The sequence below is a fragment of the Labilithrix sp. genome (genome assembly GCA_019637155.1).
Taxonomy (GTDB): domain Bacteria; phylum Myxococcota_A; class Polyangia; order Polyangiales; family Polyangiaceae; genus Labilithrix.
Window position 1 is genome coordinate 57,672 of the sequence record JAHBWE010000030.1, and the last position, 47,974, is coordinate 105,645.

Genomic DNA, 47,974 nt, shown 5'->3' on the forward strand with positions numbered 1-47,974 from the left:
CGGTTGTCGCAGTAGTAGCAGCTCACGGCCTTGCTCATGTCGGACACGGCCATCGCCTGGGTTCCCGAGCAGATGTTGTAGCCGTAGTCACGGATGGACGCGCTGAAGGCCCTGAACCCCGCCGGGGTCTTCACCGAGTGCTCGATGTCGACCTTCATCGGGCACGTGATCTCCACGGGCGGCGCGGGCGCCGGGAGCGCGCTCTTCGGCATCGGCGTCTGGGGCGCGATCCGCGGCTCGAGCGGCCGCTCCGGCGTCGGCGGGGCGCCGTGGACCGAGGCGGCCGCCAGCCCCACGACGATCATCACCGTGAGGCCGCTCAACAGGGGCTTGTTCATCCGTTTGTCTCCTTCGTTCCTTTTGGCCTGCGGCTACGCCGGGCCGAAGACCTCGACCTCGACGCCGTCGGAGTAGTGGGTGGTGCGGTAGCGGCCGTTCAGGAGGCCGGCGGTGCCGCAGAGGTTCTCCTCGAGGTAGACCAGCTCGGCGCGGCGGGCGGGGTAGGGGACGTGGTGGACCTGGCCCGTCAGCACCTTGTCCTTGTGCTGGACGAACAAGTAGTAGCGCTCGAGGAGGAAGTGCTCGAGCGTCCCGAGCTCGCTCGGGCCGAGCTCCTCGCCGACGTCGTAGACCACGTCGAGCGTCGCGCGCGGGTCCGACTTGCGGACCGAGCCGAAGGCGACGCGGTCGCCGTCGCGCACCACCGTCATCTCCGCGTGATGGTAAGGGAGGCCCCAGCCGAGCCGCGCCGCGCGCACCGCGAGCCACGAGCTCGCCTCGAGCGAGAAGAAGTACACGCCCGGCTTGCCGTCGCGATGCACGTACGTGCGCAGGTTCGTCTCGAGGAAGTCCAGCGCCGCGCGGCGCGGGAGCCACGACGGGCGCGTCGCCTCCATCCGGAACGGCACGAGCCCCACCCACGCCTCGCCCTCCCAGAGATCGAGCTCGAACGCGCGCGGCACGAGCTTCCGCACCATCTCCGGATCGAAGGACCAATGCACGAAGAGCAGCTCGCGCCAGCGCTGGGTGCCGCTGTTCGCGCCTTCGGGACGTTCGGGCTTTCGACGATCGAGCTTCACGCGACGTGGACCATCGGGACGAAGCGTACCGCCCCGAGGTCTTGTTTCGTCAGCATACCGTCCTTCTTCAGCCAGCGCTCGAGCCGCTGATCTTGCTCCTGCGAGCCGACCGGGACGATGACGAAGCCGCCGTCGGCGAGCTGATCGACGATCGCGCGCGGCAGCGTCTCCGGCGCCGCCGTCACCACCGCGCGATCGTAGGGCGCGCCCGCGGGCCAGCCGAGCCAGCCGTCGCCGTCGTGCACGTGCACGTTGTGACAGCCGATCTCCGCGAGGATCGTGCGCGCGCGTTGCGCGAGCTCCGGGATCACCTCGACGCTGTCGACGCGCGCCGCGAGCTTGCAGAGCACCGCCGCCTGGTAGCCGGAGCCGGTCCCGATCTCGAGCACGCGCTCCGTGCCGGTGAGCTCGAGCGCCTCGCTCATCATGCCGACGAGCGAGGGCTGCGAGATCGTGACGTCCCATCCGATCGAGAGCGGGTGATCCGCGTACGCGAGCTCGACCGAGTGCTCGGGGACGAAGCGGTGCCGTGGCACTTCGCGCATGACGTCGAGCACACGCGCATCCTGCACGACGCGCGCAACGATTTCGTCCACCAGGTATGCGCGCGCTTTCGCGGCGTCGGCCTCTCGGTCACGGAAGAACACAGCCATTCCTCGTCCCGTCCTCGAGCGGAGAACAGGCAAACACTATACCTTCTGCGCATGGATCGGCTCACGACGATGACGTACGAAACGACGGGTCCGGTGGCGCGCATCACGTTGAACCGGCCCGAGCGCGGCAACGGCATCACCCTCGAGATGCCGCGCGAGATGGCGGCGTGCGTCGAGCGCGCGAACCTCGATCCCGCCGTCCACGTCATCGCGCTCTCCGGCAACGGGAAGGGCTTCTGCGGCGGCTACGACCTCGTCGCGAGCGCGGAGAAGCTCGGGGCGGGGGCGGAGCTCGGCGCGGGCATGCCGCCCGGCTCGCCGCTCGACCCCGCCGTCATCGCGAAGAACCACGACCCGAGCGCGGTCTGGGACCCGGTCGTCGACTACCAGATGATGAGCCGCAACGTCCGCGGCTTCATGAGCCTGTTCCACTCCGACAAGCCGGTCGTGTGCAAAGTGCATGGGTTCTGCGTGGCGGGCGGGACCGACATGGCGCTCTGCTCGGACCTCCTCGTCATCGAGGACGAGGCGAAGATCGGCTACCCGCCGGCGCGGGTCTGGGGCGTGCCGACGACCGCGGTCTGGGCGTACCGGATCGGGATCGAGAAGACGAAGCGGCTCCTCTTCACCGGCGACTGCCTCACCGGCGCGCAGGCAGTCGAGTGGGGGCTCGCGACCGAGTGCGCGCCGCGCGACCTGCTCGACGAACGCTTCGAGACGCTCGTCGCCCGCGTCGCGAAGATGCCGGTGAACCAGCTCGTGATGATGAAGCTGCTCGTGAACCAGACCGTCGCGACGGCGGGCCTCCACGCGACGCAGATCCTCGGCACGATGTTCGACGGCGTCGCGCGCCACACACAAGAGGGCTACGCGTTCCAGCGTCGCGCCGCGGAGGCCGGCTTCAAGCAGGCCGTCCGCGAGCGCGACGAGCCTTACTCCTCGAGGTAAGAGGAGAGCTGGCGCGCGCTCGCCATCGTGCGGAGCTTCGCGAGCGCGGACTGCTCGATCTGGCGGATGCGCTCGCGCGTGAGGTGGAGCATCGCCCCGACCTCCTCGAGGGTGTGCTCGCGCGCGTGGTCGAGCCCGAAGCGGAGCGCGAGGATCTTGCGCTCGCGCTCCTCGAGGCGCGCGAGGAGGCCGCCGACCTCGCCGCCGAGCGCGTTCAGCGCGGCGGTCTGATCGGGCGCCGGCGCGTTCGACGGCACGAGGTCGACGAGGCGCGCCTCACCGTCTTCGCCGACCGGGATGTCGAGGCTCGACGGCTGCGGCGGGAGGGTGAGGATGTTCTCGATCCGATCGCGCCCGAGCTTGGTCGCGGTCGCGATCTCCTCGATCGTCGGCTCGCGATCGTGCTGCGCCGCGAAGGCGGAGCGGAGCTTGGCGATGCGGCGGCGATCGTCGGCGACGTGGACGGGGAGGCGCACGGTGCGATCGAGCAGCGCGCGCTGGAGCGACTGCTTGATCCACCACGCCGCGTAGGTGCTGAAGCGGAACCCGCGGCGATGGTCGAACTTCTCCGCCGCGCGGAGGAGCCCGATGTTGCCTTCTTGCACGAGGTCGAGGAGCGCGACGCCGCGACCGAGGTACTTGCGCGCGAAGAGGACGACGAGGCGGAGGTTGCCGGTGAGGAGGCGATCGCGCGCGTTCTCGAGCTGCGTCTCCGCGCGCTCGATCGCGAGGACCGCCTCCGCGTCTTCGGCGCTCTCCTCCGCCGCCGCGCGCACGCCGGCGACGAGGGCGAGGCGCACCTCGCTGTCGATGCGGAGGCGCGCGACCGTCGCCGCGGCCTCGGCCCGCTCCTTCGCGTGGACGGAGCGCGCCTTCTCGAGCGCGCCGGCGAGCTCGCCCTCGACCTTGACGAGGTCGAGGTTCGCTTCGTCGGGGTTGAGGAGGAGATCGCGCGCGGTCGCGCGGCCTGCGCGCATGTCGTCGCCGAGCGCGGCGAGCGCGCTCGCGCCGGCGGGAGCGGCGAAGAGCGACTCGTAGAGCGAGCGCTCCGCGTGCGCGATCTTCTCGCCGATCTCGGTCTCCTGCGCCGCGGTCAGCACCGACGTGCGCGCCATCTCCGCAAGGTAGAGGTCGTCGATGCCGGCGACGTCGCGCGGACTGACACGGCGCCCAGCTCGAGCGGGGCGTTTGTTCGCCTCGGCCGGCTTCGCCGCTCGCGGGACACGCGAACGTGAGCGACCACGCACGGGACGATTTCCCGTGCTACGAACAGAAGCACCTTTCGAAGTAGTCATGCTCTCCATGAGGACACCGGCCGTCTCGCGCGGTTGGTTGGAGCGCGAGGGGCTTACTCACCGTAAGCATCAACCGCGCCCTGTCTTCGCGTCGCGGCTCGAAATCGCGCAAGAGCTTCGCGGGCCGCACGTGGTCCGATGCTCCCCGCGGCGGCGAGGAGCCGGTGCCGCCGCGGGAAATCGCGCCTGAGCTTCGGTCGCGCTCGGCGCGGACAAACGCGCTAACCTGACGGCGTGAGCGATACCACCGAAGCTCGACCGGGCGCACCCCGTCCCGTTGCCGCCGGCTCTGCGCCGCGGCCGCCGGCGCCGAGCACCGCCCGCCTCGCGCCGCGCGCTCCCGCAAAGCCTGCCGCCCCCCCCGCCGCGTCGACGCCGCGCGCCCTCCCTCCCGACGACGGTGACTTCGACGAGCTCCGGTCGAGCGCCGTCATCCCCGCCGCGGAAGAGGCCAGGGATCTCCTCCCCGTTCCGCCCGCGCCGTCGACGCCGCCGGTGCCTCCGCCGATCCCGCGCGCGCAGTCGTCGGCGGACCTCCTCGACAAACCCCGCGCGCCGGCGCCGATGAAGTCTCTGTTCGGTGGGTCGGTCGCGCCGACGCCGACCGCGCCGCTCGTCGTCGAGCCGGTGACGCAGCCGATGGCTCCGCCCGCGTCCGTGCCGCCGGCCGCCGCGCCCGTCGCGCCCGTCGCGCCTGTCGTGCCGGAGCCGATCACGCTCTCGAACCAGGCGCACGATCAGCTGCAGCAGATCCTCCGCGGCGTGCTCGAGTCCACGCTCGCGCCGGTGCTCGCGAAGCAGCAGGAGCTCGAGGCGCGCCTCGAGGCGCTCTCACGCGCGCCGGTCTCGCGCCAGCCGTCGTCGGCCGCGCTGCCGGCGATGCGCTCGATGGCGCCGTCGATCGACATCACCGGCTCGCTCGCGCCGGCGGGCCCGCGCCCGTCGCTCGTGATGACGAGCTACGGACCGGTGAGCGTGCTCCCGGGCCCCGCGCCGCGCCCGGCGATCGAGACCGCGCTCGAGAACGTCGGGCCGATCGACGTGCCCGACTTCGCCGGCAAGCGGAAGTTCGCGGGTCGCATCATCATCGGCGTCCTCATCGCCGGCGTCTTCAGCGCGATCGTCGCGACGGTGCTCAGCTACTCCTGAGCGCGCGGTCCGCCTTCTCGGCCTCGTAGCAGCGCCTCGAGAGCGCGGAGAGCTCGCGCACGAGGTAGTCGCGGAAGGCGACGACGCGCTGGGGCACGTAGCGCACGGACGGATAGACAACGTGGAGGTCCGAGCCGCCGAGGCGGTAGTCGGGGAGCACGCGAACGAGCTTGCCCGACGCCTCCTCGCGCGCGCAGAGGAAGAGCGGGAGCAGCGCGATGCCGCCGGCGGCGAGGACGGCCTTCTTCATGAACGAGATGTCGTCGGCGGAGATCGATCCGCGCGGCTCCACCGCGTGCTCGTCGCCGTCGGGGCCGACGAGCTTCCACGTCATCGGCCCGCTGTCGGTCTGGAGGAGGACGCAGTCGTGCTGCGCGAGGTCCGCGAGCGAGGCCGGCGCGCCGCGTCGCGCGAGGTACTTCGCGGAGGCGTAGAGCCCGAGCTCGAGGCTGCCCACGCGCCGCGCGATGAGCGACTGATCGCGGAGCTTGCCCGCGCGCACCGCGAGGTCGAAGCCTTCGGCGACGAGGTCGACGACGCGGCTCCCGAGGCGGACCTCGACGTGCACGGTCGGGTGCTTCTTCACGAAGCGCGCCGCGATGCCGGCGACGGCCCACACCCCGAGATCGACCGGCGCGGTGATGCGCACGACGCCGCGGAGCTCGCGCTGCAGGTCCGACGCGGCGCTCTGTGCCTCGTCGATGTCGGCGAGCGCACGCGCGACGCGATCGTGGAACGCGGTGCCGGCGTCGGTGAGGTGGAGCTTCCGCGTCGTGCGATGGAGCAGGCGCACGCCGAGGTCCTGCTCGAGCTGCGCGACGCTGCGGCTCACCGAGGACTTCGGGAGCCCGAGCGCCTTTGCCGCAGCGGTGAAGCTGCCGTCTTGAACGACGCGAACGAAGGCCGTGACGTGATTCAGATCCAAGAGAGCTCCGAGTAGAGTGCCGATCGATCCCGATGACCACAGATTCCCTCCGCATCCTCGGCGTTTCTGGCAGCCTGCGAAAGGCCTCGTTCAACACCGCGCTCCTCCGCGCCGCGATCGCGATCGCGGTGGAGGAGAAGCTGCCGATCTCCTTCGAGATCGCGACGATCGGCGACCTCCCGCTCTACGACGAGGACGTCCGCGCGGCGGGGCTCCCCGCGCCGGTGCAGCGCTTCCGCGATCGGATCGCGGCGGCCGACGCGATCCTCTTCGTGTCGCCGGAGTACAACTTCTCGATCCCGGGCGTCCTCAAGAACGCGATCGACTGGGCGTCGCGTCCGCCGAGCCAGCCCTTCGCCGACAAGCCCTGCGCGGTGATGGGCGCGAGCGGCGGCATGAGCGGGACGATGCGGATGCAGTATCACCTCCGCCAGGTCGCGGTGTTCTTGAACATGCACATGCTCACCGGGAGCGAGGTCTTCGTGCGCAACGCGAAGACCGTGTTCAACGACGACCTGACGAAGCTCACCGACGAGCCGACGCGCCAGGCCGTCGCGAAGCTGCTCGGCGCGCTCGTCGCGTGGACGAAGCGCCTGCAGGCGAGCTAGAGACGGCGGAAGAAGGACCAGCTCGCCGCTGCGGCCTCGTCCCACACCCAGTGCGTCAGGTTGTGGATCGGACACCACGCGACCGGCGCGCCGGCCTTGCAGCTCTTGTACGCGGTGCACTCGGCGTAGCCCGTCGTCTCGACCTCGGTCTCGTTGCAGCCGTTCACGTGCGCCCAGTACTCGGCGGAGTAGCGGCCGCTGTCGAGGCCGACGCTGAAGTCGCGATCGCCGTGGAGCGCGATGATCGCGGTCGGCTGCTGGCCGGGGCACTTCGGCGCGCCGTTCGGCCACTTCTCTTCCTGGTTGTAGGGTGCGCCGCCGGCGCTCGAGGAGATGCCGCGGAAGACGCCGGCGTGCTGGCAGGCGAAGACGTTCACGAAGAAGCCGCCGCTCGAGTAGCCCGCGCCGAACACGCGCGCCTTGTCGATCGGGAGCGTCTTGGTGAGCTCGTCGACGAGGGCGAGCGTGAACGCGGCGTCGCGGTTGCCCTTCTTCGTCTCGAGGTCCCAGCCCGCGTTGATGCCGTCGGGGTAGGCGATGAACGCGTCGTTGCCGGTCGCGGTCTCCCACTTCCAGTCGCGGTGGAGGCTCGTCATCGAGCCGCCGTCGCCGTGGTAGACGAGGATGAGCGGGAGGCGCGCGTCGGGCGCGGGCGCGGGCGGCGCGACGAGGAGGTACTGCCGCGTCTTGTCCGCGACCTGGATCGACTTCGGCGTCACCGTCACTGCCGGCGGCGTCGCCGGCGGAGTCGCGCGCGTGAGCACGGCGCTCTCGCCGGTGAGGGGCGTGACCTTGATCGAGGCCTTCTGCTTGCGGTGACAGGCGACGAGGCTCAGCGCGACGACGAAGAGCCACCCGGTGCGGGTCATCGCCTCCGAGCGTATCAGCTCTTCGGCTGCGAGCGGATCGTGAGCCGGATGACGACGTCGTCGCGGATCAGGTCGTCCGCCTTGCCGGCGTAGACGAGGCCGAAGTCCTTGCGGTTGATCGCGAACTCCGCGTCGACGTCGGCGCTCGAGGCGGTGGTCCGGATCTTGGCGGGGAAGGTGATGCTCTTCGTCACGCCGTGGAACGTGAGGTTGCCCGTCACGGTGTGTGTGGCGCCCTTGTCGCCGCCTGGCGCGATCGACGTCGAGGCGAACGACGCCTTCGGGAATTTCTCGACGTCGAAGAAGTCGGGCGACTTGAGGTGCTTGATGAGGCCCTCCGGCGTGGTCGTGAGCGAGTCGGTGTCGATCTCCACCGTCACGCTGCTCTTCGTCGCGTCGTTCGCGACGAGGGCGACGTTGCCGCGGAACGAGGTGAACGCGCCGTCGTGCTTCGCGGTGACCTTCGAGCCCGTCCACTCGATCTTCGACGTGGCGGGCTCGATCGCGAGGCGCACCGCCTCCGCAGGGGCGGGCGCGCTCGCGGCCTGCTTCGCCTCGCTGGTCTCGGCCTTCGTTTTGTCCTGCGCCGGGTCCTTGCACGCGGCGAGCGCGAAGACGGCGAGGCCCAGGAGCGCGGCGTGTTTCGTCACTTCGCCCTCTGGAGCTCGACCTCGAGCTGGATCGAGATCTCGTCGCCGACGAGGATGCCGCCCGCCTCGAGCGCGGCGTTCCAGGTCATCCCGAACTCCGAGCGCTTCACCTTCGTCTTCGCGGAGGCGCCCATCCGGACCATGCCCCAGGGGTCGGCGTGCTCGCCAGTGAGGCCTTCGACCTTGAGGACGACCTCCTTCGTGACGCCGTGGATCGTGAGGTCGCCGGCGACGTCGAATTCTTCGCTGCTCTTCGGGGTGACCTTCTTCGAGCGGAAGGTGATGAGCGGGTACTTGGCGACGTCGAAGAAGTCGGCGCTCCGGAGGTGCTGATCGCGCTTTTCGTCGCGCGTGTTGATCGAGGCGACGTCGATGTCGACCGTGACGGAGGAGCGCTCCGGGTTCTTCCGGTCGAAGGTGACGCTGCCGCTCACCTTCTGGAACTCGCCGCGCACGGTCGATACCATCATGTGCCGGACGCCGAACGTCACGCTCGTATGCGAGCCGTCGAGCGTCCACTCGACCGCACCGGAGGGGGACTGCGTGGGCTGGGTAATGGCTTCGAGGGTCATCTTCGTTTCTCCTTTGGATACGTCCATGGATGCCACCGATGTACGGTCGCGTTTTCCGCGCTCTCGCGAACGCATCGTTGCGGAGGTGGAACGATGAGGCTCGCGCCGCTCCTCGCTGCCGCATCCATCCTCCTCGCGCGCGAGGCGGCCGCGGGGGAGACGCACCTGTTCCTCCCCGTCGGCGGGAGCGTCGGCTACTCGTTCAACCCGAAGGGCCTCCAGAACGGCGCCGTCCTCGGGGCGGAGGCGAGCCTCGCGTGGGTGAAGACGAATTCGCTCGTGTACGGCGGGCTCTACACCGATTTCGTCCACGACTTCGGCGCGGAGGGCTCGCGCATCAGCCTCGGCCCCGAATTCGGCTGGGCGTTCTTCGGCGTCGACGGCGCGAGGACGCCCTCTACCGCCGCGTCGTCGAGATCATCGAGGGGGCGCGCCGCCACGTCGCGCGCACCGTCGACACTGCGATGGTGCAGGCGTACTGGCTCGTCGGTTACGCGATCGTCGAGGTCGAACAGCAGGGGCGGCGACGCGCGGGGTACGGTGAGGGTTTGCTCGATCGGCTGTCGGCGCGCCTCACCAGGAAGCTCGGTACGGGCGGCCTTGGAGCTCGCACGCTCAGCCGCATCCGCCGCTTCTACCTCACGTACCCCGAGGGCTCGGCGTTGCCGCCGGAGCTTCGCGGCTCGGAGATTCGGACACAGGCTGTGTCCAAATCCAAGGCGACGACCAAGGCCCTCGCGATTCGGACACAGGCTGTGTCCAACTCCAGGTCGCCCGCGTTCGCGGCGAACCTGAGCTGGTCGCACTACCTCACGCTCCTCAAGGTTGACAACCCCACGGCGCGCGCGTTCTACGAGATCGAGGCGACACGCGAAGGCTGGTCCTACCCAGAACTTCAGCGGCAGATCGACTCGCTCCTCTTCGAGCGCCTCGCCCGTAGCCGCGACAAAGAGAGGGTTCGCGCGCTCGCGAGGGAAGGGCACATCGTCGAAAAGCCGAGCGATCTGCTCAAGCGCCCGTTCGTGGTCGAGTTCCTCGGTCTCGAAGAGCGCGCGCACTGGCAGGAGCGCGATCTGGAGCAGGCCATCATCGACCGCATCGAGGCGTTCCTCCTCGAGCTCGGAAAGGGCTTCTGCTTCGTCGCCCGGCAGAAGCGACTCACCGTCGACGGAGATCACTTCTACGTCGACCTCGTGTTCTACAACCGCCTGCTCCGGTGCTTCGTGCTCGTCGATCTCAAGATCGGCAAGCTGACGCACGAAGACCTCGGGCAGATGCAGATGTACGTGCACTACTTCGACCGCTACCAGCGCGTCGGTCACGAGGCGAAGACGATCGGCATCATCCTTTGTTCCGCCAAGAACGACGCGATGGCGAAGATCACGCTGCCCGAGGACAACAAGCAGATCCTCGCGGCCCGCTACCAGCTCTACCTGCCCACCGAAGAGGAGCTGCGCGCAGAGCTGGAGCGCGATCGCGAAGACGCCGAGCGCGCGCTCTCGCTCGCCGCACTCATGGAGACCCGGCATGGCGAACGCTGACGGGATGGGGCCGACGGTGACTGAAGCTGCCCATTCGCGAGAGCGCGCGTCAGCGTTGACCTTCGGAATCTCGAGTGAGTCTTCGGTTTCAGCCCGCGCGGCCGGCGCGGATGTCGGCGAGCATGGCTTCGGCGTCGTGGCCGGGGATGCCGAGCTCGATGGCGACGTCGCGGAACATGCTCTCTTCCTCCGGCGCGAGGCCGTCGGAGGCGGCGACGACGAGGGCGCCGCGGAGGGCGGGGGCGCGGCGCGGCTCCGGGAGCCGCTCCACCAGCGTGCGCACGTAGCGCTCGGGGCCGAGCTCGCTCATCTTCGTGATCTCGCCCTCGACGATCATGCCGATCGCGATCGCCGGGAACTCGTCGCCGACGAGGCGGCCGACGCGGGACGAGAGCGCGCCGATCTCGCTCTCGGACACGTCGCCGTCGGCGGCGGCGAGCAGGACGCAGAGGCCGATCTCGGCCCGACGGACGACGTCATTGAGCATCGGGTGCTGCAACATCCGAGCGCCCTCAATCCTTCCGCATGACGACGCCGCGCGCCGTCTCGAGGAAATTGTACTCGGGGAGGTCGTTGACGGCGCCGTTCAGCTGCCAGTCGCCGGAGAACAGGACGACGGGGCGGCCGCGCACGTCCACGACCACGAGCCCGGGCCGCGCGCGCGCGAGCGCCTGGAGGTCGACGTCGGCGCCGTCTTTGCGCGTGATCCAGCGCGCGTGCATCACGTTGATGCCCTCGTAGCGGACCTCGACCTCGTACTCCGCCTTGAGGCGATGCTTCACGACCTCGAGCTGGAGCTGGCCGACCGCGCCGAGCACGATGTCGCCGGCGCGCGCGTCCGGCGGGCGATAGAGCTGGATCGTGCCCTCCTGCGCGAGCTGCTCGATGCCCTTCTGGAGCTGCTTGCGGCGGAGCGGGTCCGCCATCACGAGGCGCGCGAAGTGCTCCGGCGCGAAGGACGGGATCTCCTCGAAGGCGAACTCGGGCCCGTCCGTGATCGTGTCGCCGATCTCGAAGACGCCCGGATCGTAGACGCCGAGCACGTCGCCGGCGAAGGCCTCGTCGACGACGTTGCGCTCCTGCGCCACGAACTGAGTCGGGTTCGCGAGGCGGATCTCGCGCTTCGTCCGCACGTGCTTGCACTTCATGCCGCGCTCGAAGCGGCCGGAGCACACGCGCACGAACGCGACGCGGTCGCGGTGCGCGCGGTCCATGTTCGACTGGATCTTGAAGACGAAGCCGGAGAAGTGCGCGTCGGTCGCGGCGAGCGCGCCGCCGGTCGTCTCGCGCGGCGGCGGCGCCGGCATCAGCTTGATGAACGACTCGAGGAACGCCTCGAGCCCGAAGTTGTTGATCGCGGAGCCGAAGAACATCGGCGAGACCTCGCCGCGCTCGAACTTCGCGGTGTCGAACGAGTCGCCGGCCGCGTCGAGGAGCTCCGCCTCGTCGCGGAGCTGCTTGTAGCCCTCGTCGCCGAGCTCCTCCATCAGGCGCGGATCGTCGAGCCCCGACGTCTTCACCGCCGCCTTCTCCGAGCCGCCCGCCGCGCTCGACGTCGCGTCCTTCGCGTCGAACAAATAAACCTGGTGCTCGAGGCGGTGGTACACGCCGCGGAACACGCCGCTCCGGAAGATCGGCCACGTGATCGGGTAGACGCCGATGCCGAGGACGCTCTCGACCTCGCCGATCAGCTCGAACGCGTCGCGGCCGGGGCGGTCCATCTTGTTCACGAACGAGAAGATCGGGATCGCGCGCTGCTTGCAGACGCGGAACAGCTTCTTCGTCTGCGCCTCGACGCCCTTCGCGCAGTCGAGGAGCATGACCGCGCCGTCGACGGCGTGGAGCGTGCGGTACGTGTCCTCGCTGAAGTCGGCGTGGCCCGGCGTGTCGAGCAGGTTCATCTGCAGCCCGCGATACGGGAACTGCAGCACCGACGTCGTGATCGAGATGCCGCGCTCGCGCTCCATCTCCATCCAGTCCGAGACCGCGGCCGCGCGCCCGCGCTTCGCCTTCACCGCGCCCGCGAGCTGGATGACGCCGCCGTAGAGGAGCAGCTTCTCGGTGAGCGTGGTCTTGCCCGCGTCGGGATGCGAGATGATGGCGAACGTCTTGCGCCGGTTCACCTCGTGAACGCGGCGCGCCTCCGCCGGATCGTGCGTCGTCACGGCTCGTCTTCCTTCGATTCGGGCTTCTTCTCGGGCGCCTTCGGCTGGCTGCGCCGGGCGAGGAGCGCGGGGTCGCGCGTGACGCCGAGCGACTGCCGGCACATCTGGCAGCGGTACACGATGTGATCGGGTCGCGGCGTGATGCCGATGATGCTGATCTGGATCCAGCCCCAGAGCGTGTACTCGGGCTCCTCCACCACGTAGTCGTGCTCTCGGGTATAGCCGCACTTGCACGTGCGAGGCTTGCGCGGCTCCATCGTCCGAAACTCCGGGCGACAACATAGCGGCACACCCGATGCAACGAAAGCACCGGCTCGCGATTGTGGTGCAGAGCGCCTGAGCGGGACTATGCTGCGCGCCCATGAAGCGCGCTGGATACCTCGTCGCCGTTCTCTTCCTCCTCGCGTGTGACGATCAGGAGAAGAAGAAGGCCGAGCTCCTCGCGAAGGCTGGGGTCGAGGCCGGCCCGCCCGCGTCCGCGACCGGCGTGAACGTCGTGCCGCCGCCCGCGGTCAGCAGCGCGCCGCCGCCGGCGAAGCCGCCCAAGGACTGTGGCACCGGCGATCCCGTCATCGACGATCCCGACATGGAGGCGGAGCTCCGCCTCAAGCTGAGCAAGCCGAAGGACAAGAGCCCCGATCCGCTCACGGCGAAGGACCTCGCCAAGGTCACGTCGGTGAACCTCACGAAGAAGGAGTCGCTCGCCGAGCTCGACCCCTGCATCTTCCCGAAGCTCACCGGGCTGAAGTTCCTCTACCTCCCGAAGGGCGAGTACCGCGACCTCACGCCGATCGCGAACCTCACGAAGCTCGAGGCCCTCCGCGCGAGCATCAGCGAGGTGAGCGACCTCAAGCCGCTCGAGAAGCTCACCGCGCTCGATCAGCTCGACCTCGGCCGCACGCACGTGCGCGACATCTCCGCGCTCGAGAACAACGTGAACATCACCGAGCTCTCGCTCGACGACACGCAGGTGAGCGACATCGCCGCGCTCGCGAAGCTCACGAAGCTGCAGAAGCTCTCGCTCAAGAACACGCTCGTCAGCGATGTGTCGCCGCTCAAGGACCTGAAGAGCCTCCGCGTCCTCGACCTCGCCGGCACCGCGATCAACAACCTGAACTTGCTCGACCCTCTCCGCGCGAAGGGCCTCAAGATTCAGACGAAGTAGCGGCCGATGCGCACGATCGTCGTCGGCGCCGGATCGGCGGGGGCGATCGTCGCGGCGCGCCTCTCGGAGGACGAGCAGAACGACGTCGTGCTCGTCGAGGCGGGGCCGGACTACCCCGAGGCGAGCGAGCGCGTCGAGACGCTCCCGGACGATCTCCAGAACGGGCGCTGGAACGCGATGAAGTCCCACGACTGGGGCCTCGCCTACCGCGCGACGCCGCATCGCTTCTTCAGCGCCGTCGACATGCACTTCCCGCGCGGCCGCGTCGTCGGCGGCTCGTCGGCGGTGAACACGTGCATCGCGCTCCGCGGCCAGCCCGCCGACTACGACGAGTGGGCCGCGCTCGGCCTGCCGGAGTGGAGCTGGGACAATTGCCTCCCGGCGTTCAAGCGCCTCGAGCACGACCTCGACTACGCGCCGGAGGAGGACACCGAGCTCCACGGCGCGCGCGGTCCGATCCTCGTGCGCCGCCACACGCCGGACGAGCTCGTGCCCTGGCAGGCGGCGTTCATCGAGGCCTGCCGCGAGGTCGGCTTCCCTTATTGCGACGACACGAACGATCCGTCGAAGCACGGCGTCGGCCCGCACGCGATGAACAAGATCGACGGCAAGCGCGTCAGCGCCGCGCGCGGCTACCTCACGCGCACGGTCCGCGCGCGCCCGAACTTCACGATCATGGCGAACACGCTCGTGCGCCGCGTCCGCTTCTTCGGCCGCCGCGTGCAGGGCCTCGAGGTCGAGCGCTTCGGCGCGGTGCGGGACCTCCGCTGCGATCGCGTCATCCTCGCGGGTGGGGCGATCGCGACGCCGGGGATCCTCCTCCGGAGCGGGGTCGGCCCGCGCCGCGACGTCGAGCGCCTCGGGGTCCGGCTCGTGCACGACGCGCCGGGGGTGGGGGCGCGCCTGCTCGATCACCCCGGCCTCGCCGTCTTCTTCAAGCCGCACCAGCGCGGCATGGCGCGGACGGATCACCCGCTCGTGCAGACGTGCTGCCGCTTCACGGCGGAGGGCAGCGACGTGCCCGACGACACGCTGCTCCAGGCGGGCTCGTGGGTGCCGCTCCCGGGGCTGCCGCTGCCGGGCGTCACGCTCGCGGTGCAGATCGGCAAGCCGCGCGGACACGGGACGTTGCGCTACACCTCCGCGCGCGCCGACGCGCTGCCGGCGATCGACTCCGCGTTCCTCGTCGACGAGCAAGACCGCGCGCGCGCACGCGAGGGCCTACGCTGGATCAGCCGCCTCCTCCGCACGAAGGCGCTCTCGGCGCTCGCGAGACCCGTGTATCCTGCACGCGAACCGTTCACCGCCGACGGCGACCTGAAGAGCGCGCTCGAGCAGATCACGGGCTCGGGTTATCACCCTTGCGGCACGGTTCCGATGGGCCCCGACTCGGACCCGCTCGCCGTCACCGACGCGCGCGGCCGCGTGCGCGGGGTGGAGGGCCTCCACGTGGCCGACGCGAGCCTGATGCCCACGATCCCGAGCTCGAACACGAACTTCCCGACGCTCATGCTCGGCGAGCGCATCGCGGAGCTCCTTCGCCGAAGCGAATAAATACGAGCGCTGCAGCTTCAAGCCGGGCGAGGAGCCTGCTCGGCGCGGCTCAATCGGCGAAGAGGCATGTCTCGGGGGCCACGCATAGGCCTTCTTGAATGATGCCCATGGTGCTGATGGACAGCGGTGTCAGGGCCTTGATGGGCCCGCATGACGCCTGCGGCTGGCCGTCTATGTCGTAGACGCCGGAATGATGGCAACTGCCACGCGACGTGGCGTTGGACGCCGTGTAACTCCCGCTAGACTCGTAGAGCTCGTAGTCAGCCTCCTGTGAGTAGCTGCCCCAATAGTCGCCGAGGAGGGGCCCGAGTGTTGGACCATTGAGCCATCGCGCTGCCCTCAAGCGCTCACAACCGCCGTTAGAATGCCACGTACACTCTTCGCCCGAGAGCAGGTGGCCCGCGGAGTCGAAGCACGCACGAGTGACCCCCACCACGCCGTCAGGGTACGGACCGAGCCGGTCATACTCGCAGCTCGTATCCAGCTCGGCGCTCATCGGCGGGGAGTCGACGACAGGGTCGGCTCCGATCGTGGGCTGGTAGCGAAGACGGAACGTGAAGTGCTCCGAGCTCCTAGAGCTCGGAGGCGCCGCGAGCCGGCAGCTCATGCTCGGCTCTTCGGGGGTCCCGTCGACCACGCACCGTACGTTCGGGTTGCTCTCGTCGATCACCCAAAGGTGGCGTCCGAGCCGTTCGTCCGGGCCGTCGTCGAGGGGCAGGAGCCCTTCTTCTTCTTCGCGAAGGGGAGCGAACTGTAGCGCCGCCGAGCTCGGGAACAGCGTCGCGTACACCCGATTCGTCTGGTCGATGGCCGTCAGGGCCGTCGAGACCCACTCCGGCGTCTTCGGGTCCGAGGCGTCGGAGGGCTGCAGGTTGCGGGTCCGGATGTCGATCGCGAGCGGGAGCGGGAGTCCAGCCTTCATCGTGTAGTCGGCCTTGAACTTCGACGCGATCAGATCGACGGCTCGAAAGCACTCGCTTCCTAGATGGCTCCAGGCCTCTTCGGTGCGACGCTTTTGCCGCTTCAAGAACCCGCCCGCGACGTAGTTGGCGACGAGCGCGCCCGTCCGTGCACCGAGCCAGACGCCGCCGGGGCCGAGGCTGGCTCCGAGCGCGCCTCCAACCGCCACACCGACCAGCGTGGGAGTGAGGTACAGGCCCAAGTGCGCCGTAAACAAGCGCAGCTTTCGCTTCACGCCTGTCAGGTCTGCGAGCGACTTCGAGCGCAGCTCGTCGAGCAAGGCGTCGCCGGCCTCGGTCGCTTCGCGCGTCTCCTCCAGGATGAGCGCGATCACCGTCGCGACCTGCTCTTGCTCCGCCGCCGAGAACGAGAGGAACTGCGCCCGCGTGTCGTTCAGCGTGGCCTGGATCCGGTCAAGCTCCGCCCGTGCCTCCGCCGGCAGCTTGCCCGACGCGATGAGCAACTCGGTCGCAGCGACGTCCTCCGCGGCGGCCTCGAGCTCCCCGTCGATGAGGCCCGTGATCATCGAGACGGGATCCTCGACCTTGGGAGCGGGGCGCACGTCGAGGGAGAGCACCCCGAGCTTGCCACCGTCCAGCGGAACGCGGAGCGTCAAGGGGCCGAGGGCTCCGTCGGGCACCGTGAACACGAGGCGCCCGTCGACGACGTGGGTGACGACATCGTGCTCGTCGAGCTTGGCGGGATAGTCACGCTTCGAGAGCACGAGCGGCGTGCCATCGGCCGGCGTCGCGAACACGCCTTGGAATGCTCGCGGCGAAGGGGTCGTCGTGGCGAGATCGAAGGGCTCGCCTGTCATCTCGCCGGGACCGACGGACGTTTCTCCGGTCGGGTCGCCCGCTTCGTCACCGGTCGGGTCGTCCGAATCGGAGAAGGCGCTCCCGCACGCGACGCAGAGCAGCAGTATAGAGGGGAGCCGCACGCGGGCGATCATGGATGACTCCTCGGGTCCTTTGGCTGCGGTGAGACGAGCGCGTACGGCGGCGTGGATCTCGACGTTTGCGGCAGAGAAGAGACGGACCTGCGCGTCTGCGCGACCCAGCCGGCCCACGCGGGGTCACGATTCCATCGCGCACGCGGATCGGCGTAGCCGCCGTCGCCGAGCGCGTGCACTCCGTGGATCGACAAGCCGAGCGCGTCGCAGTGCCGTCCCCGGCAGGATCGCGCGACCCGGGCGCGCCGCGCGGCGTCCCCGAGCGCCGAGGCACGCTCCCGAAGGCTCGGAGAGGGGGCGCTCCGCGCGATCGCCGCGCTGAGCTCGCCGAGATCGACCGCACCCTGGTCCCGATAGCGGAGGACGCCCTCGAGCCACGCGGGATCGAGGGGGAGGTCCTGCGCCACCGCGGCCCGGGCGAGCTCACTCGCGGCGCGCTCGACTTCTGGCACGGCCTCCAGATCGATCGCACTCAGGGACACATAGCGTCGTCCTGCGTCGGCGAACGGCGTCACGAAGCGCTCGGCCAGGTCGGCTGCGCTCTTGGCGGGTGCCCTCGCGAGTGACTCGAGCGCTCGATCGATCGGCCAGCCGCGCTCGGGCACCAGCTCGGGCGACGCGACCAAGACCGAAGCGTACGGCGCGGCGATCTCCGCCACCTCCCACGATCCCATGAGGCAGGCGTCGAACCCGAGCATGTCGATCTTGCGCCCGAGCCCACGCTGGAGCGCGCGCAGGGCCTGCTCGAAGGATCCGTCGATGAGCCGGTAGCCCTCCTTGCGGCCGCCGAAACCGCGCCACCCTCGACCATGACCCCAGAAGATGACCGCAGTGCGATCCGCAGGGCGCTCCGCGAGCGCTCGGCCGAAGGCCGCGAGCGTCGCCTCGGCGCGGAGCTCTCGTCCCTCGAAGCTAGTGATCGGACGGCGGCTGCCGTCCTCGGAGACCTCGGTGAGCGAGCTCCCGCGCTCGCTGGCCGTCAACGTGAGCAGGCGCACCGCGCCGTGGTAGGGCCGCGCCGTCGCGCCGATCATCGCGTCGCGCGCCGCGATGAGGTCGCCCTCGGCCATCGCCACGATACCGACCGTGAGCGGAACGTGGCGAGGCATCGCCGTTGTCGCCGCCTCGTCGCGCTCCGAGCAGCCCACGAGCGCGCCAAGCAGCAACATCAGCGCGAGCGTCACGATTCTGCGCGCGAGACAGAACATGCCAGCATCCATGCTGGCATGTGTCTCTCCGTCGAACAAGGACCCGTGTGGTCCTGACCGACCTGACCCTCGCCTTGGCTCAGATCAGAGCGTGAGCTTCTGCGCCTCGGTGAGGACCTGATCGGCGTGCACGCCCGGGTCGACGTCGCGCCAGACGCGCGCGACCTTGCCTTCCTTGTCGACGAGGAAGGAGACGCGGTCGTAGAAGCCGAAGGTCTTGTCCACGCCGTACGCCTTGCCGATCGCGCCGTCGGCGTCGGCCGCGAGCGGGAAGGGGATCTTGTGCTCCTTCTGGAAGTCCGCGTGCTTCGCGCCCGAGTCTTTCGAGACCCCGATGATGCCGACGTGCGCGGCGTCGAACTTCGCCCACGCGTCGCGGAACGCGCATGCCTCCTTCGTGCATCCAGGCGTCCCGTCGGCGGGGTAGAAGTAGACGACGACGGGCTTCCCGCGCAGCGACGAGAGCCGCACCTCTTCTTGCGCGGGTCCGCGCGCGACGAGATCGGGCGCCGCCGCCCCCACGGGAAGGAGCCCGCTCCCACCATCCGGCCGCCGCGGCTCCCCACACGCCGCCACCGCCATCACCACCACCGCCACCGCCACGACCGAGCCACGCATGCCCACAACCATAGCTCGGTGGGGGTGTGGAGACGCGGTTGTGGGGGGCGGATAGGCTCTCTCGTGATGCGCGCGTGTTGGGCGTGGCTGATGTTCGTGGTTGCGTGTCGTGGTTTGGATGCGGAGGCGCCGCGGCGCGAGTCCGGTGGTGCCAGCGGAGAGTCGGGGGCGCATGTCGACGCGAGCGCGTCGGTCGTGCGCGTGGATGCAGGAGATGCCGGGGGTGTTGGGAGCACCGCGGACGATGCGGGTGGCGATGCCGCTGGGCCGCCGTCGTATCGTGCGTGTCTCGAGGAGCATTATGTCGTGCCGGCGGTCGTGCTCGAGGGTGATGGGCGGGCGAAGACGATGGCGGAGCGCATCGCGCGGCCCGACCTCGAGGATGTCTTCGCGCTTCCGTATCCGACGGGGCCGATCGTCGCGGTGAGCGATCCCGAGCACGATCCCGGGCGCGTTCGGATCGAGGCGGTCTTCGACGCGACCTACGGCGCCGGCGCGAGCGCGATCGCGCGTGCGCTCGTGCCGGTGCGGTTCGGCGGGAGGACGGTGAGCTTCCATCGCAAGGCCGCGCCTGCGCTCGAGCGCGTCGCGAAGAGGCTCGAGCCGCTCGTCGGTCAGCCCGCGACGGCGCGCTTCTTCGCGAAGCTCGGGGGCACCTTCGCGTACCGCGAGATCGCCGGCACCAACCTGCGGTCCACGCACTCCTGGGGCATCGCGATCGACCTCGATCCCGCCGCCTGCGAGTACTGGCGGAACGGGCCGCAGCCTCCGGTGTGGAAGAACCGCGTCCCCCAAGCGATCGTCGACGCGTTCGAGGCCGAGGGCTTCGTGTGGGGCGGCCGCTGGTACCACTACGACACGATGCATTTCGAGTACCGCCCCGAGCTCTTCTCTTGTTCGAGAGGGCTCTGCCCTCTCGAGCTCTCCCGCAGGGGCCTCTCCGCGCGCGAGGCGCGCTGCGCCGCCCCGGGCCCCCGAGAGGTTGGTCCGCGCGATGGTGGCTCGCTCTGAGACGTGATCGAAACGTGGATCTTGGGGAGCTCACTGCGTCCATCGTTGTCCATGCGCGGTTTCAGAATTCGCGCTGATACTGCACAAATCCGCTCACAGCCGAGCTGGCGCGCGCCGTGCTGGAAGATTCCACCGTGAGCCCTGCTTCCCGCCGCGTGAGCATCACGAACGAGGCCGCGATCAAGCCTCACGAGAATGCTTTCCGGCGCTGGTCGGTGCCGGACGCGCCGGACGCGCCGGACGCGATGGTGATCCAGTCGCCGCTGTTCCCGCCGTCGACCGAGCGTCACGACACGATGGAGGCGCACATGCCCTCGTCGTTCCGCGTCTACCAGCCGTCCGAGCTGCGGAGCGCACCGATGCGGCGCGGCTCCTTCCACAACATCGAGCTCGAGCCCGAGTCCGACACCGTCGGGGCGCGCACGCTCCTCAAGTGGACCGGCATCGGCATCCTCGCCGGCCTCTGCGTCCTCACCGCGCTCATCCTCGTCCTGAACCTCGGCGACGACACCAAACACGGCGTCGCGTCGTCGAGCGCGCGCGCCACGATCGGCAAGATGTCGGAGCCCGCGGCGACGGAGCCCGCGGCGACGGAGCCCGCGAAGCCCACCGCGAAGGTCGCGCCCGCCGCCGCCGCGCCCGTGCGCGACGTCGACATCGAGCTCGAGGCCGCGCCGCCGCCCCCGCCGCCGCCGAAGAAAGCGGTCGCGACGAAGAAGAAGCGGAAGGCCGCGAAGTAGCGTTACAGCTCCGGCTTGTCGGAGCACGCGGCGACGAGGAGGCAGTCGATGCCGGGCTTGCACGTCGCGTCGTTGCGGCAGTCGACGTCCGCCTGCTCCGGGCACGCCGAGTTCTCGCGGATGCACTCGTCGCACGGCGAGCCGTCGGCGTAGTCGGAGCCCGCGCAGAGCGTGTCCTTGCACGCCTCGCCGCAGCCCTCCGCCTTGCAGAGGCACGCGACGAGGAGCGCCTTGAGCTTCGTCCCCGCCTCCGGGTTCTGGTCCACGCAGCACTGCTGGCACGACTCGACGTCCTCGTTCGCGCTGCACGCCACGCCGCTGTCGGACGAGACGCCGCCCGTGCTCGACGAAGACGACGTGCTCGACGCGCCCGCGTCCGCGTCCGCCGGCGCAGGATCGTCCTTGCTCGAGCAGCCCACCGCGACGACGATCGCGACCGCGACGAACACGAAGCCCCATCGCGAAGTGGGGGGACGAGAGATCGGGGTAGGGGGCCGAGCCCCGTCGCGAAGGCTCTTCACTGGACGGGCTTGTTCTGGCAGCCCGCCTTCGTCACACACTCGTTCCACGCGACGCAGTCTTCGTCCGCGCCGCACGCCTCGCCCAACGCGTCCTGACACTCCGCCTGCTTCTCGTTCGCGCAGTCCGGACACGCCTGTGACGTCGGGTTCTTTTGCGGCGTCGCGCAGAAGGTCGTCTTGCACGGCGTCCCGCAGAGCTCCTCGGTGCAGATGCACGACTTGATCGCGTCGTTGTAGGTCTTGAAGCCGGCCTTGTGCTGGTCCCCGCAGCACTGCACGCACGCCGCCTGAAGGTCGGTCTTCTTGCAGTCCGGCGGCCCCGCGTCCTTCTTGCCGTTGTCGTCGTCGTCGTCGTCGTCCGCGCTGTCGTCGTCATCGTCGTCGTCGTCGTCGCCCTGCGGGAGCTTGCCCGCGTCGGCGCCGGCGTCCGTTTCGGCGGGGACGATTCGTGTGATCGTCTTCGTGCACGCGACCGCGAGGCCGAAGACGCCGAGCGAAAGAATGACCGAGAGGAGACGGCTGACGGGGCTCATGACTCTGGGCCTCCTATGGTCGTGCGCCACGCGGAAGGCAAGCGCTGTGGTAGACCGCCGCCCAGAAAATGCCGCTCGATCCCGCCTTCGTCGCCGACTGTCCCTACGGCCCCGGCGGCCTCCTCCTCGACGAGGTCCTGAAAGTCGACGTCGAGGAGAGCCTCGTCCTCGTCCGGATGCCCACCGGCGGCGAGCTCCCGCTCACCCGCGAGCAACGGAACCACCCCGTCCTCCACCCCCCGCACGTCGCGGGCGGGCTCATGATCCACATGACGGGCATGGCCGGGTTCGCTCACGCCTACTACGTCCTCGGGCTCCGTCACGCCGACGGCTGGATCGGCTACGGCGCGCGCATCAACTCGGCGCGCTTCTACGCCCTCGCGACGCCCGGCGATCCGATCGTCATCGAGTGCAAGGCGACGCAGACGCGGCGCGGTGGGGCGAGCGTGCTCGCGCGCTACGCGTTCAAGTTCCATCAGGGCACGACGCTCGTATACACGGGCGACCAGACCGCGATGTGGATCGACGCGACGAAGCAGCGCGCGGCGGCGCCTACGGAAGCTTGAAGTCCGCCCAGAGCGAGGCGTGATCGCTGCTCGCGAAGCCGGCCCGGCCGGGGTCGCGGACGACGGTGGCGCTCTGGGCGACGTACGACTTGGCGCGGTTCTTCGTCACGAAGATGTGATCGATCGCCTGGTCCTGACCCTGGTAGCGGTACGTGCCCTGCTCGTTCTCCGGGAGGTCGCTCGCGACGCGGAGGAGACCGGCCTCGAGCGCGGCGATCGGCTCCGAGCCGGGGGTGTCGTTCAGGTCTCCGCCGAGGACGACGAGCGCGCCCTTGTTCGCGTCTCCCGTCGCCTTCATGATGTCGTGCGTCGCCTGCGCCTCGGCGAGGCGCCGGCCCGGATCGTCGTCCGACTTCGAGCGGAAGTGCGCGGCGTAGACGATGACCTCGCTGTCGCCGAGCGTGAGGTGCACCTCGGGGAGCTCGCGCGTGAACGTCGTGTTGCTGCCGTCGGGGCGCTTCAGCGGCGTGTCCCGCCGGTAGTTCTTCACCTCGCCGAGCTCGCCGCGCGCGAGGACGCCGACGTCGATGCTGCCGGCCGCGCCCGTCTCCGCGATGTGCGCGACGGGGAAGGGGAAGCCCGCCTCTTCGAGCTTCGCTTGCAGCGCGTCGAGGCACGTCTTGTTCTCGACCTCGGAGAGCGTGACGACGTCCGCGCCGAGCGAGGCGATGCCGTCGGCGAGCGTCGCGACCTTGCGGTCGAAGGCCTCCTGCGTGACGACCGCCTCGAACCCGTTGCTGCTGCACGTGCCCGACTGGCAGACCGTGTCGAAGAAGCGCCGCGTGTTGAGCTGCGCGACGCGCAGGAGCCCGGGGCGGCGCGTGGTCTTCGGATCGCCCCAGCCCTCCGGGGTCGGCGGTGGCTCCGTGTCGCCGCCGTCCTTGCCGCTCGCGCCGCCGTCGGGCCCGCCGCTGCTCGACGACGACGAGGTCGGGACCGCGATGGGGTTGTTCCCCTGGGTGAGGCCCGCGTCGTTGCACGCGACGACGGCGAGGACCCCGAGGACGACGATCGCTCCCCGCATCGGCTTCAGCTTACCACCGTCTTCCGCTTCCGCCGCACGACGAGCGCGGCGGCGAGCCCGAGGAGCGCCGCGCCCCCGTCCGAGCCGCGCCCCGCCGCGGAGACGGAGCAGCCGTCGTCCTCCTCCGGCTCGAGCTGCGGCTGCGCCCCGGCCGCGGCGAAGCCCTGATCGAGCATCTCGCGGAACGGCGCGAGCTTCGTGCCGATGTTGTCGGCGAGCGGGCAGGTGGCGCCGGGGCTCACCGGGTCCTCGCCGTTCGTGCCACGCGACACGACGCCGATCACGGCGCCCGTGCTCCCGGCGAGGATCGGTCCGCCGCTGTCGCCCTCGCAGATCGACTCGCTGAACGAGAACTCGTTGCGCGCGAGGATCGGGAACGAGTCGAAGGGGCCGACCTTCTTCACCGTGACGTCGCGGCGCTGCTGGCGCACCGGCGGCTCGAACTCCTTGTCGGTGATGCCGTAGCCGACGTTGACGATCGCCTCGCCCTCCTTCGGCTCGCCGTTCAGACGGAGCTTCGCGATCGGCACGTTCGTGATCGGCGTGTCCGTGAGCACGAGCGCGATGTCGTGGTTGCACAGCGTGGCCGAGAAGTCGTCGAAGATCTGGGAGCCGCGCGCCGCGGGCTGCCACTTCGTGGAGTCGACCTCGTTCGTCGGCGGCCCGAGCCTCGTGAAGGCGGCGCGCTCCTTGCCGGTGAAGACGTAGATGCTGGCGGGGTCGAAGTTCCTCCGCACCGCGCCGCCGGAGCCCGCGATCGGCGTGCCGTCGGGCTGGCAGGCGACGAGGCTGTCGTCGGTCTCGGCGACGCAGTGGCGCGCGGTCAGGAGGAGGCGCGGCGCGATGAGCGCGGCGGTGCAGACGTTGCCCGACGTCTTCTCGTCGTTGAGGCGGAAGAGCATGACGACCGAGTCCTGCCCGTCGTCGGAGGGCGTGCCGTTCAGGATGTTGGGGCGAAGCGAGGCGACGGCGCCGGCGGCGGCGAAGAGGAAGAGAAGCTTGTCGAGCATCTCCTCGCATCGTAGCAGGGGACCGTCAGCGCGCCTGGTTGATGAGCATCCAGTACATGCCGAGGGACTCGACCGCGTGCATGAACTTGTCGAACTCGACTGGCTTCACGATGTAGCTGTTCGCGCCGAGGCGATAGGCCTCCTCGAGGTCGCGGTCTTCCTTCGACGAGGTGAGCACGACGACCGGGATGTCGTGCGTGCGCTCCGTCATCTTCAGCCGGCGCAGGATCTCGAGCCCGTTCACCATCGGGAGCTTCAGGTCGAGGAGGACGACGCGCGGGGGCGTCTTCCAGCCGCCGTCGCCCTCGGCGAAGAAGTAGTCGACCGCCTGCTGGCCGTCGGACAGCCGCCGCACGGTGTGCGCGAGCTTCTGCCGCTTGAGCGCGCGCATGGTCAGCTCCGCGTCTTCGTCGCTGTCCTCGACCAGGACGATGTCGCCCGCTTCCACCGTCATCGCTATGCTCCCTTCCGCTCCCCGTCGTCGTTTCGTCTCGGCAGCGCGACGTGAAAGGTCGCGCCGCGCCCGACCTCGCCCTCGCCCCAGGCCCGGCCGCCGTGACGCTTCATGATGCGCGCGACGATCGCGAGCCCGATCCCGGTGCCCTCGAACTCCTTCGCGGAGTGCAGCCGCTCGAACGTCCCGAACAGCTTGTCGGCGTAGCGCATGTCGAAGCCGGCGCCGTTGTCGCTCACGGTGTAGACGATCTCGGTCGGCGTCTCCGCCGCGGAGGTGTCGATCGTCGCATCTTCGCGCCCGCGCGTGTACTTCACCGCGTTCGTGTAGAGGTTGACCCAGACCTGACGGAGGAGGCTCGCGTCGCCCCACGCCGGCGGGAGCGACGCGATCGTCGTGCGGATGACGCGGTCGGGCTCGGTGCGGAGCGCGTCCTCGAGCGCCGATTTCGCCAGCGCGTCCATGTCGATGTCCTCGGCGACGAGCGGCTGCCGGCCCGTGCGCGAGAGCGCGAGGATGTCGTCGATGAGGAGACCCATCCGCTTCGCGTTCTTGCGGACGAGGCCGAGCATGCGGCGGCCCTCGGCGTCGAGCGATTTGCCGTGCTCCTCCTCGAGGATCTCGGAGAAGCCGTCGATCGCGCGGACCGGCGCGCGGAGGTCGTGCGAGACGGAGTAGCTGAAGCTCTCGAGCTCCTCGTTCGCGACGGTGAGCTCCTCGACGCGGCGCTCCAGCTCGCGCTCGAGCCTCGTGAGCTCGGTGAGGTCGGTCATGACCGAGACGTAGCCCGTCGTCGTGCCGCGATCGACGAGGGGCTGGGTCGAGAGGTGGACGTCGACCCACTCGCCGGCGCGGTTCTTCGCGCGCAGCTGCGCCCGCACCGTCCCGCCGGCGAGGAGGACCTCGCGGTGCTTCTCCCGGTCGGCGCCCTCGATGATGGAGAGCACGGTCGCGATCGGCTTCCCGCGCGCGTCCGCCGCCGGCCAGCCGAAGAGCCGCTCCGCGGCGGGGTTCCACTCCTGGACGACGAAGTCGGTGTCGAGCCCGACGATCGCCTCGCTCGTCGACGAGAAGAGCAGGGTGTGGCGCCGCGAGATCGCGCTCGCGGCGATGCGGTCGGTGATGTCGACGAGCGTGACGAGCGTGGTCTCGCTCGAGTTGCCGGGGCGCACCGTCTTCTTCGTGCGGACGACGTACGTGCGCGGTCCTTGCGCGGTCGAGAGCGACAGCTCGATCCCGTCGTCTTCGGCCGTGTCCTCGGGCGGGAGCGAGGAGAAGAGCGCGACGAGCTCCGGCACCGCGAGCGCAGCGCCGCCGACCTCGAGGATCGGCGCGCCGAGCGCGGCGGCCTCGTCGACGCCGAACGCGTGGAGGAAGGCGCGGTTGGCGGCGATGATGCGGCCGGTGCGGTTCAAGAGCACGAGCGGCGCGGAGACGGTGTCGAGGACGCTGCGCTCGTGGCTGCGTGCGCGCTCGATCGAGTCGAGCTCGCGGAGGAGCCGCGCGTTCGACAGCGCGAGCGCCGCGTGGCACGCGAGCGCGTCGACGACCTCCACGTCGTCGTCGGTGAGCCCGGCGCCCGGATCGCCGTGACGTCGCACGACGAAGAGGAAGCCGAGCGCCTTTCCGCGCGCGACGAGGGGCGCGACGAGGACGCTCTCGAGCCGGATCGACGCGCCCTCGCTGGGGTGCGCTTCGGTGACGCCCTCGGGCGAAGCGATCGGCTCGATGTACGCGCGCGACGCGTCGAGGGCCTCGCGCAGCTTGGCGGTGATTGGGATCGGCACCGCGCCGAGCCGCTTGAACGTCTCGTCGTCGCGCGGGTCGTAGCCGGCCGCGGTCTCGAGCGTGCCGCCGGAAGAAGAGAGGAGGCGGATGCTCGTCGCGAGGCCGGTGACGTCCGCGACACGGCGGACGATCGTCTCGAGCAAGCGTGGGTAGTCCGTGGTCGCGTCCGCGAACGAGCGGAGGACGTCGACGAGCAGTCGAAGCCGGGTCCCCTCGGCGGAGTCGGTCGGCATTCGTCTCGAAGGTTACATGCGATCCCGATCGGGGCGCGACAAAGCGGCGAAAGCGTGAGCTCGACCGCTTCAGCGCGTCGCGACTCTCGTAAGATGGGGACCCATGCGCCCCGGTCCGCTCGCGCCGTTCACGCAGGCGCTCCGCTCGGCGGAGCTGCGGGCGATCGGGCGCGTCGTCCTCCACGCCCTCGCGGTCGGCCTCGCCGTCGGCGCGGTCGCGTGCGTGTTCTTCACCGTCCTCGGCGTGGCCGAGCGCGTGATCCTCGAGGGCATCGGCGGCTACGAGCCGCTCCGTCCCGCCGGCGAGCACGTGCTCGACTTCCCGATGCCGCGGCGGCCGTTCTCGCCGCTCGTCCTCGCGCTGATCCCCGCGTTCGGCGGGCTCGCGTCCGGCTTCGTCGCGCAGCGGCTCGCGCACGAGACGAGCGGCGGGGGCGGGGACGCGTACATCGACGCGTTCCATCGCCGCGGCGGCGCGATGCGCAAGCGTGTCGCGCTCGTGAAGATGGTCGCGACGGCGCTGACGCTCGGCTCGGGCGGCTCCGGCGGCCGCGAGGGCCCGACGATGCAGGTCGGCGCTGCGATCGGCGCGCTGCTCGGCCGCTTCATCCAGGTCTCGGTCCGCGAGCGCCGCATCCTCGCGGTGTCGGGGACGGCGGCCGGCCTCTCCGCGATCTTCGGGACGCCGCTCGGCGCCGCGCTCTTCGCGACCGAGGTCCTCTACCGCGACGACTTCGAGTCCGACGCGCTCGTCCCGGCCATCCTCGCGAGCGTCACCGCGCACAGCGTCTTCGTCGCGATCTTCCCGGAGGCGGCCCTCTTCGCGCACGCGCCGCGCTACCCGTTCCAGCCGCTCCACCTCCCGCTCTACGCGCTGCTCGCGATCGTCATCAGCGGCGTCGCGCGCGTCTTCGTCTTCACGCTCAAGCGGGCGAAGCACCTCTTTCACCTCCTGCGCGTGCCGTCGTGGACGCGGCCCGGCATCGGCGGCGCGATGCTCGGCGCGGTCGCGGTGACCTGGATCGTGCTCGTGAACCCGCACCTCGATCTCGAGGGGCGCGGGATCGGCATCCTCGGGAGCGGCTACGGCGCGGCGCAGTCGGCGATCACGGGCGGCGCGTGGATCCCGGGCGGCTGGTGGGGGGTCGGGCTCTTGTGCCTCCTCGTCGTGGTGAAGATCCTCGCGACGTCCTTGTCGCTCGGCTCGGGCGGCAGCGCGGGCGACTTCGGTCCGTCGCTCGCGATCGGGGGCCTCGTCGGGGGCGCCTTCGGGCGCGCGGCGCAGCTCCTCGTGTCGCCGGCGATCGATCCGGGCGCGTTCGCGCTCGTCGGGATGGGCACGTTCTACGGCGGGATCGCGCACACGCCGGTGAGCTCGCTCGTCATGGTCTGCGAGATGGCGGGGACGTACGACCTCCTGCCGTCGCTCATGCTCACCTCCGGGCTCGCCTTCGTCCTCCTCCGGCGCGTGAGCCTCTACTCGAAGCAGCCGCGATCGCGCTTCGAGTCGCCGGCGCACGCGGGCGAGGACTCGCTCGACGTGTTGAAGCGCCTGAAGGTGAGCGAGGTCTTCCGCCGCGACGCGCTCGTGACGCTGAAGACGCGGCAGCCGCTCGCGAGCCTCGTCGCCGCGATCTCGGAGGCGCCGGAGTGGCAGGACTGCTTCCCGGTCCTCGACGACGCCGGCGCGCTCCGCGGCGTCGTCTCGGGCGAGATCTTGCGCGCGGCGTCGAAGGACGACTCGCCGGGCGCGCTCATCATCGCCGCCGACGTGATGCTGCCGCCGCTCCACGTCTCGCCGAACGACGACCTCCACACCGCGCTCGAGCGCTTCTTCGGCAACGAGCTCCACGAGCTGCCCGTCGTCGAGGAGGGCGCGGTCGTCGGCGTCCTCGATCAGGCGCACATCACGCGCGCCTACCACGACTACCTCGGCAAGCTCGCCGGCGACGGCGAGCGCGTCTCGGTGGTCGATCTGCCGCCGTGAGCGTCGAGGAGGCGCTCTTCGCGCCGGTGGTCTCGATCACGTCGACGAAGCGGCGCCGCTTCTTCTGGGCGGCGTGGTGGTCGGGGCCGCCGGTGCGCGTGCCGTTCCGCAAGCCGGACGCGAGCGACGGCGGCGCCGCGACGTTCGAGGAGGCGGTGGCGGCGGCGAACGCGCGCGCGGGCACGACGCTCGCCGTCACGGACCCGCTCTGGGCTCGCGCGTGGATGCGCGTGCTCCGCGGCGAGGAGGTGTGGCCGTCGCGCGCGGATCGCGAGCCGCGCGCGCCCCGGGCCCGCGCGCCGGAGGCCGAGGCGGGCTCGATCTGGTCGCTGCTCGGCGTGACGAAGGACGTGACGCTCGCCGAGCTCAAGGCGGCCTACCGGCGCCGCGCGATCGAGCTCCACCCCGATCGCGGCGGCGACGCCGAGACGTTCCGGCGCCTCCTCGCCGCCTACGAGGAGGCGCAGAAGCGCGTGGCGCGGCCTCGCCCGCGGCGGTCTTCGTGACCTCGCGTCGCGGCGCGACCTAGAGCAGGTCGTCGAGGCCCGAGGCGGTGAGGGATTTGCGGGCGGCCTCGTCCCAGCCGCGGTTCGCGGTCGGGCTCGCGGGGCTCGGGTGCGGCATCGTGATCGGCTCGCGGCCGGTGACGAGCGCGAGGCGCTTCGCGGCGTAGGCGCCGATCCCGACGAGGTGCTTCGGCGCGAGGACCGCGATCGCCTCGGCGAGGGCTTCATCGCAAATCGCTTCCATGGCCTTTCGTTCTTCTTTTGCGATTTTATCGGGAGTGACGTTAGCACCGGTTTCGCCGAGGAAGAGGAGCGGGCAGTAGTTGAGGACGAAGGCGCGGCGGAAGAACGCGCCGGCGTCGCCGTGCTTGCGCGCGAAGGCGCCCCACAGCCGCTGGCCGGAGACCTCGCTCCGGGTGCAGTCCCAGCCGAGCACGGGCCGTTTGTCGTGGCAGTTCGCGGGCGGCGTGATCGTGCCGTCGAGGCGGAGGAAGTCACGGACCGACGCGACCTCGCCGAACGGCACGCCGGTCTGTCCCATCCCGAAGGGGCCCGGGTTCATGCCGAGGAGGAGGACCTCCTTCGGCGCCTTCCCGTAGCGCTCGAAGTACGCCCGCGCGACGGGCCACGCGTACTCGAGGGGGTGATAGACGAACGCGACGGGCGGTCCGAAGCGGAGCGGCTTCGTGCGCGCCGCGAGGCGCTCCATGATCGTCACGAGATCGTCCGCCATCGCGGCGCGCACTCTAGCGTGCCTACGACGACGTGACGGAGCGGAAAAGCTTCGCCGTCGCCTCGTCGGCGGGGAAGAACGTCTCGATCGTGATCTCCTCGGCGGTCGCGTCGATCGGGGTCCCGATCGTCGCGACGGTCGAGAAGATGCTCGCCTCGACGCCGTCCTTGCGGAGGTGCACGGTGAGGAACGGGCCGCGCGGCGTCGCGGTCGCGACGCGGACGGGCGGGAGATCGGGGATCGCCTCGAGCGCCGCGAGCATCTTCCTCGTCCGCGCCTCGTCGCCGCCCTCGCGCATGATCTCGCGGCGCGAGCGCTCGATCGTGAACGCGGCGACCTCCTCGAAGTTCACGATCGCGGGGCGGAGCCCGCGCGGATGGAGCGTCGCGACGACGAGGTTCTTCATCACCTCGGGCGGCGCGTTCGCGACGTCGGCGAACGTGGCGAGGAGCCGCGCGGCGCCGCCGTTCAGCTGGAGGACGTTCCACGATCGATCGACCGCGACGGCGCCGTTCGGCTCCATCCCGTCGAGGATCAGCTGCACCGCGCGCCGGAGCGACGCCGCCTCGGGGGCGTCGAGGGGCTCGTCGCGGTAGGCGGCGACGAAGCCCGCCGCCTCGAGCAGCGAGTTCCGCTCGCGGAGCGACATGTCGAGCGCGGACCCGAGCACCAGCACCATCGTGCGGCTCGGCGCGGCCTTCCCGGTCTCGAGGCACGAGAGGTGACGCGTCGAGATCTCGGCTTCGTGCGCGAGGCGCTCCTGGCTCAAGCCGCGCTGGGTCCGGTAGCGGCGGAGGGCGAGGCCGAACGTCATGCCTGGAGGGTACTCCGCGGCCCCACGTCCCGACATGACCTCGGAGGTCATGGTCTTCATGACCGAGCGGGCCCAGAACGAGGGCATGAAGAAACGGTCTCCTCTCGTTCCGCTCCTCGTCCTGGTTCCGTTCACCGTCTTCAGCGTCGTCTGCGCCTACGAGGGACGCGCCGACGGCCTCCGAGCGCTGAGCCATCCGTGGGCGATGCAGGTAGGGCTCGACCTGGTCATCTCGTGTTTCCTCGTCGGCGGCTGGATCCGCCGCGACGCGCGCGAGCACGGCATCTCGGCGCTCCCGTTCCTCGTCCTCCTCCCTCTCCTGGGCTCGATTGCGGCGCTCCTGTATCTCGTACGCCGCGCGTGGAGCCGCCCGCCGACCTCTCACCCCGTCGTCCCGCGCGGCGCGCTGAACGCCTCTGCGTGAGCGGAGCGATCCGACAACGGCGCGATCTTCCGCTTCGCGGCGAACTGACCGAGGCCGGCGTCAGCCGGTGTACGACTCGTCCTGCTCGATGCGGGAGAGGACCCAGTCGAAGTCGCCGGTGGTGACCTTCACGTTGCAGAACTTGCACTGCCCGACCATGTTCACGTCGAGCGGCCCGCCGCAGTTCGAGCACGCGAGGTCGGTGCGGGTAGGGCCCTTTCGGTTCGTGCCGCGGATGAGCGTCCAGTACTCGGTGTACGCGCGCGGCCGGCTCCGGCTCCCGGACACGACGCGCCCGTCGTCGCTGATCGTGTAGTCGAGGCTCGACGCCCACACGCGCACGGTGATCGCGTCGTAGAACGCGTCCGTCGACGCCTTCGCGAGCTCGATGTTCGAGATGCGCGCGTTCTCGGTGACGTTGCGGAGCCGCTGCGCGACGTACGCCTGGATCCAATACTGTTGCACCGTGAAGAGCGCGTCGCTCATGAACGGCCGCATCTTCGTGAGGTCGCGGTTCGACCACCCGATCTGGAACTGCTGGAAGACGAGGGCGATGCGCGCGTTGAGCTGCGCGACGTCGAACGCGGGGTCCTTGTGCCGGATCCGCGCGATCGCGCGGGGGAGCCCCTGGTCGCGCACGGTCGGTGCGTCGTTGCCTTGCTCCTCCACGTTCGCGGTGAGGATCGGCGGGCGCGCCTCGCGCTGCATCACGCTCACGCCCTGGAGCGACCAGTCGAACGAGCCGTCGTTCACGATCCGCGCGCAGTGCTTGCACGAGCCGCTGAAGAGCGACTCCTGCGGCGCGCCGCAGTTGGGGCACCCGAGCTGCCGCACCTGCGCCGGCGTGCGCGACTTCGCGCTCGGCTTCCGCGCGAGCGTCCAGCGCTCCTGGACGTATTGGCCCTGACCCGCCTCGGTGTAGTTCGCCTCGAGCTCCGCGACGACGCGCGCGCCCGCGGTCGCGTCCACGCTCACCTCGATGAAGCGGAGCGCGCCGATGACGACGTGGTCGACCGGCCCGCGCGTGCTCTGCTGCAGCTCCAGCATCGCGTTCGGCGAGAGGTACGCCGACAGCCGATTGAGCGCGCCTTGCCCCCGCGCGCGATGCACCTCCGCGTAGAGGCCGTAGAGGAAGTCCTCGAACACGATGCGCGAGAAATTCGGATCGAAGTCGCGGATGCGCTCGAGCTTCGGGCTCGGCGGCGGCACGTACGGCGCGACGTACGCCGAGCTCCCCGGATCGGCGACGCCGGCCGACCAGTCACGCTGCGAGCCTTGCGTCGACTTCTTGTAGATGAAGTACCCGATCACGACGAGCGTGATCGGGATCCCGACCGCGGGGTGCTCGATGCAGAGCCAGACGAGGAGCTCGACGATCGCGCCCCCGTCGCCGCTGCCCCCGCCGCCGCCACCACCACCCCCGCCGCCCGACGATCGCGAGCCGGAGTACGATCCGCCGCCGCCCGGCCGCGCGAACGCGATCGCGGCGACGAGCACGAGCGCGACCGCGATCGCGCCTCCGACGATCCAGCGCCGCCGCGACCTCACGCGAACCCCATCTCGTCGGGTAGCTCGTTCACGTCGTCGGCCTGTCGCGGCATCCCCTTCGCGAGGACGGGCCCGAGCGACTCGAGTCCCGCGACGAACGCGTCGAAGTCGGGCACGGGTCGATCGACCGCCTTCTGGATCGCCTCGACGGAAGGCGCGATGAGGAGCGGATCGACCGAGACGTCCGGCACGACCGCGACCTTGTGCTCGAAGAGCCCGACGAGCACGAGGACGCCGTTCCGCCCGCTCGTCCGCCCGACCCCGAGCTCGTGGAACGCCGCCGCCGCCGCGCGCTGCACCTCTTCCTGCCGCCGCGCGCTCGGCGTGAGGAGCCGGCGGAGGACGAGGGTGTAGCGACAGAGCAGGGCGCCCGCCGCGAACGACACCGCGATGTCGATCGGGATCCAGGTGAGCGCGAACTCCTTGTCCGCGAACAGGACGAACGCGAGGCTCGCGAGCGCGACGAGCGCCCCGAACCCGAGGTCCGCCTCGCGGTAGGTGACGCCCGCCTGCCGCCGCACGGTGACGACGAGCTCGGCCGAGGTCTGGCTCTCGACGCGCTCGATCGCCTTGCGGACGGCCGTCTTGGCGGCGGCATCGAAGAAGGCGCGGGTCGACAACGGAGCGAGGGTAAATCGCCCGGCGCGCCCGCGCTAGGTTCTGCGCGTCAGTCGAAGAGCTCGGGGGTGCGGCAGCGCATGAACTCGCGGATGATGCGCGCTTCTTCGGGCCCCATCTCGTCGAACTGCACCCCCATCCCGGGCTTGACGTCGGTGACGTGCGCGCCGCCGAACACCTCACCGCCCCGCGCCATCGCCTCGGGCGCACGGATCCACCGCACGGTCCCGCGGAGCGTGAGGTCCGCGCCGAACCGGCTGATGTGGAACTGCATCACGACCGGCGTCCCGATCGGCAGCATGTACTGCGTCGCGATGAAGATCCCGCCCTCGGAGATGTCCGAGGAGACCCCGGTGTAGAAGTTGTTGTCCCCCCGCAACGTGACCGCGAGCCGAAGGTGATACCGCGGATGCACGCGCCGATCGGCGACGGGCATCGTGTCCTCGTGTCCTGAAATCCTCGGAACGATCGACGTGCTCATACCGCTCTCAACGGCCGCCCCACCTCGCACTAAAGCCCATCCATCACTTTCCACGATTCCCCCACACGCGGCGACCTCGTCCCGATCGGCGTTTTCATATGGGCCTCGCACTGACCTCGTCTCCACCTGGAGCGCCTCGGTGTGGGGCGTCGCGAGCGTCTTCTCCACGGGGAAGGTCCTCTTCTCGCAGGTGCTATCCTTCTCGAACGATGGCATCGAAGAAAGGTCCTCCTCCTCCGCCTCGCGATCTGACGACCGAGATCCTCGTTCAGATCCGCGACGAGCTACGCGAGACACGAGACACCTTCAAGAAGGAGCTCGGAGACTTGCGTCATGAGCTCGGCGACTTGCGTCATGACCTCGAGCGGCTCGAGCGAAGGCAGCGTGAGGACGCCACGCGGCTCGCGACCGAGCTCGTCGCCGTCGCGCAGGCGGTGGGACAAGTCCGCGACCTCTTGCGCGAGCAGCGCGTCGACCGGGAACGCCTCGACGACCACGAGCAACGGCTCCGCACGCTCGAAAAACGAAGCGCCTGACCGCCCGCCCGCCGCCGCGCTCCCTCCGCCTGCGCTCCCACGAGTGCGGGCGGCGCGCGGGCGAGCGTTCGGTGTTTCCGGGCGGCGCGACGCTTACGGCTCGCGAGCGGGATCAGCCGGCGCGGGTCGGGGCGCAGCCTGCCGTCTGCACGATGGGCGGCGGCGGCGGCTGGATGACGGGCGCGCGGCCGGGGCTCTCGCCGACGGTGAGGGCGACGACCACGCGGCAGACGTCGAACAGCTCGCGCCACGTGACCGCCGCTTGGCGCTCCGAGCTCGACGGAGCGACGAGCGAGTACTCCGAGACCACGTCCTCGCGCGTGCGCTCCGAACCTCCGAGCGACGCCGTCCGAACCGTCCGCGCGGTGGGGTCGCCGCTCTGGCGGCGGGTCTTCTGGATCTGGATCTCCTGCGTGCTCGCCTTGCCCGTCCGGGAGTCGGTCATCACCAGCGTCCCGCGCGCCGCGTCGAGGACGAACTTGCCCTTGCCTTCGCAGCTCGCCGGCGGCGCCGAGCCGGCGCAGGCCGCGCTCCGCTTCCAGGTGACGTAGCGGTCGCCCTTGAAGACGACCCACTCGTGCGGCCCGCCCTCCGGCGCGTGGTACACGCCGTCGAGCGCGAGCGGCGCCGACATCGACGACGTCGTCTCTTCGAGCTCCTCCTCCTCTTCGTCCACCGGTGCGCACCCCACGACGACGGAAGCGGCGACGGCGATGACGAGGAGCAGGAGCGCGCGGAGCTGCATGACCGTAGGCATTGCAGACATCGCGCCACGCCTCCGGTGCCGTCTGGGTCGCCGGGCACCAGGATCGCCCGTCGTCCACTCTCTTCGACGCCGCGGATAAACCGCGTCGGGGACGTGGCGGGCGGGGACTCTTTTCATCCAGATCGCTCGATCACGATCGGTTCGTTCACCGGTCGCCTGGACCCAAGGGACGCACGCGCGTCAGCGCGCGGGGTTGGCGGCGAGGCGGCGGGCGAGGGCATCGAGCGCCGCCTGCGTCGCGGGCGTCGCTGCTCTGCGCGCGTCGGCGATGAGCGCGGGCGTGACGGGCGCGTCGACGACCATCAGCGCGTTCGAGGCGGCGGCGCGCGCTTCGCCTTCGTGCTGGACGTAAGCGGCGACGAGGGCGCGGGCGGCGACCTCGCGGATGCGTGCCTCCTCCGTGCGATCCGGGAGCGTCTTCCACGCCCACGCGTTGCCGGCGCGGCCGAGCGCTCGCGCCGCCGCGCGCGCCATCGCGTCGTCCGTCGAGGCCGCCTGCCGCGCGAGCGCCTGCGTCACCGCGAGGCGGCGGCACTCGCCCATGCCCGCGACGATCGCGCGAGCGCGCTCCGGCGCCGCCGCGGCGAGCGCCGAGAGGAGCTGCGTCTCCGCGGGCGCCCCGCCGATGCGGGCGACCGCCTCGGCGACGGTGCGCGCCGACGCCGCGTCCTCCTTCGCGTCGGCGAGGATGGGCCCCAGCACCGCGAGCGCCCGCGCATCGCGCAAGAGTCCGGCCGCCTCGATCAAGTCGCGCCGCACGATCGGCGCCATCGCGGCGGGCACGCCTCTCGGGCCGCCGTCGGCGAGGAGCTCGAGCACCGGCAACACCGCGCTCGGACCGAGCTGCGCGATGCTCCGCGCCACCGCCGCCCGATGCCCGCGCGCCGCCGCGTGCGCGTCGGCCGCGCCGGAGGCGATCGCGTCGACGCGTACGAACGACGTCGCGTCCGCCGCCCGCGCCCGCGCGATCTCGGCGCGGAGCGCGGTCGAACCCGCGGCTCGCGACGGCGCGCTCGCCGGCTCCGTCGCGGAGGCGGGCGCGGCGACCGCCGACAGCGCGAGCGGGAGCGCGCCAACGAGGAGCGCGACGCGAAGCCAGCCGCGCGAGCCCGCGCCGCCGGAGCTGGAGCGCGCGCCGCCGGAGCCGGAGCGGGGGGTCATCGGCCGGCCTCCCACCACTTCGCGTCTGGGACCTGGCGGGTCGCGTTGGTGCCGCAATGAACCTCGCCGTTGGCGACGTGGTACTCGTCCCAGTCCTCGAGGAAGTGGGCCGTGATGCCGAGCGGCGCGAGCGCCTTCGTGAAGGCGTCGGCGAAGATGTCCTTGCCGTCGATGATCGGGCCGTGCGGGTTCGGCGCGCCGAAGTGGCCGTCGGCGAGGTAGACGCCGTTCACGAGGCCCGGCTGATACGCGATGGATCCGCCGTCGATGAGCGTGTGGAGGAACGGCACGCGCACGATCTCGTCGTCCGCGAGCGCGAGCTCCTTCCGCAGGATCGCGAGCTGCGCGTCGACCTCCGCCGCCGCCTCGGCCGACGCCTGCATCACGATCGGATCCGCGAGCACCTCCGCGATCGAGACCTCCGCCGGGCTCGCCCGCTCCGTCTCGGGGTCGTACCACTCCTTGCCCACGAACATCGTCGTCGCGCCGTGCCCGCGCGCCGCCGCGTCCTCGAGCATCGTCTTCGCGAGGCGCGGATCGTTGACGAGCAGCTTCCAGCCGCGCGGCGTCGCCGCCTTCACGAACGACACCGTCTCGTCGACGTGCGCCACCCGCAGCCACGACGTGTCGATCAGGATCGGCGGCTGCTGCCCCTGCGCCTCGAGCATCTTCTCGAACACCGGATCGGGGAAGAACGACTGCGTCGCCCCGCGGAGCAAGCGCCCGAACGGGTACGCGACCCCGCCCGCGCTGTACGGCGGCACCGTCTCGAGGTTGCCGAACGAGTTCAGCGTGTCCATCTCCGGCGGGTGCGTGAGGTCGAACTCTTGCACCCCCGCGACGTCCTTGCCGCGCAGCCGGAAGACGACCGCGCCGGCGGGGCGGAGCGGGTTGTCCGTCTCCTCCGGCTCGTAGACGTTCGCCGAGCGGTAGTTCACGCGGATGACGTGCTGGCCGCCGTTCGGCGCCGGCATCGACATGTACGCCGGCTCGAAGAAGTCCTGCGTCCACGGATCGTTCTCCTCGATCAGCGCCGGCGGCGGCACCCCCGCCGCCTCGCACGCGCGCGTGAGATCGCGCCGGAGGTCCGCGTTGCCCTGCCGCCCCGTCTGCGACTGCCAGATGCGCTCCGCCGGCAGGAGGTGATGGAACGTCAGCACCGGCGCGACGCGGAGGCGGACCGTGTCGCTCGACTCGCCGCGCGGCGTCGTCAGCGTGAGCTTCACGTCGACGAAGCCGTCCCACACCTCCTTGTCGCGCACGATGTCCTTCGCCTCGATCCCGAGCTCGATCCCCTCGCGGAGGTCGGCCGCGTTGAACACCGTGTCCGCGAAGAGGACCGTGAAGTCGGCCGCGTTCGGGCCCGTGCGCGAGAAGAGCCGCACCCGATCGCGCGCCTCCGGCGTCACCACCTCGATCGTCGCCGTCATGTCGCCGGGCACGTCCGGCAGCGGCCGCGTCCAGAGGCGCGCGAGATCGGCCGCGTCGTCGTCGCCGTTCACGTTCTCGTCCGCGGCGTCGTTGCAGAGCGCGATCTCGTTGTCGTTCTTGTTCACCCCGCAGCGCTCGCTGTCGTCGTCGATGTTGGCGAGGAACACCGCGCCGTTCGTCGCGCTCCATTCGAGCTTGTTCGCGTCGGACTCGTCGTCGAAGCGCACCACGCCGTCGCGGTTCGAGTCCGCGCGCAGGTCCGCGACCGGATCGGGCAAGAGCACGTAGCGCACGGACGGCTCGTCGCTGCCGCACGCCGCGACGAGCGCGCCGACGAGGAACGGAGCGGCGCGCCTCACGTGCGATCGAGCCGGACCTCGATCGGGAGGTGATCGGAGGGCTCGGTCGCGCTCGGGAGCGGCGTGTCGTCCGCGATCGGCGGCAGCGGCGACGGCGTCGCGCGGAGCTCCGCGGTGTGAAGGACGTAGTCGATCCTCTTTCGCTTGCCGTTGGCGTTGCATGTACACGCGTCGTCCAGCGACGCATAAGCATCGCTCAGGCCGCGCTCTTTCGCGAGCGCGAGCACGTCGCTGGTCGGCGCGGCGTTGAAGTCGCCGCAGACGATGCGCACGCCGGAGGGCCACGTGTCGAGCAGCTCCGCGAGCTGCGCGCGCCCGCGATGCGCCTCCGGCAGCGTCCCGTCCGGCTCCCACTTGAGGTGGGTCGTGACGACGGTGAGGTCCGCGACGGTGACGCCGAGCGCGACGAAACCCGACATGTCGCTGAAGGCGTGCTCCTTCCACTCAGGCTCGGTCGTGAGCGCATGGCGCACGAAGATCGCGAGCCCTTCGCCCTTGCCACGCTTCTTGTAGTGCCGGCCCGTCGCCTCGTCCTTCAGCCGCTCCTCGAGCGCGCCGAAGAGCGCGACGTCGACCTCCTGGAGGCACAGCACGTCGACCTTGGTCGCCTGGATCTGCTCGATCCGATCGGCGACCGCCTTCCGTCGCGGTCCGCGCTCGAGCACCTCCGGCGGGGTGTGGGGGAAGTATTCGTCCTTCAGGTACGCGTCAGCGAGGACGTTCCAGGAGACGACGCGGATCACGTCGCCGATTGTACAAACAAATCACGAGGAAGGATCCATTCGCCGGACACGGACCGACAGGACGGGCTCTGGATCGCGGCTCACCTTCGACGTGCTCACGTCCACGACGAAGCGCGGGACGATCTTCGATTTGCCCTCGCCCTCGGCCGGGAGCTCGCCGGTGAGCTGCGCGGCGCCGCCCTTCGCGACGATGCTGGCTTGGATGCGCGTCGCCGCGAACGTGCAGCTCGACGACGCGAACCGGAAGAGCGGCACGTCCTCCGCCTTCTTCGGCGGCTCGTTGGCTTCGACGCCGCCGGTCGCGTCCTTGACGAGCACGATGAGATCGCCGTTCGTCTCGCGCATCCCCCACACCGTGACGCCGTGAGCCTTCGCGAGCGCGCGGAGCTCCACGCTCGCCTTGCTCTTCACCCACGCCTGCTCGATCGCGACCTCGAAGCGGATCCGCTCGAGCGTCGCCTTGCCGTCCGCCTCGCTGAAGCGCCAGAGCTCGTTGTCCTCGGTGCTCGTCGTCGAGTCGTTGAGCTGAAAGCCCACGTCGCGCGACACGAGGCAGTAGCCTTGCGCGCGCCGCGCCTCGAGCTCGACGTACTTCGAGTGCGGGGTCTCCTTTTGCGTGACCTTGAGGCCGGGCACGCCCATCAGCGGCGGCGGCGTGGTCGCGTCCTTCACCGCGGGGAGCCGGGGGACCGCGCTCACGGCGGTGCGCTCGCCGGCGGCGGCGGGCAGCGTGACGGCGAACGTGGCGAGGGCGAGGGCGAGCGCGAGCTTCTTCATCACAGCGTCTCCAGGTACGTCACGAGGTCGTCGAGCTCCGTCTTCGAGAGGTGCTTCGTGCGCCCCATCTTCCCGTCGGACTTCACGAGCAGCGTCCGGAGATCGGCGTAGCGGCCGTCGTGGAAGTAAGGCGCGGAGCCGGAGAGGAAGCGGAGCGAGGGCGTATCGAACTTGCGGACCGTGTCGGAGAAGGCGCGGCTCTTCACGTCGTGCGCGGTCCCGTCGGGGAGGTCGCCGCCTTCGCCGTGGCACGTCGCGCAGCCGGCCTCGGCCGTCCGGAAGATCGCGGCCCCGCGCGCGATCGCCTCGCCCTTGCTCTCCGCCGGCGTCGCCTCGGGCGGCGGCCGCATCGCGCGCACGTACGCGACGAGCGCCTCCTTGTCGTCGCCTTCCATGCCGGTGCCGCCGAGGCGCTTCATCGTCTGCACGAGGTGCAGGTTCACGTCGTTGGCGTCGCCGTTCCAGCCGAAGGGCGCGGCGCCGTCGAGGCGGCCGGCGAGCATTGGCGTCTGGCGCGGACCCTTCGGCGAGGACCACACGAGCGCGTCGTCGCGGCCGTCGGGGTGGCAGCTCGCGCAGGCGCGGCCGTCGCTCGAGATGCGCCGGTCCTGCGTCGCGTGGAAGAGGCGGCGGCCGAGCGCGATCTTCTCGTCTTCCTTCGTCGCCTTCGGATCCACGAACGACGTGCTCGCGACCGCGACCGCGCGGTGCGCACCGATCGCGATCGTGGTGAGCGACTGCGCGAACTGCGACCAGACCACCGCGCGATCGTGCTCTTCGTCGAGCGCGATCGCGGTCGGGCCGGCGGGGACCGACCACTTCTTGAGCGTGACGTCCTGCGGGTTGAGCGCGTCGCCGTCGTAGAGCTGCACGCTGTCCTCGCCGAGGCACGTGACGTAGAGGCCGTCCTTGCCGAACGTCGCCGCGCGCGGGAGCGCGCAGCTCGTGGACACCGCCTCGTCGAAGCCGACGCGAAGGGTCATCGACGGCGCGACGACCTTCTCCGCGTCCTCGTCGATGATCGGGACGTGGAAGACCTCGGCCTCGCGCCCTTCGTCGCCGCCGCCGTAGCCCTCCGACGCGACCGGCTCGCCGGGGAACACGAGGACGTGCGGCGCGAACACGCGACCGGTGTCGCTCTTCGCGAGCGCGAAGCCCTGGCACGCGACGCGCTTCTCGGTCCCGATGAAGCCGCGGCCGGCGATCTCTTCTTCGCCCTTGAGGCCGAGCGTCTTCGCCTTCCCGCGGCCGTCGAGCGGCAGCACGTCGAGGCTCTGCCCGACCGCGTGCGCGACGAACGCGCGCTTGCCGTCGCTCGAGACGACGACGCTGCGCGGCTCACGCTCCACCGCGTGGGTGGCCTTCTGCGTGAAGCCGTGCGCGTCGATCACGGTGACGGTGCGTCCCCAGCCGCTCGTCGCGACGAGCGTCGCGTCGTCGGGCGTGAGCGCGAGCCCGATCGGCTCCGCCGCGACGTCGATCGACGCGTCGACGACGAGCGGCGACTTCGCGGTCCCGCCGCCGCGGAGGACGACGAGCTTCGCGCGATCGCGGAGCGACGCGACGAGGCGCCCGTCCGCGAGCATGACGAGCTGCGCGGGCGCGCCGCCGGGGGCGACGTGCGAGAGCTCGCGTCCGTCGTCGACGTCGACGACGCGGACGAGGCTCGCGTCTTCGTCGGCGACGTAGGCGACGCGGCGGCCGTCGAGATCGGCGAGGAGCACGCCCGAGCCGCTCCGCGCATTCCCGAGCCGTCCCACGATCGGCGCCGGGACCGGGGGCAGGGGAGGGGGCGCCTCCGGCGCGGCGAGGAACCGAGGGGCGGGCCGCGGCGCGCCGAAGCGCGCGACCGGGGCGGGGCGCGCGCACGCGACGAGGGCAGCGGTGGCGAGGAAGGAGGGGAGGGCCCAGCGGCGGAGCATCGGGCACGAGAACGCCCGATGCGGTCCGGGTTATTCAGCGCGCCGCGAGATAAGCGATCGCGCCGTCGAAGGCCGCCTTCCGCAGCGTCTGGTCGTCGTCCGGGACGTACTCCGAGAGCCCCTCCTGCCTGAGCCACTCGAGGCCCTGCGCGCGCGTGAGGTCACCCCAGAAACCGGGCCCGTACTCGATGCCGCGGAGGAACGCGCCGAGCTTGTACTCGGCCTTCCGCGGATCCGCCTCGTCGCCGACGGCGGCCTTCAGCATCCCGATCGTCTCGGTCGCGTCGAGGTCGAAGACGATCTGCGCGACCTGGACGCCGATGAAGCGGATCGCCGTGTAGCTGTGCTCGCTCATCGACGCCGGGTCGACGCCGAGGATCCACCGGATGTCGGTCGGGGCGAGCTTCACGTCGCGCGCGAGGGTGCGGGCGAGGACCGGGCTCGCGTCGATCATCGATCCCGTCAGCGCCGCGTCGATGCCCGCGGCCGGGAGGCACGCGGCGAGGTCGGCGCGCTCCTGCTCCGCGAGGCGCCGGTCCTCGAGCCAGTCGGCGAACCAGTGGATGCCGAGCGCGACGGTGGCGAGGATCGGACCGATCGGACCCGCGCCGGCGAGGACGAGGATCGAGGCGCCGAGCGCGACGACGTCGCCGACGACGCGCACCTTCGCGTTGAGGCTGTCGTGCCATTTGCCGGCGTCGTTCCACAGCTTGATCGCGTTCATCACGACCGCGATCCCCTGCGCGACCTTCCCCGACCACTTGACGATCTTCTCCGCGAGCGGGCTCGACTCGACGCCGAGGACGAGGCGGCGAAAGAGCGAGATGCCCTCCGCGACCCCGGTGACGGCGTGGGTGCCGCTGTCGAGGAGCTCCTGGAGCGCGGCGTTCACGTCGCCGGCGACGAGGTCGGAGCCGATCTCCCAGATCGCGATGAGGCCGGCGATCGTGCGGAGAGACTGGATCGTGGTGGCGGTGGAGATGCCGGCGCTCTGACCGAGCATGTCGTTGCCGTCGAGCGCCTCGTAGCGCCGGAGCCAGCCGGCGATCTTCCGGCAGGCGTCGCCGCCCTGCTCGAGGACCGACGCGGTCTCTGCCACCGCCGCGTCCTTCGTCCCGCGCTCGAGGAGCGCGCGGAGGAACCCGGACGGGAGCGCGGGGGCGAGCACGTGATCGACGACGTCCTCGTCGCTCACGCCGCGGAGGACGAGGCGCTTCGAGAGCGCCGACGCCGCGAACACGAGCGCCGACCTCGCCTCCGGCGTCTTCGCGACGAGGACGTAGCCCTCGTAGAGGCGGCGCGGCCCGAGCTGCTCGGTCGCCATCGGATCCGCCGCGATCGCGTCGAGCTGCGTCGCGAGCTCCCGCGCCTTCGCGTGGTAGTCGCCCTCGATCGCGACGACGTCGGGGAGCCCGTTGAACGCGCGCGTGAACGCGCTCTGCTCCTCGGCCGTGAGCATCGCGCCGACGCGGCCGAGCGCGCGGCTCAGCCGGGCGTCGGTCTCGTCCTTCTTCTCGGTCGCCCGCTCGAGCGCGCCGACCGCCTCCCGCGCCGCGGTGGGATCCGTAGCCGCGGCGGAGGTCGCTCCGGCCTCCTCTGCCGCCGTGTCCGCGCACCCCACAAGAGTCAGCGTCACGAAGAAGGCGCCGAGAAGGAGGCGGAAGCGAGCGAGCATGTGCGCACCTCGTCGCACCTGGTGTGCCGGACATACTGTCCAAAGAAAACGCGTCGTTAGCGCGGATCGTATGGAGCCCGTGATTTCGTCACGATCCTCAGGCGTTCTGCGAAGAGCACGCATGGGCTTTTTGTCAACGTCAGGGGCTTCGCCCCCGACACCCCCACCCCAGACACGGCCCTCGAAGACTCGGGGCGCTTCGCGCCCGCTTGCGCGGCCGCTTCTGGGGCCCCTTCTCCTCTTCTGTGTTCTGGCCGCTGGCTGCCTGGTTCGGCCGCCGAAGCCGCCGGCCCGCGGCGCGCTGCCGCCCCCGCCGCCCCCGGCCAGCCCGGAGGTGCAGCAGCCGGTTCCGCCCCCGCCGCCGGAGATCGCGAGCTTTTCGTACGGCAAGCAGACGCGGCGCGATCCGAACGACCTCTGCGAGCCGGTCGAGGAGAACCTCGCGCGCGCGGCGAAGGCGATCGTGGCGGGCTCGAGCGCGGCGCCGATCCCGCATCGCGCGTGGGATCCGAGCAAGCCGCCGAAGTACATGGACATCGTCGATCGGCGGTATTCGCTCACGTCGGTCGAGAAGGCGATGCTGAAGAAGAACGGCTTCGTCGTCCCGGCGCGCCTCTCCGAGCCCGGCTACGCGTACGCGCTGCACGACGTCTACCAGTCGCAGCTGCCGGTCTTCATCTCCGCCGACGCCGTGTTGCATGCAATCTACAAGGGCAACGACTCCGTCTTCGTCGAGGCGGAGCTGGCCCTCCTCGAGCCGCTCGAGCGCGCGCTCGGCAAGATGCACGCCGCGATCGAGCGGGGCGGCTACCCGAGCGAGGTCGCCCTCGATCTCGATCTCTACCTCACGGTGGCGCGCCAGCTCCTCGCCGGCGACGCGACCGAGATCGAGCCGCGCTTCAAGAGCACCGATCCGAAGCCGTTCGTCGAGCGCGCGGAGGCCGGCAACGGCGGCCTCGTGAACACGACGATGTTCGGGCGCGCGCGCATGATCGACTGGTCGCAGTACACGCCGCGCGGTCACTACGCGGGCAACTTCGATCTCGAGCGCTGGTTCCGCGCGGTGACGTGGCTCTCGCGCCTCGAGCTGAACCTCGTGTCGCGCGCGTCGCGGAGCTCGCAGCCGGGGCTCGTCCCGAACCCGGAGGAGACGCCGCGCGAAGCGGTCGACGCGCTCGCCCTCGCCGACACCGCCGAGCGCGCGGGCGTGCTCGCGGACCTCGATCGGATCGAGCTCTTGTGGAGCGAGCTCGCCGGCAAGCGCGAGGACGTGTCGCTCCGGTCGCTCCTCGCGCTCAAGAAGCAGGCGAACATCACGACGTTCGCGATCCCGGACGCGGCCGACAAAGTGAAGGCCGCGATCGGCGGCAACTTCCAGCGCACGACGCGCATGCACTACATGCCGCAAGGCTCGCTCCCGCTCCCGGCGATCGCGACGATGATCGGTCCGCGCGCGGTCCCCGACGCCGCGGTCTCCACCTACCTCGTGCACGCCACCGTGAGCGGGCGCGCGATGCCGTCGTTCGCCGATCTCCTCTTCATGCTCGGCAACGATCGCGCGAAGCCGTGGCTCGCGAACGACCTCGCCGCGTTCCCGGCGCTGCAGGCGAACCTCGATCGCGGTCGCGGAGAGCTCGGCGCGATCCCGCCGGCCGACGTCTACGGCGCGTGGCTCGGCGCGGTCCGCGCGATCTCCGCGCCGAACGAGGGAGAGAAGCCGTCGTTCATGAAGACGGCCGCGTACGAGGACATGAAGGTCAACACGACCGTCGCGGCGTACGGCCAGCTCCGGCACAACTACGTCCTCGTCGCGGGGCAGCCCTACGACGAAGGCGGCTGCGAGATCCCGGACGGTTACGTCGAGCCCGCGCTCGCGCTCTACGAGTCGCTCGTCACGTACGCGCAGCGCGGCGGCGCGGCGATGAAGGCGATCGGCGCCTCGAAGGAGAGCGTCGAGTACTTCGCGCGCCTCGAGAAGACGCTCGGCGTCCTCGTCGCGATCGTGAAGGACGAGCTCGCGGGCCGTCCGCTCTCGGAGGAGGAGAAGCGGTGGCTCTCGATGACGACCGAGATCGTGCCGCCGTCCTCCTTGGGACCGGGGAGCTACGACGGCTGGTACTTCGATCTGTTCCGCGACCTCCACGACGCGTTCAGCGAGCACGCGTTCGTCGCGGACTGGTTCACCTCCTCGAACGCGAGCGCGGTCGTCTACGCCGGGGCGAAGGAGCCGCGCCTCGGCCTCTTCGTCGTCGACGCGGGCGGCCCTCCTCGCGTCATGGTCGGCCCCGTCGCGCGCGCGTTCGAGCACGTCGGCTCGCTCGACGGACGCCTCACCGACAAGGACGCGTCGAAGGTCGGCGCGATGCGCGAGCCCTGGGCCGCGAGCTACACCGCGCCCGCCCCGCCGCCGCCGCCGCTCCAGATCGTGAACCTCTGGGACGGCGGGGAGACCGAGCGGCGCTACGCGGTGCGGAGCACACGCGCGCTCTCCGGCGTGACGCTGGAGCTCCTCGGTCACCATCGCGAGAAGCTCGCGGCGCAGACCGCGAACGTCGGCACGGCCTGGAGCGTCGTCACGATGAAGGTGAAGGCGGACGAGTGGGCGGAGGTGCTCCGCGTCCGTCACGGCGAGTCGGTCCAGATGATCCAGAACCGCTTCGGGACGATCACCGAGTCGTACGGCGGCATGCCGGACCTGACCTACGAGGAGGCGGACACGGTGCGGCAAAAGCTCGACAACTCAGCGACAAAATAGGGTCTGATGGGGCGGCCAGGGTGGGGACCCCTCACGCCTCGAAACTTTTCGAGGGTCGGTACGTCTCATCTGGCCCGGATCCCCATGCACGAGAAGACCCTCCTCTACGCCGCCCTTGGAGTCACCGCCGTCGCCGCCGCCTTCGGCGTCTACAAAGCCAAAGATCAAGGGCCGAACCCGGAGATCGCGCCGATCCCGCTGAGCGACTCCTCGTCGAAGGGGATCACGAACGCGGAGGTCCCGATCCGCCTCACCGCCTCCGACGGCACGGGCCTGAAGCTCGTCGCGCTGAAGGCGGAGGCGGCGGTGGAGGATCCCCTCGCGCTCACGGAGCTCCACCTCACGTTCGAGAACCCCGAGCCCCGCGTCCTCGAGGGCACGTTCCGCATCACGCTGCCGCAGGGCGCCTCGCTGAGCCGCTTCGCGATGAAGGTCGGCGAGACCTGGCAAGAGGGCGAGGTGGTGGAGAAGCAGCAGGCGCGCGCGGCCTACGAAGACTTCCTCCATCGCAAGCAGGACCCCGCGCTCATGGAGCAGGGCGCCGGCAACGAGTTCTCGGCGCGCGTGTTCCCGATCCCCGCGCGCGGCACGAAAGAGATCATCGTCACGTACTCCGAGGCGGTGGAGATCAGCCAGCCGTACGTGCTGCCGCTCCGCGGCCTCCCGCAGCTCGGCAGCCTCGACGTGAGCGTGCACGTCACCGGCAAGACGGCGTCCGCGAACGGCGGCAAGACCGACGCGACCTACGCCATCCACCAGACGAAGTTCACGCCGGCGTCGGACTTCGTGGTCGAGTCGAAGCAGCTCCCGCGCAGCCCCGGCCTCCGCGCCGGGCGGCTCGCGATCACGCGCGTGATCCCGTTCGCGCAGTCGCGGCCCGAGCCGGTCGGCTCCGCGGTCGTGCTCGTCGACACGAGCGCCTCGCGCGGCCTCGGCATCCGCGATCAAGCGAAGGCGGTGCGCGACATGCTCGCGAAGCTCCCGTCGGACACGACCGTGACGGTCGCGTGCTTCGATCAGGAGGTCGTCCCGCTCTACGAGGGCAAGGCGAGCGGCTTCGGCGAGAAGGAGATCAGCACGATCGTCGCGCGCGGCGCGCTCGGCGCCTCCGACTTCGAGAACGCGATCGGCTGGGCGGGAGCGGAGGCGAAGAAGAAGAAGGCGAGCCGGATCGTCTTCGTCACCGACGGCGTCGCGACCGCGGGCGAGACCGACGCGCAGAAGTTGAAGCTCACGGTCGAGGCGCTGCGCGACGCGGGCGTCACGCGCATGGACGCGATCGCGACCGGCGGCATCCGCGACGACGGCTTCCTCCGGACCGTCGTCCGCGGCGTGCTCGATCGCGACGGCGTCGTCCTCGACGGCAAGCTCGGCGCGGACGCGATCGCGCGGCGCCTCGGCGAGGCGACGAGCTCCGGCGTCGCGGTGAACGTCGAGGGCGCGCGGTGGTCGTACCCCGAGAAGCTCGACGGCCTCCAGGCCGGCGACGAGGTCCTCGTCTACGCCGAGCTCGAGGACGACGGGCAGCCGGTGAAGATCAGCGTCGGCGGTCAGCCCTTCAACCCGGACCTCCGCACGATCGAGCGTCCGCTCGTGGAGCGCGCGTGGGCGCAGGCGAAGATCCAGAGCCTCGTCGAGCAGCCGAAGGACAACGCGGCCGCGACGAAGACCGAGATCATCGCGCTCTCGACGCGGCACCGCGTGCTCTCGCCGTACACCGCGCTCCTCGTCCTCGAGAACGACTGGGACTACCGCCGCTTCAACATCGACCGCAACGCGAAGGTCGACATCCTCACCGTCGAGGACGGCAAGGTCGCGGTGACGGAGAGCGGCCGCGTCCGTGAGGACGAGAACAAGAAGCGCTTCGCGCTCGAGAAGTCGAAGGCGAAGGGCGGCGGCGGCGCGGAGGCGAAGGCCGAGAGCGCGCCGGTCGCCGCCGCCGAGCCG

Annotated in this window: 46 protein-coding genes (1 of these 46 running past the window's edge); 15 read left to right on the forward strand and 31 right to left on the reverse strand. The window is 70.6% G+C overall.

Translation table 11 applies throughout. The features are described 5' to 3' along the window. The 3 genes in view from KF837_41945 to KF837_41955 are tightly spaced (at most 33 nt apart) and all read right to left on the reverse strand, a layout consistent with a single transcriptional unit that may run on beyond the window. Positions 1-338, reverse strand: partial view of a hypothetical protein gene (locus KF837_41945; GenBank protein ID MBX3233960.1) — the 5' portion only. Its footprint begins 94 nt before the window's first position; 338 of the gene's 432 nt are visible here — the first part of the coding sequence; it begins with the start codon at positions 336-338; its stop codon lies off the left edge, out of view. A 33-nt stretch (positions 339-371) separates the two neighbouring features. After that, entirely contained in the window at positions 372-1,079 is a 708-nt protein-coding gene (locus KF837_41950; GenBank protein MBX3233961.1) for a DUF2071 domain-containing protein, read from the reverse strand. Next, on the reverse strand, positions 1,076-1,732 hold the full coding sequence (locus KF837_41955; protein MBX3233962.1) for a protein-L-isoaspartate(D-aspartate) O-methyltransferase: 657 nt from the start codon (positions 1,730-1,732) through the stop codon (positions 1,076-1,078). Before KF837_41955 ends, KF837_41950 begins: the two co-directional genes overlap by 4 nt. 51 nt (positions 1,733-1,783) lie before the next feature. Here KF837_41955 and KF837_41960 point away from each other — a divergent pair, with 51 nt between their 5' ends. Next, positions 1,784-2,680 carry a crotonase/enoyl-CoA hydratase family protein gene (locus KF837_41960; protein ID MBX3233963.1) on the forward strand — a complete coding sequence of 299 codons (897 nt, stop codon included), beginning with the start codon at positions 1,784-1,786 and terminating at the stop codon, positions 2,678-2,680. On the opposite strand, the gene KF837_41965 is transcribed toward KF837_41960, so the two are convergent. Beyond that, on the reverse strand, positions 2,665-3,795 hold the full coding sequence (locus KF837_41965; GenBank protein MBX3233964.1) for a sigma-70 family RNA polymerase sigma factor: 1,131 nt from the start codon (positions 3,793-3,795) through the stop codon (positions 2,665-2,667). The genes KF837_41960 and KF837_41965 overlap by 16 nt on opposite strands. Before the next feature lie 414 nt (positions 3,796-4,209). On the opposite strand from KF837_41965, the gene KF837_41970 reads away from it, so the two are divergent. Continuing rightward, positions 4,210-5,124 carry a hypothetical protein gene (locus KF837_41970; GenBank protein ID MBX3233965.1) on the forward strand — a complete coding sequence of 305 codons (915 nt, stop codon included), beginning with the start codon at positions 4,210-4,212 and terminating at the stop codon, positions 5,122-5,124. Here KF837_41970 and KF837_41975 read toward each other — a convergent pair. Then, positions 5,111-6,049 carry a LysR family transcriptional regulator gene (locus tag KF837_41975; protein MBX3233966.1) on the reverse strand — a complete coding sequence of 313 codons (939 nt, stop codon included), beginning with the start codon at positions 6,047-6,049 and terminating at the stop codon, positions 5,111-5,113. The genes KF837_41970 and KF837_41975 overlap by 14 nt on opposite strands. Positions 6,050-6,081: 32 nt before the next feature. On the opposite strand from KF837_41975, the gene KF837_41980 reads away from it, so the two are divergent. Continuing rightward, entirely contained in the window at positions 6,082-6,657 is a 576-nt protein-coding gene (locus tag KF837_41980) for an NAD(P)H-dependent oxidoreductase (protein MBX3233967.1), read from the forward strand. On the opposite strand, the gene KF837_41985 is transcribed toward KF837_41980, so the two are convergent. Genes KF837_41985 through KF837_41995 form a run of 3 tightly spaced genes read right to left on the reverse strand, consistent with a single transcriptional unit; the run spans position 6,654 to position 8,775 of the window. Next, positions 6,654-7,526 carry a hypothetical protein gene (locus KF837_41985; protein MBX3233968.1) on the reverse strand — a complete coding sequence of 291 codons (873 nt, stop codon included), beginning with the start codon at positions 7,524-7,526 and terminating at the stop codon, positions 6,654-6,656. The genes KF837_41980 and KF837_41985 overlap by 4 nt on opposite strands. Positions 7,527-7,540: 14 nt before the next feature. After that, positions 7,541-8,176: a YceI family protein gene (locus KF837_41990; protein MBX3233969.1), complete on the reverse strand. Its 636-nt coding sequence runs from the start codon at positions 8,174-8,176 to the stop codon at positions 7,541-7,543. Next, the gene (locus KF837_41995) at positions 8,173-8,775 is read right to left on the reverse strand and encodes a YceI family protein (protein ID MBX3233970.1); all 603 of its coding nucleotides are present in this window, start codon (positions 8,773-8,775) and stop codon (positions 8,173-8,175) included. Before KF837_41995 ends, KF837_41990 begins: the two co-directional genes overlap by 4 nt. Before the next feature lie 50 nt (positions 8,776-8,825). Here KF837_41995 and KF837_42000 point away from each other — a divergent pair, with 50 nt between their 5' ends. Next, on the forward strand, positions 8,826-10,289 hold the full coding sequence (locus KF837_42000; GenBank protein MBX3233971.1) for a DUF1016 family protein: 1,464 nt from the start codon (positions 8,826-8,828) through the stop codon (positions 10,287-10,289). 88 nt (positions 10,290-10,377) lie between these two features. Here KF837_42000 and KF837_42005 read toward each other — a convergent pair whose 3' ends face one another. Together KF837_42005 and KF837_42010 are read right to left on the reverse strand one after the other, a co-directional pair. Continuing rightward, complete coding sequence (locus tag KF837_42005) at positions 10,378-10,776, reverse strand: TerB family tellurite resistance protein (protein MBX3233972.1); 399 nt, start codon at positions 10,774-10,776, stop codon at positions 10,378-10,380. A gap of 25 nt (positions 10,777-10,801) precedes the next feature. After that, entirely contained in the window at positions 10,802-12,736 is a 1,935-nt protein-coding gene (locus KF837_42010; GenBank protein MBX3233973.1) for a peptide chain release factor 3, read from the reverse strand. A gap of 79 nt (positions 12,737-12,815) precedes the next feature. Here KF837_42010 and KF837_42015 point away from each other — a divergent pair, with 79 nt between their 5' ends. Continuing rightward, on the forward strand, positions 12,816-13,619 hold the full coding sequence (locus tag KF837_42015) for a leucine-rich repeat domain-containing protein (GenBank protein MBX3233974.1): 804 nt from the start codon (positions 12,816-12,818) through the stop codon (positions 13,617-13,619). A gap of 6 nt (positions 13,620-13,625) precedes the next feature. Then, positions 13,626-15,173, forward strand: a complete 1,548-nt coding sequence (locus KF837_42020) for a GMC family oxidoreductase N-terminal domain-containing protein (GenBank protein MBX3233975.1) — start codon at positions 13,626-13,628, stop codon at positions 15,171-15,173. Positions 15,174-15,222: 49 nt separating this feature from the next. Here the strand turns inward: KF837_42020 and KF837_42025 are convergent, their stop codons facing one another. The 3 genes from KF837_42025 to KF837_42035 form a co-directional block, all read right to left on the reverse strand. Beyond that, positions 15,223-17,085, reverse strand: a complete 1,863-nt coding sequence (locus KF837_42025) for a hypothetical protein (GenBank protein MBX3233976.1) — start codon at positions 17,083-17,085, stop codon at positions 15,223-15,225. Continuing rightward, positions 17,082-18,254, reverse strand: coding sequence for a hypothetical protein (locus KF837_42030; GenBank protein ID MBX3233977.1), 1,173 nt, complete (start codon positions 18,252-18,254; stop codon positions 17,082-17,084). Before KF837_42030 ends, KF837_42025 begins: the two co-directional genes overlap by 4 nt. A 123-nt stretch (positions 18,255-18,377) precedes the next feature. Further along, entirely contained in the window at positions 18,378-18,911 is a 534-nt protein-coding gene (locus KF837_42035) for a peroxiredoxin (protein ID MBX3233978.1), read from the reverse strand. A gap of 306 nt (positions 18,912-19,217) precedes the next feature. Here KF837_42035 and KF837_42040 point away from each other — a divergent pair, with 306 nt between their 5' ends. Together KF837_42040 and KF837_42045 are read left to right on the forward strand one after the other, a co-directional pair. Further along, positions 19,218-19,922 carry a M15 family metallopeptidase gene (locus KF837_42040; GenBank protein MBX3233979.1) on the forward strand — a complete coding sequence of 235 codons (705 nt, stop codon included), beginning with the start codon at positions 19,218-19,220 and terminating at the stop codon, positions 19,920-19,922. A 134-nt stretch (positions 19,923-20,056) separates the two neighbouring features. Further along, entirely contained in the window at positions 20,057-20,662 is a 606-nt protein-coding gene (locus tag KF837_42045) for a hypothetical protein (protein ID MBX3233980.1), read from the forward strand. A 2-nt stretch (positions 20,663-20,664) separates the two neighbouring features. Here KF837_42045 and KF837_42050 read toward each other — a convergent pair whose 3' ends face one another. Both KF837_42050 and KF837_42055 read right to left on the reverse strand, forming a co-directional pair. Then, the gene (locus tag KF837_42050; protein ID MBX3233981.1) at positions 20,665-21,111 is read right to left on the reverse strand and encodes a hypothetical protein; all 447 of its coding nucleotides are present in this window, start codon (positions 21,109-21,111) and stop codon (positions 20,665-20,667) included. A gap of 68 nt (positions 21,112-21,179) precedes the next feature. After that, a complete protein-coding gene (locus tag KF837_42055) occupies positions 21,180-21,716 on the reverse strand; it encodes a hypothetical protein (GenBank protein MBX3233982.1) in 537 nt (178 codons plus the stop codon). A gap of 68 nt (positions 21,717-21,784) precedes the next feature. Here KF837_42055 and KF837_42060 point away from each other — a divergent pair, with 68 nt between their 5' ends. Beyond that, entirely contained in the window at positions 21,785-22,282 is a 498-nt protein-coding gene (locus KF837_42060) for a hypothetical protein (GenBank protein MBX3233983.1), read from the forward strand. Here the strand turns inward: KF837_42060 and KF837_42065 are convergent. From KF837_42065 to KF837_42080, 4 genes are read right to left on the reverse strand one after another with little or no spacing between them, the layout of a single operon-like run. Next, positions 22,269-23,306 carry an endonuclease/exonuclease/phosphatase family protein gene (locus KF837_42065; protein MBX3233984.1) on the reverse strand — a complete coding sequence of 346 codons (1,038 nt, stop codon included), beginning with the start codon at positions 23,304-23,306 and terminating at the stop codon, positions 22,269-22,271. The genes KF837_42060 and KF837_42065 overlap by 14 nt on opposite strands. A gap of 5 nt (positions 23,307-23,311) precedes the next feature. Next, positions 23,312-24,316, reverse strand: coding sequence for a trypsin-like serine protease (locus tag KF837_42070; GenBank protein MBX3233985.1), 1,005 nt, complete (start codon positions 24,314-24,316; stop codon positions 23,312-23,314). Positions 24,317-24,341: 25 nt separating this feature from the next. Beyond that, positions 24,342-24,770 carry a response regulator gene (locus KF837_42075; protein MBX3233986.1) on the reverse strand — a complete coding sequence of 143 codons (429 nt, stop codon included), beginning with the start codon at positions 24,768-24,770 and terminating at the stop codon, positions 24,342-24,344. Positions 24,771-24,772: 2 nt separating this feature from the next. Then, positions 24,773-26,791, reverse strand: coding sequence for a PAS domain S-box protein (locus tag KF837_42080; GenBank protein MBX3233987.1), 2,019 nt, complete (start codon positions 26,789-26,791; stop codon positions 24,773-24,775). A 103-nt stretch (positions 26,792-26,894) separates the two neighbouring features. Here KF837_42080 and KF837_42085 point away from each other — a divergent pair, with 103 nt between their 5' ends. Then, positions 26,895-28,778: a chloride channel protein gene (locus KF837_42085; protein MBX3233988.1), complete on the forward strand. Its 1,884-nt coding sequence runs from the start codon at positions 26,895-26,897 to the stop codon at positions 28,776-28,778. After that, positions 28,775-29,284, forward strand: coding sequence for a J domain-containing protein (locus tag KF837_42090; protein ID MBX3233989.1), 510 nt, complete (start codon positions 28,775-28,777; stop codon positions 29,282-29,284). Before KF837_42085 ends, KF837_42090 begins: the two co-directional genes overlap by 4 nt. A gap of 19 nt (positions 29,285-29,303) precedes the next feature. Here the strand turns inward: KF837_42090 and KF837_42095 are convergent, their stop codons facing one another. Continuing rightward, positions 29,304-30,017: a single-stranded DNA-binding protein gene (locus tag KF837_42095; protein MBX3233990.1), complete on the reverse strand. Its 714-nt coding sequence runs from the start codon at positions 30,015-30,017 to the stop codon at positions 29,304-29,306. 22 nt (positions 30,018-30,039) lie between these two features. Continuing rightward, a complete protein-coding gene (locus tag KF837_42100) occupies positions 30,040-30,831 on the reverse strand; it encodes a helix-turn-helix transcriptional regulator (protein MBX3233991.1) in 792 nt (263 codons plus the stop codon). Here KF837_42100 and KF837_42105 point away from each other — a divergent pair. Then, positions 30,830-31,255, forward strand: a complete 426-nt coding sequence (locus KF837_42105) for a hypothetical protein (protein MBX3233992.1) — start codon at positions 30,830-30,832, stop codon at positions 31,253-31,255. The genes KF837_42100 and KF837_42105 overlap by 2 nt on opposite strands. Before the next feature lie 60 nt (positions 31,256-31,315). On the opposite strand, the gene KF837_42110 is transcribed toward KF837_42105, so the two are convergent. From KF837_42110 to KF837_42120, 3 genes are read right to left on the reverse strand one after another with little or no spacing between them, the layout of a single operon-like run. Continuing rightward, on the reverse strand, positions 31,316-32,803 hold the full coding sequence (locus KF837_42110) for a TIM44-like domain-containing protein (GenBank protein ID MBX3233993.1): 1,488 nt from the start codon (positions 32,801-32,803) through the stop codon (positions 31,316-31,318). Then, positions 32,800-33,423, reverse strand: coding sequence for a hypothetical protein (locus KF837_42115; protein MBX3233994.1), 624 nt, complete (start codon positions 33,421-33,423; stop codon positions 32,800-32,802). The genes KF837_42110 and KF837_42115 overlap by 4 nt, the downstream gene beginning before the upstream one ends. A 47-nt stretch (positions 33,424-33,470) precedes the next feature. Continuing rightward, positions 33,471-33,902, reverse strand: a complete 432-nt coding sequence (locus KF837_42120) for a PilZ domain-containing protein (protein MBX3233995.1) — start codon at positions 33,900-33,902, stop codon at positions 33,471-33,473. A 209-nt stretch (positions 33,903-34,111) separates the two neighbouring features. Here KF837_42120 and KF837_42125 point away from each other — a divergent pair, with 209 nt between their 5' ends. Continuing rightward, positions 34,112-34,438 carry a hypothetical protein gene (locus KF837_42125; GenBank protein ID MBX3233996.1) on the forward strand — a complete coding sequence of 109 codons (327 nt, stop codon included), beginning with the start codon at positions 34,112-34,114 and terminating at the stop codon, positions 34,436-34,438. Positions 34,439-34,550: 112 nt separating this feature from the next. Here KF837_42125 and KF837_42130 read toward each other — a convergent pair whose 3' ends face one another. The 7 genes from KF837_42130 to KF837_42160 form a co-directional block, all read right to left on the reverse strand. Beyond that, positions 34,551-35,204: a hypothetical protein gene (locus KF837_42130; GenBank protein ID MBX3233997.1), complete on the reverse strand. Its 654-nt coding sequence runs from the start codon at positions 35,202-35,204 to the stop codon at positions 34,551-34,553. Between the two features lie 180 nt (positions 35,205-35,384). Then, entirely contained in the window at positions 35,385-36,365 is a 981-nt protein-coding gene (locus KF837_42135; GenBank protein ID MBX3233998.1) for a hypothetical protein, read from the reverse strand. Beyond that, positions 36,362-38,155, reverse strand: a complete 1,794-nt coding sequence (locus KF837_42140; GenBank protein ID MBX3233999.1) for a protein-arginine deiminase — start codon at positions 38,153-38,155, stop codon at positions 36,362-36,364. The genes KF837_42135 and KF837_42140 overlap by 4 nt, the downstream gene beginning before the upstream one ends. Then, on the reverse strand, positions 38,152-38,898 hold the full coding sequence (locus KF837_42145) for an endonuclease/exonuclease/phosphatase family protein (GenBank protein MBX3234000.1): 747 nt from the start codon (positions 38,896-38,898) through the stop codon (positions 38,152-38,154). Before KF837_42145 ends, KF837_42140 begins: the two co-directional genes overlap by 4 nt. A gap of 21 nt (positions 38,899-38,919) precedes the next feature. After that, positions 38,920-39,675 (reverse strand): hypothetical protein, encoded by a 756-nt coding sequence (locus KF837_42150; GenBank protein MBX3234001.1) that lies wholly within the window; start codon positions 39,673-39,675, stop codon positions 38,920-38,922. Next, positions 39,675-41,597: a c-type cytochrome gene (locus KF837_42155; GenBank protein ID MBX3234002.1), complete on the reverse strand. Its 1,923-nt coding sequence runs from the start codon at positions 41,595-41,597 to the stop codon at positions 39,675-39,677. Before KF837_42155 ends, KF837_42150 begins: the two co-directional genes overlap by 1 nt. A 34-nt stretch (positions 41,598-41,631) precedes the next feature. Beyond that, complete coding sequence (locus KF837_42160; GenBank protein MBX3234003.1) at positions 41,632-43,272, reverse strand: hypothetical protein; 1,641 nt, start codon at positions 43,270-43,272, stop codon at positions 41,632-41,634. A 334-nt stretch (positions 43,273-43,606) separates the two neighbouring features. Between KF837_42160 and KF837_42165 the strand changes: the two genes are divergently transcribed. Next, the gene (locus KF837_42165) at positions 43,607-46,027 is read left to right on the forward strand and encodes a DUF3160 domain-containing protein (GenBank protein MBX3234004.1); all 2,421 of its coding nucleotides are present in this window, start codon (positions 43,607-43,609) and stop codon (positions 46,025-46,027) included. 84 nt (positions 46,028-46,111) lie between these two features. Further along, the coding region (locus KF837_42170; GenBank protein MBX3234005.1) for a VWA domain-containing protein at positions 46,112-47,974 on the forward strand (1,863 nt) is incomplete at its 3' end.

Excerpts from the sequence above, each read along its gene's own strand:
- KF837_41955 (MBX3233962.1), bottom strand. The coding sequence starts at position 1,732 with ATGGCTGTGTTCTTCCGTGACCGAGAGGCCGACGCCGCGAAAGCGCGC.
- KF837_41960 (MBX3233963.1), top strand. The coding sequence starts at position 1,784 with ATGGATCGGCTCACGACGATGACGTACGAAACGACGGGTCCGGTGGCG.
- KF837_41965 (MBX3233964.1), bottom strand. The coding sequence starts at position 3,795 with ATGGCGCGCACGTCGGTGCTGACCGCGGCGCAGGAGACCGAGATCGGC.
- KF837_41980 (MBX3233967.1), top strand. The coding sequence starts at position 6,082 with ATGACCACAGATTCCCTCCGCATCCTCGGCGTTTCTGGCAGCCTGCGA.
- KF837_41985 (MBX3233968.1), bottom strand. The coding sequence starts at position 7,526 with ATGACCCGCACCGGGTGGCTCTTCGTCGTCGCGCTGAGCCTCGTCGCC.
- KF837_41995 (MBX3233970.1), bottom strand. The coding sequence starts at position 8,775 with ATGGACGTATCCAAAGGAGAAACGAAGATGACCCTCGAAGCCATTACC.
- KF837_42005 (MBX3233972.1), bottom strand. The coding sequence starts at position 10,776 with ATGCTCAATGACGTCGTCCGTCGGGCCGAGATCGGCCTCTGCGTCCTG.
- KF837_42010 (MBX3233973.1), bottom strand. The coding sequence starts at position 12,736 with ATGTTGTCGCCCGGAGTTTCGGACGATGGAGCCGCGCAAGCCTCGCAC.
- KF837_42015 (MBX3233974.1), top strand. The coding sequence starts at position 12,816 with ATGAAGCGCGCTGGATACCTCGTCGCCGTTCTCTTCCTCCTCGCGTGT.
- KF837_42020 (MBX3233975.1), top strand. The coding sequence starts at position 13,626 with ATGCGCACGATCGTCGTCGGCGCCGGATCGGCGGGGGCGATCGTCGCG.
- KF837_42025 (MBX3233976.1), bottom strand. The coding sequence starts at position 17,085 with ATGATCGCCCGCGTGCGGCTCCCCTCTATACTGCTGCTCTGCGTCGCG.
- KF837_42030 (MBX3233977.1), bottom strand. The coding sequence starts at position 18,254 with ATGTTGCTGCTTGGCGCGCTCGTGGGCTGCTCGGAGCGCGACGAGGCG.
- KF837_42035 (MBX3233978.1), bottom strand. The coding sequence starts at position 18,911 with ATGCGTGGCTCGGTCGTGGCGGTGGCGGTGGTGGTGATGGCGGTGGCG.
- KF837_42055 (MBX3233982.1), bottom strand. The coding sequence starts at position 21,716 with ATGAGCCCCGTCAGCCGTCTCCTCTCGGTCATTCTTTCGCTCGGCGTC.
- KF837_42060 (MBX3233983.1), top strand. The coding sequence starts at position 21,785 with ATGCCGCTCGATCCCGCCTTCGTCGCCGACTGTCCCTACGGCCCCGGC.
- KF837_42065 (MBX3233984.1), bottom strand. The coding sequence starts at position 23,306 with ATGCGGGGAGCGATCGTCGTCCTCGGGGTCCTCGCCGTCGTCGCGTGC.
- KF837_42070 (MBX3233985.1), bottom strand. The coding sequence starts at position 24,316 with ATGCTCGACAAGCTTCTCTTCCTCTTCGCCGCCGCCGGCGCCGTCGCC.
- KF837_42075 (MBX3233986.1), bottom strand. The coding sequence starts at position 24,770 with ATGACGGTGGAAGCGGGCGACATCGTCCTGGTCGAGGACAGCGACGAA.
- KF837_42080 (MBX3233987.1), bottom strand. The coding sequence starts at position 26,791 with ATGCCGACCGACTCCGCCGAGGGGACCCGGCTTCGACTGCTCGTCGAC.
- KF837_42085 (MBX3233988.1), top strand. The coding sequence starts at position 26,895 with ATGCGCCCCGGTCCGCTCGCGCCGTTCACGCAGGCGCTCCGCTCGGCG.
- KF837_42095 (MBX3233990.1), bottom strand. The coding sequence starts at position 30,017 with ATGGCGGACGATCTCGTGACGATCATGGAGCGCCTCGCGGCGCGCACG.
- KF837_42105 (MBX3233992.1), top strand. The coding sequence starts at position 30,830 with ATGCCTGGAGGGTACTCCGCGGCCCCACGTCCCGACATGACCTCGGAG.
- KF837_42100 (MBX3233991.1), bottom strand. The coding sequence starts at position 30,831 with ATGACGTTCGGCCTCGCCCTCCGCCGCTACCGGACCCAGCGCGGCTTG.
- KF837_42120 (MBX3233995.1), bottom strand. The coding sequence starts at position 33,902 with ATGAGCACGTCGATCGTTCCGAGGATTTCAGGACACGAGGACACGATG.
- KF837_42125 (MBX3233996.1), top strand. The coding sequence starts at position 34,112 with ATGGCATCGAAGAAAGGTCCTCCTCCTCCGCCTCGCGATCTGACGACC.
- KF837_42130 (MBX3233997.1), bottom strand. The coding sequence starts at position 35,204 with ATGTCTGCAATGCCTACGGTCATGCAGCTCCGCGCGCTCCTGCTCCTC.
- KF837_42135 (MBX3233998.1), bottom strand. The coding sequence starts at position 36,365 with ATGACCCCCCGCTCCGGCTCCGGCGGCGCGCGCTCCAGCTCCGGCGGC.
- KF837_42150 (MBX3234001.1), bottom strand. The coding sequence starts at position 39,675 with ATGAAGAAGCTCGCGCTCGCCCTCGCCCTCGCCACGTTCGCCGTCACG.
- KF837_42155 (MBX3234002.1), bottom strand. The coding sequence starts at position 41,597 with ATGCTCCGCCGCTGGGCCCTCCCCTCCTTCCTCGCCACCGCTGCCCTC.
- KF837_42160 (MBX3234003.1), bottom strand. The coding sequence starts at position 43,272 with ATGCTCGCTCGCTTCCGCCTCCTTCTCGGCGCCTTCTTCGTGACGCTG.